At 41.1% G+C, this 57,671-nt stretch carries 44 protein-coding genes (1 of these 44 running past the window's edge); 17 read left to right on the plus strand and 27 right to left on the minus strand.

Going from position 1 to position 57,671, the window contains the following annotated elements; all coding sequences use genetic code 11:
* The 16 genes from AB4Z29_RS25090 to AB4Z29_RS25165 form a co-directional block, all read right to left on the minus strand.
* A partial coding sequence (locus AB4Z29_RS25090) for an InlB B-repeat-containing protein (RefSeq protein ID WP_441945715.1) occupies window positions 1–1,262 on the minus strand: 1,262 nt, incomplete at its 3' end.
* Window positions 1,263–1,540: 278 nt separating this feature from the next.
* Window positions 1,541–1,663 carry a hypothetical protein gene (locus AB4Z29_RS25095; RefSeq protein ID WP_441945716.1) on the minus strand — a complete coding sequence of 41 codons (123 nt, stop codon included), beginning with the start codon at window positions 1,661–1,663 and terminating at the stop codon, window positions 1,541–1,543.
* A gap of 274 nt (window positions 1,664–1,937) precedes the next feature.
* Window positions 1,938–3,554 (minus strand): response regulator transcription factor, encoded by a 1,617-nt coding sequence (locus AB4Z29_RS25100; protein ID WP_441945717.1) that lies wholly within the window; start codon window positions 3,552–3,554, stop codon window positions 1,938–1,940.
* Window positions 3,511–5,319 carry a sensor histidine kinase gene (locus AB4Z29_RS25105; protein ID WP_441945718.1) on the minus strand — a complete coding sequence of 603 codons (1,809 nt, stop codon included), beginning with the start codon at window positions 5,317–5,319 and terminating at the stop codon, window positions 3,511–3,513. Before AB4Z29_RS25105 ends, AB4Z29_RS25100 begins: the two co-directional genes overlap by 44 nt.
* 37 nt (window positions 5,320–5,356) lie before the next feature.
* Window positions 5,357–6,235, minus strand: coding sequence for a carbohydrate ABC transporter permease (locus AB4Z29_RS25110; RefSeq protein ID WP_441945719.1), 879 nt, complete (start codon window positions 6,233–6,235; stop codon window positions 5,357–5,359).
* Between the two features lie 11 nt (window positions 6,236–6,246).
* Window positions 6,247–7,143, minus strand: coding sequence for an ABC transporter permease (locus AB4Z29_RS25115; RefSeq protein WP_441945720.1), 897 nt, complete (start codon window positions 7,141–7,143; stop codon window positions 6,247–6,249).
* A 101-nt stretch (window positions 7,144–7,244) separates the two neighbouring features.
* Complete coding sequence (locus tag AB4Z29_RS25120) at window positions 7,245–9,035, minus strand: extracellular solute-binding protein (RefSeq protein WP_441945721.1); 1,791 nt, start codon at window positions 9,033–9,035, stop codon at window positions 7,245–7,247.
* Window positions 9,036–9,313: 278 nt separating this feature from the next.
* Window positions 9,314–9,970, minus strand: a complete 657-nt coding sequence (locus AB4Z29_RS25125) for an S-layer homology domain-containing protein (protein ID WP_441945722.1) — start codon at window positions 9,968–9,970, stop codon at window positions 9,314–9,316.
* A 45-nt stretch (window positions 9,971–10,015) separates the two neighbouring features.
* Entirely contained in the window at window positions 10,016–11,428 is a 1,413-nt protein-coding gene (locus AB4Z29_RS25130; protein ID WP_441945723.1) for an MGH1-like glycoside hydrolase domain-containing protein, read from the minus strand.
* 3 nt (window positions 11,429–11,431) lie between these two features.
* Window positions 11,432–12,322: a carbohydrate ABC transporter permease gene (locus AB4Z29_RS25135; RefSeq protein ID WP_441945724.1), complete on the minus strand. Its 891-nt coding sequence runs from the start codon at window positions 12,320–12,322 to the stop codon at window positions 11,432–11,434.
* A gap of 15 nt (window positions 12,323–12,337) precedes the next feature.
* A complete protein-coding gene (locus AB4Z29_RS25140) occupies window positions 12,338–13,240 on the minus strand; it encodes an ABC transporter permease (protein WP_441945725.1) in 903 nt (300 codons plus the stop codon).
* Window positions 13,241–13,267: 27 nt separating this feature from the next.
* Window positions 13,268–14,950, minus strand: a complete 1,683-nt coding sequence (locus AB4Z29_RS25145; RefSeq protein ID WP_441945726.1) for a sugar ABC transporter substrate-binding protein — start codon at window positions 14,948–14,950, stop codon at window positions 13,268–13,270.
* Window positions 14,951–15,076: 126 nt separating this feature from the next.
* The gene (locus AB4Z29_RS25150; protein WP_441945727.1) at window positions 15,077–16,123 is read right to left on the minus strand and encodes a response regulator transcription factor; all 1,047 of its coding nucleotides are present in this window, start codon (window positions 16,121–16,123) and stop codon (window positions 15,077–15,079) included.
* Window positions 16,098–17,945: a cache domain-containing sensor histidine kinase gene (locus AB4Z29_RS25155; protein WP_441945728.1), complete on the minus strand. Its 1,848-nt coding sequence runs from the start codon at window positions 17,943–17,945 to the stop codon at window positions 16,098–16,100. The genes AB4Z29_RS25150 and AB4Z29_RS25155 overlap by 26 nt, the downstream gene beginning before the upstream one ends.
* Window positions 17,946–18,416: 471 nt before the next feature.
* Entirely contained in the window at window positions 18,417–18,626 is a 210-nt protein-coding gene (locus tag AB4Z29_RS25160; RefSeq protein ID WP_441945729.1) for a hypothetical protein, read from the minus strand.
* Window positions 18,627–18,752: 126 nt separating this feature from the next.
* The gene (locus tag AB4Z29_RS25165) at window positions 18,753–20,111 is read right to left on the minus strand and encodes a hypothetical protein (RefSeq protein ID WP_441945730.1); all 1,359 of its coding nucleotides are present in this window, start codon (window positions 20,109–20,111) and stop codon (window positions 18,753–18,755) included.
* A gap of 531 nt (window positions 20,112–20,642) precedes the next feature.
* Here AB4Z29_RS25165 and AB4Z29_RS25170 point away from each other — a divergent pair.
* Together AB4Z29_RS25170 and AB4Z29_RS25175 are read left to right on the plus strand one after the other, a co-directional pair.
* Complete coding sequence (locus tag AB4Z29_RS25170; RefSeq protein ID WP_441945731.1) at window positions 20,643–22,799, plus strand: ATP-binding protein; 2,157 nt, start codon at window positions 20,643–20,645, stop codon at window positions 22,797–22,799.
* Window positions 22,796–23,500 (plus strand): response regulator transcription factor, encoded by a 705-nt coding sequence (locus AB4Z29_RS25175; RefSeq protein WP_441945732.1) that lies wholly within the window; start codon window positions 22,796–22,798, stop codon window positions 23,498–23,500. The genes AB4Z29_RS25170 and AB4Z29_RS25175 overlap by 4 nt, the downstream gene beginning before the upstream one ends.
* A 240-nt stretch (window positions 23,501–23,740) precedes the next feature.
* Here the strand turns inward: AB4Z29_RS25175 and AB4Z29_RS25180 are convergent, their stop codons facing one another.
* From AB4Z29_RS25180 to AB4Z29_RS25190, 3 genes are all read right to left on the minus strand, one after another.
* A complete protein-coding gene (locus AB4Z29_RS25180; RefSeq protein ID WP_441945733.1) occupies window positions 23,741–24,154 on the minus strand; it encodes a hypothetical protein in 414 nt (137 codons plus the stop codon).
* Window positions 24,155–24,901: 747 nt separating this feature from the next.
* Window positions 24,902–27,019 carry a DUF262 domain-containing protein gene (locus AB4Z29_RS25185; protein WP_441945734.1) on the minus strand — a complete coding sequence of 706 codons (2,118 nt, stop codon included), beginning with the start codon at window positions 27,017–27,019 and terminating at the stop codon, window positions 24,902–24,904.
* A gap of 1 nt (window position 27,020) precedes the next feature.
* Window positions 27,021–28,718 carry a DUF262 domain-containing protein gene (locus AB4Z29_RS25190; RefSeq protein ID WP_441945735.1) on the minus strand — a complete coding sequence of 566 codons (1,698 nt, stop codon included), beginning with the start codon at window positions 28,716–28,718 and terminating at the stop codon, window positions 27,021–27,023.
* Window positions 28,719–29,479: 761 nt separating this feature from the next.
* Here AB4Z29_RS25190 and AB4Z29_RS25195 point away from each other — a divergent pair.
* Window positions 29,480–30,607, plus strand: coding sequence for a hypothetical protein (locus AB4Z29_RS25195; RefSeq protein WP_441945736.1), 1,128 nt, complete (start codon window positions 29,480–29,482; stop codon window positions 30,605–30,607).
* Window positions 30,608–31,053: 446 nt separating this feature from the next.
* Here the strand turns inward: AB4Z29_RS25195 and AB4Z29_RS25200 are convergent, their stop codons facing one another.
* From AB4Z29_RS25200 to AB4Z29_RS25210, 3 genes are all read right to left on the minus strand, one after another.
* Window positions 31,054–31,239, minus strand: a complete 186-nt coding sequence (locus AB4Z29_RS25200) for a hypothetical protein (protein WP_441945737.1) — start codon at window positions 31,237–31,239, stop codon at window positions 31,054–31,056.
* Between the two features lie 1,069 nt (window positions 31,240–32,308).
* The gene (locus AB4Z29_RS25205; protein ID WP_441945738.1) at window positions 32,309–33,250 is read right to left on the minus strand and encodes a BsuBI/PstI family type II restriction endonuclease; all 942 of its coding nucleotides are present in this window, start codon (window positions 33,248–33,250) and stop codon (window positions 32,309–32,311) included.
* On the minus strand, window positions 33,247–34,734 hold the full coding sequence (locus tag AB4Z29_RS25210; RefSeq protein WP_441945739.1) for an Eco57I restriction-modification methylase domain-containing protein: 1,488 nt from the start codon (window positions 34,732–34,734) through the stop codon (window positions 33,247–33,249). The genes AB4Z29_RS25205 and AB4Z29_RS25210 overlap by 4 nt, the downstream gene beginning before the upstream one ends.
* Window positions 34,735–35,816: 1,082 nt before the next feature.
* Between AB4Z29_RS25210 and AB4Z29_RS25215 the strand changes: the two genes are divergently transcribed.
* Window positions 35,817–36,116, plus strand: coding sequence for a MazG-like family protein (locus AB4Z29_RS25215; RefSeq protein ID WP_441945740.1), 300 nt, complete (start codon window positions 35,817–35,819; stop codon window positions 36,114–36,116).
* 84 nt (window positions 36,117–36,200) lie between these two features.
* Window positions 36,201–37,139, plus strand: coding sequence for a BsuBI/PstI family type II restriction endonuclease (locus tag AB4Z29_RS25220; protein WP_441945741.1), 939 nt, complete (start codon window positions 36,201–36,203; stop codon window positions 37,137–37,139).
* Window positions 37,140–38,458: 1,319 nt separating this feature from the next.
* Here AB4Z29_RS25220 and AB4Z29_RS25225 read toward each other — a convergent pair.
* Window positions 38,459–38,791, minus strand: coding sequence for a helix-turn-helix domain-containing protein (locus AB4Z29_RS25225; RefSeq protein WP_441945742.1), 333 nt, complete (start codon window positions 38,789–38,791; stop codon window positions 38,459–38,461).
* Window positions 38,792–39,053: 262 nt separating this feature from the next.
* Between AB4Z29_RS25225 and AB4Z29_RS25230 the strand changes: the two genes are divergently transcribed.
* The 6 genes from AB4Z29_RS25230 (at window position 39,054) to AB4Z29_RS25255 (ending at window position 44,734) form a co-directional block, all read left to right on the plus strand.
* Window positions 39,054–39,881 (plus strand): hypothetical protein, encoded by an 828-nt coding sequence (locus AB4Z29_RS25230; protein WP_441945743.1) that lies wholly within the window; start codon window positions 39,054–39,056, stop codon window positions 39,879–39,881.
* Window positions 39,882–39,969: 88 nt separating this feature from the next.
* Window positions 39,970–41,466, plus strand: coding sequence for a tyrosine-type recombinase/integrase (locus tag AB4Z29_RS25235; RefSeq protein ID WP_441945744.1), 1,497 nt, complete (start codon window positions 39,970–39,972; stop codon window positions 41,464–41,466).
* Window positions 41,467–41,476: 10 nt separating this feature from the next.
* Window positions 41,477–42,577: a tyrosine-type recombinase/integrase gene (locus AB4Z29_RS25240; protein ID WP_441945745.1), complete on the plus strand. Its 1,101-nt coding sequence runs from the start codon at window positions 41,477–41,479 to the stop codon at window positions 42,575–42,577.
* Between the two features lie 17 nt (window positions 42,578–42,594).
* Window positions 42,595–43,539, plus strand: coding sequence for a tyrosine-type recombinase/integrase (locus AB4Z29_RS25245; RefSeq protein WP_441945746.1), 945 nt, complete (start codon window positions 42,595–42,597; stop codon window positions 43,537–43,539).
* 217 nt (window positions 43,540–43,756) lie between these two features.
* Window positions 43,757–44,170, plus strand: coding sequence for a site-specific integrase (locus AB4Z29_RS25250; RefSeq protein WP_441945813.1), 414 nt, complete (start codon window positions 43,757–43,759; stop codon window positions 44,168–44,170).
* A gap of 6 nt (window positions 44,171–44,176) precedes the next feature.
* On the plus strand, window positions 44,177–44,734 hold the full coding sequence (locus AB4Z29_RS25255) for a site-specific integrase (RefSeq protein WP_441945747.1): 558 nt from the start codon (window positions 44,177–44,179) through the stop codon (window positions 44,732–44,734).
* Window positions 44,735–44,812: 78 nt separating this feature from the next.
* On the opposite strand, the gene AB4Z29_RS25260 is transcribed toward AB4Z29_RS25255, so the two are convergent.
* From AB4Z29_RS25260 to AB4Z29_RS25270, 3 genes are all read right to left on the minus strand, one after another.
* Window positions 44,813–46,378, minus strand: coding sequence for a UvrD-helicase domain-containing protein (locus tag AB4Z29_RS25260; protein ID WP_441945748.1), 1,566 nt, complete (start codon window positions 46,376–46,378; stop codon window positions 44,813–44,815).
* Entirely contained in the window at window positions 46,366–48,096 is a 1,731-nt protein-coding gene (locus AB4Z29_RS25265; RefSeq protein WP_441945749.1) for an AAA family ATPase, read from the minus strand. Before AB4Z29_RS25265 ends, AB4Z29_RS25260 begins: the two co-directional genes overlap by 13 nt.
* Before the next feature lie 482 nt (window positions 48,097–48,578).
* Entirely contained in the window at window positions 48,579–49,088 is a 510-nt protein-coding gene (locus AB4Z29_RS25270; RefSeq protein WP_441945750.1) for a hypothetical protein, read from the minus strand.
* A gap of 476 nt (window positions 49,089–49,564) precedes the next feature.
* Between AB4Z29_RS25270 and AB4Z29_RS25275 the strand changes: the two genes are divergently transcribed.
* From AB4Z29_RS25275 to AB4Z29_RS25300, 6 genes are all read left to right on the plus strand, one after another.
* Complete coding sequence (locus AB4Z29_RS25275; RefSeq protein ID WP_441945751.1) at window positions 49,565–50,722, plus strand: ATP-binding protein; 1,158 nt, start codon at window positions 49,565–49,567, stop codon at window positions 50,720–50,722.
* A gap of 122 nt (window positions 50,723–50,844) precedes the next feature.
* Entirely contained in the window at window positions 50,845–51,945 is a 1,101-nt protein-coding gene (locus AB4Z29_RS25280) for an AlbA family DNA-binding domain-containing protein (RefSeq protein WP_441945752.1), read from the plus strand.
* A 252-nt stretch (window positions 51,946–52,197) separates the two neighbouring features.
* Window positions 52,198–52,566: a hypothetical protein gene (locus AB4Z29_RS25285; RefSeq protein WP_441945753.1), complete on the plus strand. Its 369-nt coding sequence runs from the start codon at window positions 52,198–52,200 to the stop codon at window positions 52,564–52,566.
* A gap of 38 nt (window positions 52,567–52,604) precedes the next feature.
* A complete protein-coding gene (locus tag AB4Z29_RS25290; protein ID WP_441945754.1) occupies window positions 52,605–53,741 on the plus strand; it encodes a hypothetical protein in 1,137 nt (378 codons plus the stop codon).
* 251 nt (window positions 53,742–53,992) lie between these two features.
* Window positions 53,993–54,400 (plus strand): hypothetical protein, encoded by a 408-nt coding sequence (locus AB4Z29_RS25295; RefSeq protein WP_441945755.1) that lies wholly within the window; start codon window positions 53,993–53,995, stop codon window positions 54,398–54,400.
* 588 nt (window positions 54,401–54,988) lie between these two features.
* Window positions 54,989–56,167 (plus strand): site-specific integrase, encoded by a 1,179-nt coding sequence (locus AB4Z29_RS25300; protein ID WP_441945756.1) that lies wholly within the window; start codon window positions 54,989–54,991, stop codon window positions 56,165–56,167.
* Window positions 56,168–56,325: 158 nt separating this feature from the next.
* On the opposite strand, the gene rlmD is transcribed toward AB4Z29_RS25300, so the two are convergent.
* Window positions 56,326–57,671: the 3' portion of a 23S rRNA (uracil(1939)-C(5))-methyltransferase RlmD gene (gene rlmD / locus AB4Z29_RS25305; protein ID WP_441945757.1), read on the minus strand. It continues 157 nt past the right edge of the window; only the last 1,346 of its 1,503 coding nucleotides appear in the window; the start codon falls outside the window, past its right edge — the gene reads right to left on this strand; it ends in the stop codon at window positions 56,326–56,328.

Here is a 57,671-nt window from a genome sequence, read left to right on the forward strand (position 1 = left end):
GTTTTTGCCAAGCTTCCCTTACCTAGTACGTTTACCGCTTCGCCCGTTTCGTACATTCCGCTGTCAGTAGGAACGGCCCCTCCGGTGCTGCTGTTGCCGTTATACGTAACGGTGTACGTTGGGTTGGGCGTCCATTTCGCATACAGCGTCACACTCGCCATATCCAAAGTCAGCGTTGAGCCTGGCGCATAGTTCGTTCCGCTGCCATTCACAGCGGTGTTCCAACCCGCAAACGTGTAGCCCGTTTTCACCAAGCTTCCCTGTCCCAACACCGTTGCTGATGCGCCTATCCCATATGTGCTGCTATCTATAAGTCCAGTTCCTCCTGTACTGCCATTACCATGGTAAGTTACTGTCGAGTTTTCATATACCAGATTCACGTTGTCCCCTACCACTATAAACGTGTTGTTGCCATATTGAATATCAAGAAGAAAGTCAGGGACACCCGATGCACTTCGCTTCCAGCTAACTCCATCGCTGGAGGTCACAATTGTTCCCCCATATCCTACAGCTACATATCGGCCATTGCCATAAGTAATGCTACCTAATGATTGTGTTATGCCCGATGTTTGCACTGTCCAAGTCACTCCATCGGGTGATGTCACAACCGTTCCGGTGGTTCCTACTGCCACATATTGCCCGTTGCCATAAGTTACAGCCTGCAAATAATTGCTTGTATTCGATATTCGCTTTGTCCAGCTTACTCCGTCAAGTGAAGACCATATCTCACCATGCTGCCCCACCGTAACAAACTTATCACCATAAGTAACGCCATACATATAAGATCCACCAGCACCAGAAAGAATTTGACTAGTCCAAGATACTGCATCAGAGGAGGTCGCTACTGTTCCAAATTGCCCAGTGGCTACATACTTGCCACCCCCGTGAGCGATGCTTGATAAAATATTGCTAGTATTTGAGGTGGAAATTTCAGGCGCTTGTCCAGGTACCCAGGTTAGGATCGTCCCGGCCCCTCCCACCATCACATACTTGCCTCCAGCATAGGTAATATCGTTGAGACTTGCTGAAGTACCAGACACAACACTACCTAAGAACTGACCTCCACTATTGTCTAAAGAATAATAAAGTGACCCACTACTTCCCACAGCGACAAACCTGTCGGGTCCACGGGTAACACCGTTCATTATTGTACTCAATTGAGGGTCTGGCTTGCTCCATGCAGCAAAAGTAGAAGCAGGGTGAATCATTTCCAATAAAATAAGTAACGCAATTAACAAAGAAACATAACGCCGTTTAGTCATCAATCTCTACCTCCTAATCTACATTTTTTTATAATATGTACTTGCTTGATTTCTTTGTTCAATCTTTAAAAAGTGACTGTCTTTGATTAAAAAGACATATAGTCATATGTTATCAAACATGAATCAGCACTATAGCACCGCCATCAGCCGCCATGTTCCAGCTGCATGCAGCCGCTTTAGCCGCCCCTAGTATAAACGGCGTAATCATACTTACTATCAATGTTCTGCATCCCAGCAAGATACCTTACTCCTCCTTGTCATTTAAATCTTCTAAGAACTTAAATAACATCCATGACTACTCCGCCTCTAAACGTCCCTTGCTCCCATAAGAACGAAATACGGTTTGTATCATCCTTGCGGTAAAACACGCCTTGCCCGTCTATTGCTTTCTGATCCTTCAATCTTCAAATATGCGATTACAATTGGGGCTTACACTCACATATTTCAAAGGTTCCATGTACTTGCCTACCTTAAAACAAATCTATATTTATTATAATATTTGGAAAACAAAAAATGACCTACCCAATCGGGTAGGTCATTAACTAAATAGGGTAGGCGGACGCATCGGGCAGAATGACACGTCTAACCTGGTAATGGCAATTCAAATGCCAGTCCGAGGGAACATATGAACTTTGGTGGCATCAACCCATTACGTTTGCTAGTCCAGTAGCCATGTCACGACAAGCCCCTGCGATCGCGAAACTCTTGCGGAGTCATGTTCGTAAAGGCCTTAAACAGCTTTATAAAATGAGGAACAGCCTGATAGCCGATCACTTCGGCGATCTCGTATATTTTTTTATCGGTGCTGCGCAGCAAATAAGAGGCTAATTCCATCCGATATCGCATAATATAATCGCTCAGGTTATTTCCCGTTTCAGCCCGATATGCCCTCGACAAGTAAGCGGGATGAAGGCCGATATGCGCCGCGATCGTCTGCAGTGATAAGTTGCCGTCTGTGTTCACCCCAATGAAATGGTGGACCTTGTCAACTAAACCCGTCTGCTTCTCTGATGAATCTTTCGATTGCTCCCTAAGGCTTCGGAGCATGAAGAATGCCCACTTCTCTAACTGCTTAAGCGAAGGAGCAGCCGGCATGAGTCCGAAGGAAGACTCGCCGAACTCACTAAGCAGCTTCCCTTTCTTGTGCGCCATATACTGGTAAGCGTTGGCAATGGCAAAATAAGCTTCGTTCGCATGCTCGGGAGGATAGTTCTTGCTATTTAGTTCAATAAATATTTCGATCAGCTTTTCTTCAGCATGTACCCAGTTTCCCGTATCGAGCAAATGAATTAGAAGGGGCGGTCGATACAGCGAAGTTAACGTACCAATCTGAACCTGAGTGTGATTGTCAGCGATCCGCAGAAAGACGCTTTGCCGCTTCTCTTCTATTACCCTCATTCCATCGATTACGGATCGATACAGACCGGGAACGCCTTCAGGAAAGTGCGTCCAGTTTTCTGCCAGCACGATGGAAATGCTGCCGCTCAAGAGAGATTCCACCTTTTTCTTTAACGTTACCATCCGGGTGTCCATCCCATTCCGAAGGGCCTGCTCGTTCGCGCCTGTTCTATCTTTGGCCGAAACAATCATGACGAGGTATTCATTATGGTCTCGGCAAAACCATAAATGAAAGGCGTCTCGCAACATTTCCTCAGCCATATTCGTAACCGCATATTCGATCAGCTCTTTATCCACTCGCTCGTAATCTTGCAGCTTTCCCTCCAGCCTTACGATGAACAAGCCTACCTGCTGCTGCAAGGAGAATGGCAAGTTTAACAGGAAAAGCTTACGTTCGAGTTCGGCACTAGGGATACAATTACCGTACAATAGACGATTCAACAGCTCGCCTTGCAGCGCAGGCAAATTTTCACGAAAGGCGTATACATCGCGCTGCTGCTGTTGCTGCAGCTTCCGCTCACAAGCGATTTCTTCGGCTAGCTTTGCCAGCGTCTGCCGCAATTGGATCGGGTTTACCGGTTTCATCAAATACTCGGAGGTATTATATGGAACTACACTTTTCGCATATTCGAAATCCGCATACCCTGAAATAACGATAATTTTGACTTTACGCCCCATTTCGCGGATTTCACGAATCAGCTCAATTCCGTTCATTTCTGGCATCCGTATATCCGTAATAACGATGTGGATGTTTTGTTCCTGATATAGCGTTAGAGCTTCCCTACCGGAATAGGCTTTGTGAATACGGCCAATCCCCAGTTCTTCCTTCGGAATTGTAGCGGCAAAACTATCAACCTGAGAGGGGATATCGTCTACGATCAGAACTTCCAACATCGGAATCGCCTCCGTCCTTAATCATCAACGCCACTCGGAGCCCGCCTAGGCATGAATGCTCAACCTGAAGCCCCGAGGATTGTCCGAAGTAATGTCTAACACGCTGATGAACGTTTCGCATGCCGAGGCTTCGGTCCGAGCTTGCCTGCAGGGATAAGGAGTGCCTTAATGATTCCAGCTCTTCTTGCTGCATTCCGACCCCGTTATCTTCTACGGCGAGCTCCCAGCCATCCTCGGTTCTGCTGCCGGATATCATGATTTCGAATTTCCCTGCCTTGCCCTCCATACCATGCACGATCGCATTCTCGACAAGCGGTTGAAGCAGCAGCCGCGGCATCAGAATTGACATCATGCCAGCTTCAATATGTTCATGAAATTGCAGCCGTTCAGACTGCATCCGATGGATTTCCAAGTAATTGCGAATTAACTCCATTTCATCTGCCAATGAAGTTAATTGCTGCTCCGTTCGGGTCGTATAGCGGTAGTATTGGCTCAGATGCTGTGTAAAAGCGACAATCACGTTCGTCCGTTCCAGCTGTGCCATGCTTTGAATATAGGCGAAGTTGTTATACAAAAAATGCGGGTTGATCTGTGCTTGCAAATGCTTGAGTGAGGATTCCTTGGCGTGAAGCTCTTCTGCGTACACTTTATCGATAAGCGTCTGAATATCCTCGGACATTAGGTTAAACTGCTCGATCAAATAATGGAACTCGTTGGAGGGGCCGAGCTTGATACGATAATCATACGCGCCTCGCCTGAGCGATTTCACCGCCCGGATCAAATCGTTAATCGGTTTCTGTACATTGCGGTACAATAGCGCTGATGAGGCAATGCCCAGCAACAGCAATAGCAGCCCTGCGGCATAAAACATCCGTTTGCTGTGATCGATGGGGGCAAGCACCTTCTTCATCGGCTGGAAATCTACGATATACCAGCCTATAGAGTCTGAGATAACGTAATTCACCAGATACGGTTCATCTTTAAAGGTGATTTTGCTAGATCCTTCAGTTGGGTTCTGTACCCTAATGATGTCGAATTGCTCGACCATCGCATTAGCTAATTCAGGATCGAGATCCCGCGGGATAATCGGTTCAAAGCCCGGCTGGTAGAGAAAGGGATGACCGACCGTACCTTGCATAAACCTTTCGAGCATTTTCACAAGGTTATTAGACGTGAACGCGACCTCGACATACAAATTCGGATCTGCCTGTGTGGAAAGGGACTCGAAAGGCGTGATCAAATCTCTTACGAATGCTTTCTCCGGTCCCCGGTCCGACACGATGACCCGATAATCCCAACGTTCCTGTATGGCATCCTTGAAATACTCCGCATCGTAAATTTGCTTCAAATTCGTAGAAACGGCGATATCTGAAAGAGGTGAATATACGGTGAAATCATTCACCCATTCGAAGGAGTTTGATTGCATAGCGATCTTTTGCTGCAGAAGCCTCATCGAAGCGAGCTTGGAATAATCAGGTTCAGAGGAGGTCTTAAGCTGCATTTGCAGCGTATCCGGATCGGCCGCGATGACAAAAGCCGATCTCCACAATCGGTCCGCTTCGACGTCCATTTGGTCCACGAAAAATTGGATTCGATTCAAATTCATCTGAAGCAGCTCTTGTTCGACAACATCGGTGCTGGTCTTATTTGAAGAATTGTACATGACGATGATAGGGATAAGCATCAGGACGATCACGATCATGACTTTCGTGAAAATATTCATTTTTCCGACCGTGCCGCGTCTGATTTTATAAATAGGGCTCACCCGATTCGATCTTATTTTAGATAAGGCTATATTCCCTCTAGGATTTCACCGAGCCAAGAACGATGCCTTTAACGAAATACTTCTGCAAAAACGGATAAACGAGCAAAATAGGCAAAGCCCCGATAAAAATTTGCGCCGATTTGACGGTTCGATTAGAAAAATTGGCTACACTTTCCAATGTTACACCAACCCTCGACAGGTTGTCACTAACTATCATGGAGTGCAAATAAGTCGCTAGCGGATAGCCATCCGGATTGGACATATAGATCATGCCGTCGAACCATGAATTCCAATGAAAGACCATTGTAAATAAAGACAACGTCGCAATAGACGGCATCGACACCGGCAAATACACGCTCCATAGCACTCTCAGATGGCCAGCCCCATCGATATAGGCCGCTTCCTCCAGCTCCTGCGGAATCGTCCGAAAGAAATTGAGCATCAGAATCATATTCCATACACTGACCGCCGAAGGCAGCACCAATGCCCACATGGTATCGATCATTTTCAGCTTGCTTATGAGCACATATGAAGGAATCAGTCCGCCTGAGAACAGCATGGTAAAGACGAACACCCAGATGTAAATTTGACGTCCCGGGAATTTGTGAATGGATTTCGATAAACTATAGGCTGCCATCGTAATGACGACCATCGAGAGCACGGTGCCTAACACGGTTCGCTCTACTCCGGTCCACAAGGACTGGAGGAACATGACGTTGCTGAGCGTCTTCACATACGCATCCGTCGTAAAGCCAATCGGCCAGAAATTGACGATATTCGCTGTTGCCGCGGCCCGCGAGCTGAATGACAGTGCAAAGACGTGAAGGAGTGGCAGAATACATATGAGCGACAGCAGGCTAAGAAAGATCGTATTGGAAATTGTGAATACGGTGTACCCTCTAGAGCGATAGCGCATGGTCGTCCTCCTTAAAAAATACGGTAGTTGGCTAATTTGAAAGCCATTCTATAGCTGATTAAGATCAGCACGAAGCCAATCGCCGATTTGAATAGTCCGACCGCTGTTCCGAAGCTGAACTGCCCGTTGTTCAGTCCCTCCCTATAGACGAACGTATCAATGATATCTCCATGGGAATAGACCAGCGGGTTGTAAATATTCAGAATCTGATCGAATCCAGCATCTAGAATTCTGCCGAGCGATAAGGTCGCCACGACAATGACGATCGGCATCATAAGCGGAATCGAGATCAATTTCACTTGCTGCCAGCGTGTGGCTCCATCGATCTCAGCCGCTTCATACAAAGCCGGGTTGATGCCCACCAGCGTAGCGAGAAAAATAATCGCAGAAAATCCGAATTCTTTCCACGCGTCGCTCAGAATGACCGTAAACCGGAACCATGTGCCGTCGCCTAAAAAGAAGACACTCTGGATGCCGAATGAATTCAAAAGCCGATTAATGATTCCGCCCTCTGTCGATAGGATATCGATGAGAATTCCCCCGAGGATAACCCACGATAAAAAGTGCGGCAAATAAACAAACGTCTGTACGAATCTTTTAAAAAACGTCTTGCGAACTTCATTGAGCAAGAGAGCGAAAACGATCGGGACGATTAAATTCACGATTAGTTTGAATCCGGAAATAATTAATGTATTCCATATGATCTGCTTGCCGTCCGGGTACGTGAACAGGTACCGGAAATGCTCAAAGCCAACCCAAGGCGAGCCTTTAATGCCAAGCCATGGCTCATAATCCTGGAAGGCAATTACGGCTCCGAACAAAGGAACATATTGAAACAAGAAGACCAATATTAAGGCCGGCAATAATAGAACATGAAACGGCCAAGTTTTTCGCCAATACGCTGCCATTATGCATCCTTCCTATCTTCAGAAAAATAGAGGAGAAGCGAGCCAAGGCTGCCATCTCCTCCGTCATCGATGTTTCATTCTTCACATGTTGTCAGCGGTTATTATTGGTTTTTCGCATACCATTCGTTGACTTCGTCCGTGATCTTCTGACCACCGTTATCCAGCCATTGCTTCACGAATTCATCGAAGTACTCGACCGGCTTTTCGCCGTAAATGATTTTCAGATAGCTTTCCGTAGCGAGCTTCTTGAGCAATTCGCCTTTAGACTTCATCGTTGGCGTCATCGGTCCGGTAAAATAGTTTTTGCCTTCAGTGACGGTTTGGTTAATCCGAACGCCAGCTGCGTCAAGCTGTCTCTTCTTCATTTGCTTAGTGTCGAACTCCATAGCTGTTAAAGGTTCTGCGTTCGGATCGGCCAAATACTTCTTGACTGCCGCAATGTTGGAGTGCGGAATGCTTGTAAAATTGCCAAGAATATTTGTCATCATGAACCTGATATCCATTGTACCGCCGTCTTTCAGCGGCCATTGGTCTGCGGGTACGCCAGCCTCTTCGTAGCTGCCCTTAATCACTTTGCCGTCCAATTTCACATAGTCGTACCCTTCATGGTAGCCGTCTTTCCAACGCGGATCGGCTAATGGATCTCCTTCCATTTCCAATTTTTTCGCGAATATTTTGTTGAAGTACGCGAACCAAGCGTCGATATGTTTAAAGTCTTTATTGAAGACCGTAAAGCCTTGGGTCAACGGCTTCTCTGCACGGCCCACCAAGCCGTCCGGTCCGGATGGAAGCGGATAGGGCTGGAAGTCCGCATCCGGATTGTTTTTGGTCGCATCACCTAGCGGCCAGTCGCCCATCCAGAACGGGCCGAACATGATTCCGGCCTTGCCGCTGGCTGTCAATTCGGACGCTTTACCCGGGTCCTTAATTCCAGCTTCCTTATCCATGTAGCCATTGCTCATCCAATCCTTCATCTTTTGCAAATACAGCTTGGCATCTGGATGGATCGCACCATAGCTCAGCTTGCCGTCAGCTCCCTTGTTCCAGAACAAGCGAACATCGTATGTGTTAATCATTTGATCAGTGAGGGCGGCAACGATCGCGTCCGTCTGCCCCATCCAAGTCCATGGGCCTTCTTTCAGCGGCACTGCCAAGCCTATCGTGTCGTTTTTACCATTTTTATCGGGATCGCCCTCTGTAAACTGTTTGAGAACGTTCTCAAAATCATCAAGCGTTTTAGGCGCCTCCAGCCCTAGATTCGCAAGCCAGTCTTTGCGAATCCACATGACCGTACCTTCGTCACCCATGAAGAATGCTGGCAAACCGTAAATTTTGCCGTCCTTCTTCACTTCACCAAGTGCGTAGCTATACTTCTCCAACAACTTTTTATACTCAGGATGCGCGTATTTCTCGATAGCTTCGTCGAGCGGCATCAGTTTTTTTGCAGCGAGTAAGTTTTGCAGCGGGTCATTCCCTGCGGCGAATGCATCCGGCAGCTTACCGCCGCTGGAGAGCAGCAAACGCAGCTTCGTATCATAATCTTCCGGTTTCGTTACGATGAAATCGAATTTCACGTCAATGCCCATGTTTTCTTTCATCCAGCGGGTATTCGCATTGTCTTCCATTGATTCGCCAGGCTTGAAGGCATTGCCCCTGGAGGTCCCATCGTCTACGATGGCCGTCGTAATTGTAACTGGAGGGTCAAACTTCTGATTCCACTTCTCCGCTGTCTCTTCTTCCTTAGCGGGCTCCGTTGCGGTCGGACTGTTGTTTGAGGCTGCTGGGCTTGCCGTGTTCTGATTGTTGCTGTTTGTGCAAGCGGCTAATGTCGGTAACAGTGCAATTGCAATCGAAAGCGTTAATAACCTTGCAACCTTCACATATCGACTCATAAAATTCCCCTTTTCTTTAACATTGGTGGTACGCTTCAAATTATATGGATTTGGAAGAATGACGTATATATTCGATTTTTAACGTGATATCGAAAAACGTACATTCCTTGTCATTCGAGACAAAGCTTTTTTCCGAGACGTCGCATCCCATGGTTCTATGCAATGCCATTCAGATTGATGTTATTAAACAAAGAGGCCGCTAGAATCGTTTATCGATTCTAGCGGCCCATTTGTTTAATTATTACTACTCACTAATAGCACAAAACACTCGCTACTTATTATTGACTATTATTCTCGTTTGCTAGATTCAACATATTCAGAAGCATGACAACAGCTTCAGCTCTTGTTGTTTGTGCACGAGGATTGAATGTGTTCGCACCTGTACCTTTCACTACGCCGCGTTCTTCCAGAGCGGCTACTGCACTTTTTGCCCAGACTGGAATTGCCCCATCATCTGCAAAAGTAGTGACCGCATTAGGATCTAGCGACAACTCGAATGCCTTCCCAATCATCGTTGCCATCTCTGCGCGCGTAATATTTGCATTCGGCTGGAAGGTCCCATCCTGATAACCGCTAATAATGCCATCTTGCACCGCTTGTGCTACCGCAGCCTGCGCCCAAGTTCCAATGTCCGCTTTATCTGTGAAGGTCAGCTCCGCTCCTGCTTCCTGAGCGTTCAATGCTTTCATCAGCATCACGGTGAATTCTGCACGGGTTATCGTTTTACCTGGCTTGAACGTTCCGTCCACATAGCCATTCACAATGCCATCTTTTACTGCTTGCTTGATGCTTGCTTCAGCCCAGTGTCCTGCGATATCACTAAGTTCAGCAGGCGTTGTTCCCTCAGACACGGGAAGTCCTGTCGATTGGTCTACAACAAGAACCGCAAATTTCGTAAACTCGCCGGTTACGTCAACTTCTACCATTGTATTCATATTACTCTGGCATATTTTACACCCGCAGATGCTAGACGATTAACCTCATAAATGTTGCCCAGTTTTCTGTTGACCATCCAGATCATATGCGATCGAGATGATATGAGTCTCTCCAGGAGCGACCACAATATCCGCATACACATACGGACGGCCAAGCTTATCATAAGCGTCTGCACTTTCAATTACTGCACCATTGTGACACAGCTCACCTGGAGCTTCAGCCGCCTTATAGAACTCCGCCCGCCATACAAGCGCTTCGCCGGATAGGCTGGTGAATACGGTTGCCGTTTTGCCAGTATGCTTCACGCTAACCGTTCTTCCCAGCACGGGAACCTGCGAGATTTCCGCCCAAGCCAGCTCCTCCGTCAAACGCGAAACCGTAGTTATCGTTGTGCCTCCATCCCCTGAAATGCCCATAAGCTCGGAAACGACCGCGCCGACCGCAGAATAGGACACCTCAGGGTATTCGCGGCGATCGAGCGCTGGGTCCATCAACGCCTTCAGGCTGCGCAAGCCCTCACCGTCTTCTCCGCACCGATAATACGTCTCCGGCAAATAAGACATGCCCTCCACATTGGAGACGCCTTGCTTATGCATCTCGCGCAGCGCGCCCTCCCGCTTCTCTTTGTCCGCAATCGATTCGTAATAGAGAGGCAGAAATTGACCCTCGCCCGATTCTGCCGCGAGGAAGCTGCCGTCATGTCCCAGGGCAACGAAGAAGCAGCCGCCTTCCTTATTCCACCACTGCTGCTCCAGCAGCTCCCTGAGCCGGCCCGCTTTGGCCGCGTACTCCGCATATCCCTCGCTGCGACCTTGTATTTTCTCCATTTCGGCATAGGCCTGGTAGCCTGCAATCATAACCGCGATTAAATCTGCTCCAATCTTGGGATAATCGCCGGCCTCGTTGTAGCTGGCAAGCCCGCGCCTCCCATAAGAAGGGTAGTACTCCGGAATGCCGTCGCCGTCTTTATCCCATGTCTTCACGTATTCCGTCACCGACAAGCGATAGAAATTTTGCAGAACCGGATCTTCCAGATAGGAGCGGTCACCCGTCCATAAATATTGCCGATAGCATGCCTCAATCACATCAAAGTTGGCAGGGAGATTGTACCAGAAATCCCCGTCATTCTCGTAGTCCACCGGAGCTGGCTCGTTATCGCCCGTGATTTCCCAGTACGTGCAGTAATCTTTGCCCTTGCTTATATTCTCGGCAAAACGCTGCATCATATTGCGGGTATGTGCTTGCAAGCCGAGCACGGAAGCGCCCATGCTTTGATGAGAAATATCCCGCATGCAGAACGCTTCTCTCCCGGGCAAAGCCCCTTCATACCAAAGGCCAACGGGATCGCTTCCGTCATGAGCGTAAGCCAGTGCCTGCCCCTTTGCCCATTCAAAGCCTTGATTCAATGCCTCGTCATCAGAACGAAACGTTATATTGCTTGAGACCATCTTCATCATCGTTTATCCTTTCACCGAGCCGATCGTTAGGCCCCCAATAAAGTATTTTTGCAGAAACGGGTAAACGAGCAGAATCGGCACCGTTACCAATATCGTCGTCGCCGCGCGCAGCGTCAGCGGAGATAAGCTGTTGAACTTCTGGTAGATTAATTGCTGGTCCATAATTTGCTGGGAAGCTTCAACCTCCAGAAGCAAACGCCGCAAGTACACCTGCAAGGTATCGAAATGTCCGCTGGAATTATACAGAACGACATCGAACCATGAATTCCAATGCCCTACTGCGGCATAAATAAACACAGCGGCGAACACAGGGAGCGACATCGGAATGACAAGTCTAATATAAATGGTGATCTCCGTTGCCCCATCCAGTCTCGCGGATTCAAACAGCGCTTCCGGCAGCTCCGAAATATATGAGGCCATAAGCAGCATGAAATACGCGCTGATCAGCGTAGGAATCCAGTAAACGTTAAAGGAGTCCGTTAGCCCAAGCTTTACCATCAGCAGGTAAACCGGAATAAGCCCTCCGTTAAAATACATCGTGACGAGGAACAGGATACGCATAAACTTGCGCCCGGAGAAATGCCGGATGCTAACGATATAAGCAAGCAGTCCCGTCACGAACAGAGCGGTGGAAGTTCCCACTATTACGCGCAGCACCGACCAGCCGAAGCCTTCCAGCAGCTTATGGTTTTGCGACAGTAGGACATAGGCATCCAGCGAAAACTTTCTCGGGAAAATATAGATGCCGCCCCGCGCGGCATCTGCTCCATCGTTAAGGGAAAGGGCCAGTAAATTCAGAAAGGGATAAGCGACCATTGCGCCAAATAACAGCAAGACCGTAATATTCAAGACATCAAAAACGCGTTCAGATACCGGTTTGGATCGTGTGTTCATCCTATAGGCTCCTTTCTAGAATATCGAGGTTTGCATCAATCGTTTCGACAGCCGGTTCGCGAGCACCACCAGCGTAAGCCCGATTAAGCTCTTCATTAAGCCGACTGCCGTACCGTAGGAGTAATTGCCAAGCTGCACGCCGAAACGGTAGACATACGTATCAATAACCTCATGATAATCTCGGGTCGTTGGGCTACCCAGAAGCAATTGCTGTTCGAAGCCTGCATTTAGAATGCCGCCGAGCGCCAGGATGAACAGCAGTACGATCGTCGCCCGTATCCCTGGCAAGGTAATATGCCATACGAGCCCGAAGCGTCCCAGCCCATCGACTCTTCCCGCTTCATATTGCTCGCGGTCGATTCCCGCTATTGCGGATAAATAGATGATGGAGCTAAAGCCGATTTCCTTCCACAGGTTGCCAGAGGTGATAATGGCCCAAAAATATTTTCCTTCTCCAAGAAACAGGATTGGCTCTTGAATGAAGCCAAAGCGCTGCAGCAGGTCGTTTATGATACCGTCGCTGCCAAGCAGCGTAAACAGAATGCTGGCTACAACAACCCAAGAGATGAAATAAGGAATATAGGACAACGATTGTATCGTTTTCTTAAACGCGCGGTTCTTAACCTCATTTAATAACAGGGCAAGAATGATCGGCGCCGGGAAACCGATACAAAGGTTCAATAAGCTAATAACAATCGTATTACGCATAATCATCCAGAAATCAGGCTCTTGGAAGAAGCGGATAAAATTGTCGAAGCCTACCCAATTGCCAAACAGCGTCTGACCGGGAATGTAATTTTGAAAGGCTATGATTAAACCGTACATGGGAAAATAAGCAAAGAGCAGCACCCATAGGATAATCGGCAAGCTAAGCAGCCAAATTTGTTTCTCTCTGGAAAAGCGTCTAAGGTAGTTCATGATTCGGCTTCCCTCCAGCTCTCCGGTTTATTTCAGCAAAGCGAGGTTCTTTTTATATTGTTCCGTGCGGTACTTCTCGATATCTGCAAGTCCGATCTTGCTTGCTTTCTCCCGCAGCTCGTCGAAGTTTTTGATCGCTTCCGCTTCAGACTTGGACATTACCGCCTTCGCAAAGCCGGTTTTGATCAGCTCTTCGATTTGCTGGTTTTTAATCGTAAGTGGATTGTCATTCATAAAGCTCACGCGGCGCTCTGTGCTGTCGTAGATCGTATCGCCTACATTTTCATGCATAAGCTTTTTCCATTTGTCGTCCTGAATGAAGTTTTGGTCATACCAAGCCGTGCTCTTCTGGTCGTCGCTGAGCAGTCCCTGAGGGTAAGCCAGCCAGAACGAGTTGCTGCCGTTGGCGGCCTCCGTTTTCTCGAAATCCAGCTTGCCGTCAAGAAGCGCCTGCTTAGTCGTTTCAGTAAACGACCATTTTCCGCCCTCTTCATAGTTCCAGTAGGAATCCTCGATATTGGGAATTCCCCAACCAAGCAAGCGCGTACCCATTGGCGTCATCATAAAATCAAGGAACTTAATGATTTCTTCCGGCGACTCCGCTTTATCCGTCAATACTGTGTAGTTCCAGCCGTGAGTGTCCTTCGGCGACAGGTAAGCCTTCTCTGCACCTGGCGCTTTGAAAGCAATCTGTACGTAACGCTTGTCCTCTTTATAATCAGCATCCGTTTTGAGCCATACTTCATGTCCGGCATTCCATGACTGCCACCAAGGACCGATATGCCCCGCAATTCTCTCGCTTGAAAATTTAATTCTCCAGTCGTCGAACTTGTTGACGAACGCATCCGGGTCCATCATGCCGTCAAGGAAAAACCGGTTGTAATAAAGGACCGCTTGCTTGCCTTCCTCCGTATTCAGCCAGTGGGTCAAATTGTGGTCGGCATCCTCTTTGTAGCCATCCTTCAGTCCCCAGAAGCCGAGCGCATTGTTGATGTTCACATCGGAATTCCAAGACAGCGCGTACGTTTTCTCACCGTTTGCGTTAGTCGGATGCTTCTCCACCATCTGTTTAAGCACATTATAATAATCCTCAGGCGTTTCGATAGCCGGAGCACCTAGCTCCTGGTACCAATCCCAGCGGATATGGGCCGTAAAATCCGGAATCGGCAGGTAGCCCCAGCCACGCGGAATGCCCCATAGCTTGCCGTCTTCATCGAGGTAGGACTCGTAACGCGCGCCGAGCTCTTTTTTGATATTAGGACCGTATTGATCCACTAGCGGAGCCAAATCCAAAATTTTGCCTTGAGCCTTCCACTGCGAAATTGCGGAATCGTCCATGGCTGCAATGACCTCCGGGTAATCGCCGGATACGAGCATCAAATTCAGCTTTTCCTTCGGATCTACGTCCAAGGAGCTTCTCGTGATATCGACGTTAAACTTGTCCAGCAGATAGGTATGAAAGGCTGCTTGTTTTTTATTTATTTTATCGGGATTGCCCTGATCAGCCTGATAGAAATGAATTTTCGTTGTTTTAGCCGGAAGCTCCCAGCCGAACTCGTTCACCGAACCAGCCGCAGCCGTATTCCCTGGCGTTCCTTCTCCCGCTTGCGGAGCGTTGCCGCCGTTGTTTGTGTTCTTGCCGCTGCATGCTGACAGAATCAACACGGTGCTTAACAGAATGGCCATCAGTGTAGCCGCTTGCCGTTTCATAAGATGAATCCCCCTTGTAAAAGATGTGCTTGCCCCTTCATTGTAGTCAACCGGGAATTCGAATAAAATGGCATTTTCGTCGCGTGCATGTCGTTTTCATTATCGATGTTAGCGGTTTCATAACTTTCATAAATGCTGCATGTTTTTTCGATACTCCGATGGCGACAAGCCAATTTGCCTTTTGAACCGCTTCGTAAAATGAGGATAATCCGGGTAGCCGCAGCGCTGGCCGACCTCGTACGTTTTCAAATCGCTATGCTCCAAAAGCGCCTTGGCATGCTCCATCCGGATATGCGTAAGGTAGGCAATATAGGACATGCCCGTCTCTTCCATGAGCATATGGTAGAAATGCGTGGAGGAAATGCCGAGCGGGGCAAGCACCTTCTCCAAATGGAGCTCGGAATCCGAAAAGTTCGCCTTAATATAATCAATTGCCTGATGGATCACGCCACGCTTGCCCCAATTCCGCTTGTCCCTGATTTCATTTAGAAGGCCTTCCAGCCAAGCTTCAAAAGAGCCCGAGGCTTGTTGATAGCATTGGATCTCGTAAGGGAATGCCCACGCTTCATGCAGGAATTGCGGCAGCAGCCGGTTTCGGATCAGAGAAGCCGCATCGCGCAGCATCGATATACGTTCTTCCTGCATGACCCTATTATCGTCCATCAGGCCAAAGAAGCTGTTCATCTCTTGGCGCATACCCGGCTCATTGGCAATCCACAGCTCATGGCCGATCCGCTCTGCCGCCGAGCTGATCGGTACGATTAATTGATTTTTAATGATGGCCGTCTGCCTGGATTTCATAAAATGCTCGAATCGCTTGGCTACCAGCCCGAGCACCTGCTCCGGCTTCATCGGCTTTAGAATATAATCCACGACGCCATGCCGAAGCGCTTCCTGCGCATATTCAAACTCGCCGTAGCCTGACAAAATAATAATATCCATATCATTGCCGTCCTCGCGCAGCCGTTGTATAAGCTCGATGCCATCCATAACCGGCATGCTGATATCCGTTATAACCAGATGAGGCCGCTCCCGCCGGGCTAATAGAAGTGCTTCCTCTCCATCAGCGGCTTCCCCGACGATTTGGTAGCTTGCATTCGCGCTGGTCAAAATTTTAAACAAACTTTTCTTGCTCATCGCTTCATCGTCAACGAGAAGAATTCGGTAGTTCATGGCCGTCTCCTTTGCTTCCATCATGATGGTCTTCGAGCTTAACGGGCAGCAAAATATCAATACAGGTGCCGTCTACGCCGGATGCGGCGATGAACAGCCCGTAAGGCTCTCCGAACAGCAATCGTATTCTAGTATGCACATTCAGCAATCCGATAGACATTTTATTTGCTGTCGAGGGCTTGTGCTCCATCAGCTCCTTGATTGGCATATCAAACAACTGATTATAGGAATCGAGTACGTTTTCCGTCATGCCCTTGCCTCCGTCTTCCACGGAAACCAGGCAGCCGTCAGCCGTCTCAGTAGCGGATACCCGGACATAATTAGGCGGTATTTTATGCTTTTGAAAGCCGTGCTTGAAGCTGTTCTCGACGATCGGCTGCAGCATGGAACGGACGGACAACACACGTTTGCCCAGCTCAGAATTCATTTCAACCGAATAAGCCAAAGATTCGTAACGCTCGGCTTGTATGGATAGATAAGCCTCGATATGCTGCTTCTCATCCCATAAAGTAACCTTATCATTCGGATTTTGCACATTGTAACGGAACATGTCTCCAAGAGATACAATCATGCGGCTGATTTTGTCATTCCCCTCGACAATCGCGCTGGAATTGATAAATTCGAGTGTATTGTACAGGAAGTGAGGATTGATTTGTGCCTGCATCGCATGCAGCAGCGCCTCCTTCTGTTTCACCTCCAACTCTTTCTCCTTAAGCTCCGATACGTGAACGATCTCGACCAGCCGTTTGATTTCGCCGACCATCTTATTAAAGCCGCGATAAAGACTCCCGATCTCCGCGTTCTTGTTCTCCGGGGCACGTACGCCAAGCTCGCCCAGCTCTGCCCGCTTCATCAATCGCAGTAGCGTTAGCAGAGAGTTGCTGAGAGAGTACATGACTGCGCTTGCAACGACCATAACGAGAAAAAACAAGAACAGTGAAACGAACGTAGAAATTCGGCTTACCTTCAGCAGCGAGGAATTGAGCTCATCAAGGAGAACCTCGGAGAACAGCGTAAGCCCGGTGCTGTTGGAGCGAAAAAACACAACAAGCTTATTTCCTTCATCCGATGACATCGTAAATGTCCCGCGACGCTGGTCCCCCATTTCCTTAAGGTAATGCTCCGGTATACTCGTTTCTGCTCCATAGCCGCTCGGATGATAGGCTGTTTTCTGCTCGGGATCAGCAATCCATATATAGCCTGTTTTGCCGATTCGGACATTCTGGGTGATGTTAATCACTTCGTCCAGCTTCAAATCGACGATCAGCATGCCTCTATCCTCATCGCCATAATTCAAGCTGCTGAATTTGATGGCCATCGTAAGAAAGGTCGGGCCCTCCTCTTCGTGCTCCAATCCCATAATGACAAATTTACCTGTATCCTTCATCCGCTCATCATAAATAGCAAATCTTCGTTCTGCCGACATAAAGCTGGAGGAGGAGACAGCAATGCCTTTGCCGGTGACCAGCGAAACACCGTGTATGTCCTCTCTATTGGTCATAAGGGGATTCAGCAGCTTGCGTTCTACTTGCTCAGACAGCCGAAAGCGCTCAAAGGAATCCGACATCTTCCCATTTAAGAAATCCGAAGTCAGGTCATTCACCAGAACCGGATACATTAGCCGCTGGATTTCCTTGAAATACGTGTCCAAGTGATCATTCACCTGATTAACTAACTGATAGCTGGAGCCGATCGCATTCTCCTTAATTGCTTTGTATGATTTCTCATACCAAAACTGCCCAAGCAGCGGAAGAGGCACATAAAGCAGCAGCATTAAAAAAATAATTTTCTTCTGAAGCGAAGCATTCATGAAAAATCCCATATCGTCTGCCCCTTTATGCCATCCATAGTTATGAAGTTATGCTACCCATTATAGTGGATAATTTTGAGGACGAGACCGATTTACGTTTTCATCAAACGATTGATCATGATTTTGACATAAAACTGATGATTATGACATGAATTTTGGAGCCATAGAAGTTATGCCAAATGTACATATGAAAATGATCTATTAAAATCCAGGCACACATAGCACTCCTGCTAGGCGTACATAAATAAGACTGTCAGCTAATGATGACAGTCTTACTAAGACTACAGAAAAAGTTAATCATATAAAACGATTAACCGCCTAATGCTAATCGATTAGTCAATGATGCTCACTCGCCCCTGTTTAGCGGGGTTGAATTTTCACTTCTCTTCCAACTTGTTCTTTATATAATTGGGTAATACAAAAGAAGCACGAAATATTTCAGGATTTACATATTTCATTTCTTCCCATGGCAAACCATTTAAGTTAGCTTCGAGAGGATCCCACTTTTTTGAGGCAACCGTAATACTCCATTTTCTTTTGATTCTGATCAACTAAATGAAGATTCATGCTGCTGATAAACGTATGGATTGGATCATTGACATCTTCAAACGATTTGTCAAATAAAGAGAGAATGGATTTAACTACTCCCCCGGCGCAGCCAAGAATAGTAAGGTTTATTTTTTGATTGTCCAAGTTCCTCAACTCCTTTAAACCAAGATATTCATAGTTGATAGAATATGATCCAATCTATTACCTATCTGTAGAAGCTATCATCTAGCAGAGATTCTGGGGATTGCTAATTAATAAAAGAGGTTGGCATTACGAAGGCGGAGGTAACAATGACTTTAATTTATCTCTGAGTTTTCGTACTGCAAACTTCCTTGTATCCTCGTAGCTATCATATACGCATTCTTCTAAAATCTCATGAGGGAGAACTTTTCTTTTGGACATTCTGTAGATAAGAGCATGTCGGCAATATGAACACAGTGTTTGACTATACATGTAAATAAATACGGATGGATTAATTTTAACTGATCGGTTGTCCAACAAATTCTCAATGTCCATAAAGACACCATGCCACCGGCCATCCTCGTATGTTACGGTCAAGCCTTGAATACCTTCGAGTAACAAAGCTTCATCTTCAGGCCGATAGCAATAACATATAAGACTTAGAGCATTTGCAAGTTCCTTCTTTTGTTGCAGAAGATGTATTGCGAAATCATGTATTCTATCTGAGACAATATGCTTCATCATCTCAAAAGCAACATCACGTATCGATTGATTTTCACTTTCTGCAAGCTCAAAAACATACGCCTCACCTAGAGGAAAACGAACCTTCCTAAAGATCCACAGTAATTCTAGCTTAATCTCTAGATTTGATTCTTCAATAGCGTATTCCGCTAGCTTTAACAACTCCTCTTCTGAAGCCACTTTCGCAAAACGGAGTGCAAGCCCTCGGCTTCGGCTTCGTTTTTCTCTTGATGCTTGAATCAGTTCTTCTAATGTTGGTGTACCAATACTTGGCTTACTAGGATTCATGTCATCCGATACGGAGTTTAGAAAGGCTTTTACAGCATCAGATTTAATCGCATTGTTCTGCAAATAGGAAACGACACGTTTATTCCCAAACTTATTCTTCGCATAGGAGTAGAACCAATCCATATCAACAGGCACACCTTTCCTTAACGCGCTCTCACCAAGCTGCTTAACAATGCTCTTGAATGCAGGAAATCCACCTAGTGATGTCAGCCTTACACAAAGCCATTCTAGGTTATTCTTAACTAATTGATTAGGGCGATATGAAAGTAATCCAAGCATTGCGTTATATTTTTGGTATAATGCTTCCCTTGCTCTAGTGCTGCCATCTTCTGAAAATAAACATAAAAGCTCACACAATTGATCAAATAACCATGTATCTATATTCTTTTGCATAAACTTTTGAATGATTGCCTCTTCAAAAAAGCTTTTATCTTCATATAGACAAATAGCATGATATAAAAAGATGCCACGTCCACCTTCGCACTGCATGTCATAGCTTTTGGTACGAAGACAAGACCATAAGACAATATCTTTATACTTTTCACGATTTCCACATTCTTTTAACTCCATATAAGCATGACCCAGACCCCGTTTGAAAGCCTCTTTGAATTGCGTTAGTGAACGAATTCTTTTTATCATTGAATGAACTCCTTTTCAATTCAAGTAGCAATAAGCAACATTCCCATATTAAGATCGTGTAACCCGATTCAAGTAAGCAAATAACCACGCTAAACAAACAAGAGATATCCCAATTATCGAAGATAACTGAGAAACCCCTTGTTTCATGAATAAAGCTTGTGACATCGCAGAGCTTTTAACTATTTATCAAAATGGCCAGCCTGGGAAACCTCCACCGCCACTATCATCAGAGTAGTCGCCAAGAATTATGTCGTAGGTTACCTTCTGTGCAGGCATTGGGAGTGAACGAATATAAAGATTTTCCCTAGCTGCATTTTATCATAGTAGTTAAGGCCATTAATGAAACATAAAGAAAACTTTAACTTCACACTTAAGATAAAACCTGCCACAGAAACAGACTGCAAAGTTAATTGGATGTAGCTTGTAAATGAGGATTTTATCACCGCTATTAACACATTTTCTTTTTATGATGCTATCATTAAGATAATTAACTAATTTAAGCGCATCTTGTAGATTGGGGTCAACTTCATCATGAGGGATATTCTTCGATTCGGTTCTCGTACTATCTTGCTTTACATAGCTGTTGTCGTTGTTCTTGGTTTGATAGCATGCTATGCCGTTGTATTGGCACCGGACTCCCCTGAGATTCAAAGTAAAGAAGGTATTCTAGATTTAACGGAGGATCATGTTAGTAAGAATCCACTAAAGTTACAGGGGGAATGGGCGTTCTACTGGCAAGAGCTGCTTTCGCCTGAGGATATACGGAGCCATATCGAAAAAGGGGGACAGGTTGATCGATATATCAACATTCCCGGATCCTGGCTAGGCTACCCGCTTAATGGTCAAGAGCTGAAAGGAGAAGGTTTTGCAACATTTCGGCTGGTCATTGAGCTTAGCAAGCAGGATAGGAATGAGCGACTTGCTCTGCGGCTGCCTTCTATATTTCATGCGTATAAATTGTGGGTGAATGGAGAACTGCTGGCAGAAGTCGGTGTGGTTGGCCTAGACAAGAGTGGCGTGAAACCGCATCTGGCAACGAAACTGGTGTTCTTCCAGCCCGAAAACGACACGATAGAGCTTGTTATGCAAGTAGCGAACTTTCATCATAAGCGAGGCGGTATCACCCAGTATATAGAGCTAGGTGGCAGCAACGTGTTAACGGTCAAGACAAATCTGAAAGTTGCCACAGATATGTTCATAACTTCATGTCTGCTGGTTATTGGATTGTATAATCTGCTGTTGTTCGTGCTGCGACGCAAGGACAAGGCGCCGTTGTATTTTGGACTGTTCACCGTGTTGTTCGGCATCCGCTCCTTGTTGAACGGCGAAGTCATGATTACACAATTGCTTCCTCATTTTCCGTGGGAATTGCAGTTCAAGATCGAGTATTTTATTCTTTGCATCAGTGGATATATCATCACCATGTATTTTGAATGCATTTTCCCGAATTATGTGTCGCGATGGTTTCGTCTTGGCACCCGTATCGCAACCGGCGCACTCTGTCTAATTGTTGTGATAACCCCTGCACTAATCTATTCAAAAATGTTACTGGTGATTGGTGTAATCGTTGTTCTGCATATGGTTTATCTGATGGTGGGGCTTGCCCAAGCGGCTGTGCGGCGTATAGAAGGAGCGCTGATCTTCCTGCTCGTGTCATTGGTTACTCTCGTTACGGTTATCAACGATTTTTTATATTACAACGAATTGTCGCTAATCGGAAATACATCTCCGTTTGGTCTGTTAGTATTTACGATCGCACAGATGATTCTGCTTTCTTCAAGATTTACGAGGGCAGCAACGAACGAAGAGAGGATTGCACATGAGCTGCAGGAAGCTAATAACAAACTGACTGAAATGAATAGCAATTTGGAGCGGATCGTGATGGAGCGCACACATGCGTTATCCGCAGCTCACGAGGATCTCCGTACGTCGTATGAGCGGTTACTCCAATCCGAGCAAGGGAGGAAGAAGCTGCTGGCCTACATTACGCATGATTTGCGCATGCCGCTGTCCAGCATGCTTGGTTATGTCGAAGCTGTGAAGGACATGGTTAAGCCGGAGCGCAATGAACAGTACCTGAAGTATATCCGAGATAATACGATAAGGATTAACCGCATGATCGAGGAGTTGTCCTTCTTGTCGCATCTGGAGACGGGACAAGTAGCGTATCGAATGGAGCCTGTTTATGCCCTTGACTTCTTGCGTGGTTTTTTTGAACAATATGAGCTGGTTGTGCGTGACGCAGGGCTGGGTTTCATACTCGATATTGAAGATATGGAAGATCAACGACCTGACTTGCCTGTTGTCGAGATAGATGCTCAAAGATTCGAGCAGGCTTTGTTTAACCTAGTGTCGAACGCGATGAAGTTCACCTCTATTGGTGGGATGGTGCGTCTTGCACTAGCCGTGGACGAGGCGCAAGATACCCGCTCTGCGATAATTAGCGTACAAGACTCTGGCATGGGTATTCCCCCAGAGCAGCTCGAGCAAATCTTCGATCGAAATTACAGGTATGATCGATCAGGCATGGAAAAGGAAGTAGAGGGCAGCGGACTCGGGCTGGCGATTTGCAGGGAAATCGTACAAGCGCATGGAGGGGCGGTTCGAGCGGAGAGCGATGGCAAGACGGGGTCGATATTCTATATATCACTGCCTTTGTATTCGAAAAGCAGGAAGGTGACAGTATGAAGGAAACGTACAAAATTATGATCGTCGATGATGATCCCCATATTTGCGAAATTGTTCAGGTGTATTGTGAGAGGGAAGGTTTCATATCCTCCTACAGTCATAACGGGACAGAAGCTATGGAGCTGCTTGCGTCTTTCGAGCCGGATTTGATTGTACTGGATGTACTGCTGGCTAATGAAAACGGCATTGACTGGTGCAGGAACGCACGTATTCACACGAATGCGCCGATCGTGTTTCTGAGCAGTCGTGAGGAAGACGAAGTGAAAATCAGCGCATTATCCTATGGCGGCGACGATTATGTGACCAAGCCGTTTAGTCCGGGGGTACTCATGGCCAAGATCAAGGCTCACCTTCGCAGAGTGTCGAAGGGCAGAAGGGAACAACTGCTGGAGTTACCAGGTTTGACGCTGGATTTCTATGCACAGTCCGTCAACATGGGTAGTGAGCCCATCTATTTATCGAAAAAAGAGTTCAATCTACTGTCCTATATGGCACAAAACGTTAATCGTGTCGTCAGTGCCGATGCGTTGTTTCAGCTCATCTGGGGAATGGAGAGTCTGGAAGATACAAGAACGGTCGCTGTACACATCAGTAATTTACGAAAAAAAATCGAAGCAGATCCTGTCAATCCTGAGAGAATCATTACGGTTCGAGGTGCCGGCTATAAGCTGGTTGCCAGCAAGCCCGAACAAAGTGATTAGGTTGGCAATAAACACGACTGCCGCTAATACACTAATATTAATCATTTTTAAGACAAAGCGACAAAAGCGAAGTGGGGACAACGGAAAAAGTCTTGCACGGCGAGGGATTCAAACAACCGAAACTTAATCGTATTTCGCAACACCTTATTTTTATAATCGCTCTCGTCCTAGTGGTGCCCTGAAGCCAATAGTTCACAGCCTTCGGGGCACCCCTCTTATCATCCATTACAATACTGGCGGTTACGCCCCACCTGACCTCAGTGAGGCATACTTGCTTGATTGTAAGAACTCGCGATGAGCTTCCTGAATCGAGTTCGTACGCATCTGCAGCTCCTCGGAACCACCCTGCTTTAGTTGCCCGGCAATTTGCATCAGCTTGAACGTGTTGTAATAGTTCGCATCCGCTTTGCTACGACTATTCTGCAATGCGTACTCATACGCTTGGCGTTCCATCGAGAGGCTCAGTGCTTGATCGTGTAGACTTGGATCATGTCGCTGCAAGTAGTCCATTTCGTCGGTGCGCAGCTTCTTGCCCAGCATGAGTATATTTCGAATAGATGCCAATTGCGACTGACCCTGCGTCGCGCGTGCGTCCTTGTATTGCTGCATCGCTTTGAAATAATCACTGACCGGCTGCACGGATTTTATATTCACGCCATTCCCTCCTAATTACAAATGTCGTCATATGCAACGATGCCTTGGTCCAAGTATCCGGCTGCATCTACCATCTCAAATGACAGCTAACTCTTCTTCGTCAAAAACCTACTAATATTACTTCTAATTTATCATAGTAGATTGCGCCACATATGAAATGTAAAGAAAGCTTTATGTTCACGCTTTCAACAATAAAACGGCAACGAGCATATTTCTTGTCCCTAGATTCGTAACAATTCTCTCAGGATTGGCGGAGTCAGTTTCGCGGGCCAGCAAAACCATCAGATAAACCATATGCAGAACTATCATCACGTTGATGGGGAGCCCTTAGCCTCTACTTCTTTCGTTCGACCCGGTTGGCCTCTACAAACACAGAAGCCCGAATGCTAAGTGCATTCGGGCTTTAATATACAGGTAAATGCGGCCTTCAAACACTACTCCCGCTTCAACCATACAACAGACTCGATATGTGTCGTCCAAGGGAACATATTGCTTAGGAGGTGATATGTTACAATCTGCTGAAATCTTGATCCGACGGGCTTTCTGCCAAACTACTTCCGATCTTGAGGGTTTCATTCCGATGGTGTCTGTTGATGTTTTACATCAGTTTTACATCAGTTTTACATCAATACAAATAATCACTTGATCTCTTTAGATTCTTGCGTTTACAAAAGCAAATGTTTTTTCTCTCTTATCATAGGATGTTGATTATTCTTCAATAGTGACTTACGCTATCGTAATTAAGTACTACACATTTACGCTTGCTAATTCACTCATTTTCTCTAGCGCCTCATTAAAATCCTTCGGTTTTGCAATTACCTGTTCATCGTGATCGAATATATAGAACTGCTTATTGTAAAAATAAAGACTATTTGCTTTATTAGCAAGCTTGGCATACTTCGGATTGATTGCCCCAACTGAATTATAATATACACACGGAATACCATTTTGTAAAAGAGCTGTATAAATCGCATAGCTATAATATTCTTGGCAATATCCACTAGTCATCGTTGTATCAAGTAGTAAGATGTGCTTTTCATCATAATAACGAATAAAACGCCGTTTTCCGCAACATTCATTTAAAATACGGGGATACTTGATAAAATATTTTCGCCAGTCAGTTACATCACTTTCATCAATAATTCGTTGTAAATCTGCCTTGATAGTTGAAGGTGTTACATCGTCTAAAAGTTGTTTCAAATAACCTACGTTAGGGTGACGTAAGAAACGTTTCCAGCTAATATCACGATCAAAGCCTTCGATTAAGAAACTTCGATTTTGTCCAGATTGAAGTAAGTAATCACCAATTGTGAGAAGTGCTCGACTAAGTAAATTTATTGGCACTTTCAAATCGGACTTCCCAAAAATGCTTTCTGCTTTTTTATAATAGGTTAAGAAGGAAGTTTGTTTTTCTATTTGTTCTTGCCCCGACCAATTCGCAACCCCTTTGGCATCAATAAATTGTAACAGAAAGTCAATGTCACCTTTAAAGTAGTCATGATCTTCTGCACTATATAGTTTTTCTTTCCATGCTCCATCTATTAGTGCTAATTGTGCTTTTAATTGTTCTTGTAAAAGCTGAAAACCAAAAAATCCTGTCAACTTTACGGTTAAATCAGCCAGGTAGACATCTAAATTCTGAGCATGATTAATAAGTAAATCAATCGATTGGATTGACTGCATATAATCCTCGACCCTGTTATAAATCGTATTTACGGTCACATTACGAATAAATCTCATCCAACGTTCAAATGCTATAAAATCTTCACCAAATGTACGGATATATACTACTATAGCATAAAGTTGCACACGTTCCTCATAGTTCAGTTCATTGTTCATTGCTTGGACTATAAGCTTATTTACATTAATGACTGACTGTTCGTTAAATAATGTTCCAATGCATAGTTTATCAAGAGTTAATTCTATTTCCTTTATCCAGGATTCACTATCAAGTTTCACGTGAGATAAATCATCAAACCGAATATTTTCCCTTCTATTAATTGATGTAAATAAACGATCTCGATTCTTATTATCACGAGCTAATTGGTTATAAAGAATCGCATAGAAGAATTGCAAAAATGACTCATCATAATTGTCTTTCTGATGTTTCCAAAAATAATCCGACCAAACTGTATCCAGCTTATCGAAAAAATTCTTACCATCTATGTTTAAAACGTCATTTATATATAGTTGTAAACGCGCTTTGAAATTTTCAAACGATGTAAGAGGTTTACCACGAGCATTCATCTTAATATAAAGTGTATCTTCCAATTGAAATGTATCTAGATTGATAAATTGGAATGTAATAGGTGGGTTAGTCTTTAAGGTTTCAAATAAATCTGCTGGCAAATCATATTCTTTTGAAAAAGAATGAATAGTATCTATCATAGTTAACATTGATGAAACTGTAGGATCATGTTTCCAACCATAATAAAAACTCGCTTCATTAAATATTTGCTTAGACAAGGACGCTTCTGTTAAATTCAGATCTGTGAGCGACACAAGCATTTTACAAAACAACTTGCTGCTTAGTCTTGTTTCATAAGTAAACTTTTGAAATATTACTTGATTGGAAGCTAATTTAGCTTCTTTTAAAGCAATATACCAATGCAACAAAAATAATGTCGTTAAGCGTTGCTGTCCATCTAGTGGCGCAAATTGATTTGGCTCATTCACTGTGCCATAAATAAAATCTAATTCGATCTGTTTACCGGTCTGAAGAGCATTAAAAAGTACACTTAAAAACTCATGACGCACATGGTGTGCCTCTTTTCTCCCTTGAGCATAATCACGTTGTATAATAGGAATCGTAATATTATAATCATCCATTAATTTCCAAAAAAAATATACATTCGATTCATGCATATTATCCTACCTGGCTTTCTCTTTGTATTGTCATAACTGGTGCCAACACTTCAAGTATATTTTGCATATAGGCATCACGATCTTCTTGGTTCCAATGATGAATCTGTTTTGTCTGCTTACTATAATATTTTAAAAACACGTTCTTCGTACATATTGGAATATAAACACCTTTTTGATCTCGTGAAATAATTTCCTCACGTTTTTTCGGGAAAATCGCATTTTTATACGATCGATTGGTCTTTGCATCTAATAAAGTACAATTTGAAATATGATTTGAGTATCCTTCCCCGAAATGTTCAACGACCTGTTGTTGGATTTTTTCAAACTCTTCCAATTCCAAAGCTTCTTCTAAAATTAGTTCCACATATTGCTCTAACTGTGTTCGAAGTAAGATATCTTCTACAAAAGTTAATGCATCTCTAACAAACGACAACTGCTCATCTTGTTTTATTAATACCTGGCTTTGCAAAGCATGAATATGCTCGATATCCCACTGCTCATTTTTAAACCGATCAAAATCAAATCTTTGCTTGGAATACTGATCTTTTTGCAAAGTCAAGATATTATAAAGTAGTAAAATATGCTTCACTTTCATACGATCTGTTTCATAGTTAAGATTAATAATGTCCCAATTATGCAATTGTTTCTTAATCATGTTATATAGAAAATTTATAAATACATCTTTTTTCATCGATTTTGCATTTTTAAAAATGACTTGAATAGAATTTCCTGTTGTAAGTAAATACCCAATCAAGTGATACAACTCGCGGTTATCAAACCATTCATTTATCTGATAATATAGGGTCTGAATCTCAGACCAGATAGCCTCGACTACTTCATATCGGGATTCTCCGAGCTCTATACGGCGCTCAATCTCATCATTAAACAAATGGAATGTCCGATATGAACTATGCATATCAATCGACTTAGAAAAATTATTAGTCACAAGTTCAAATAGCCACTCAATATGATTTTCATATTTAGTTTGTGTTGATTGCAAAAAATACCATAAATCCGGATGCCGCAAACGGGTCTCCATTGCATCCCATTGTGTTGCCAACTCTATTTGCTTCATTCTTAAATACTCATGCTGTGCTAAATTAGACCCTAAATTATTTTTACTTAGGAATAAGGCTTTAATTAATTCTGCATTCGTTAAGGGAATCTTTCCGATATTAATACGTGTAAATATATTAATTTCATTATTATCCGCATCTATCTCATACCAAAGCACCTTAACTTGATCCGTCAGTTTTTGCCAAATATAAATGGGGGCATTCTTTTCAGAATGCTTACTAAACCAATTATCAATTGTCTCGTATGCGTTAAACATATGAAAAAAGTCTATGTTATCATTTTTCAAGGATTCCCCATCTTTAATATTAGTAATATATTTTTCACTACCAATCCGTGTTGCATAAGACAACGTATAACCTAACCCATCATAAAAGGGAATAATAGACTGGATATACTTCACAATGAGTAATACTGTCGTCAATCGTTGCTGTCCATCAATTACTTCTATTCCTTTATCACACTGTTTTATGATTATGGGTTGTAACCAATAGAAATCGTCTTTCTTAGGATCCATACGATGGAACTCCCAAATATCATCTAAGAGTTGTGTAACTTGCATAGATGTCCATCGATAACCACGTTGATATGAAGGAATCCAGAAGGGAATACTTGCATTCATCATTTCTCCAATACTCTTTGGAACTAGACATGTCAAAACATAATCTTCCTCTCCAATGTTAATTTTTACGGATACTTTAAATCTGCCTACTACTTCTTATAATTAATTCTTTATTAGATAGGAATTTCCTCTAAATATGTTGAAGTTTGTCTTTTTGGATGTATAATTATGTTTTGAATAAGGATTTGTAATAAGTACTGATAATCATTTAGATGCAGCTTTGTTCAATAATACACCTATGAACCTAAAGCTTATTTTTCCAAATGCTAACGATAGCTCAAGTCCTATCTCGTATTGGACAGTCTACAACTTTATTTACTCCGCGCAGAAGCACCCCAATGACACGTTATGACATATCGGCATCCCGCTGTGAAAAGAAAATAAAATATTAGACTGAAAAATACGTGTTAGATTGAGAAAATCAAGTAATAGACTAGGAAAATAAAGTTGTAGACCGGCAGCTCGCCCTTCAGGACGCATCGGGCGTGGCTATCGGCGTTAGCCGGCAGTTCCAAACACCAGGTTGCTTCCAGCCATCATGTTACAAGGGTTCCTCGTTGCCCCTTGTAAACGATCCGACAGGCGTCCTGGTTGGCGCGGACGGCTGCTACTAGCTGACTTGCCGCATCGATCAGTACGAATTGGCGGCGGTTAAGGCATACGCTAATGCTTATGTAAAATGCAACTGTAATCGTAATAAATTCACCCTGTTAATAGTGCAAGATATACGATGTTTTCATATTAAAAGAAGGGGTGTCTGATCGATGACAATTGATATGGGAATGTATCGAGTTCTTCTCGCTACAAAAACGAGCATAATGCTCAAACCTGATCGAGAAGAATATATCTTCAGAGCTGAAACATTCAAATTTACGCTACGCCGAATTAAAAGTGAGATAGATCAGCAGCTTTCCGGCATTAAATATGGTTGGATTTTGGAGTTTGAAGGAGAATCACCTGACTTGAGCTTAGCCGTTAGTTTCGCAACCGAAATGTCGGAATTTTTCCTATCTGTTCTTAGCTTGGAGACAAGCGTTGAGTCTCATAAATCAATTCCTATACTGGGTTATGATATTTCAGAGGGAATCACTGAGCGTGCTTTTATTCAGTATTTTTATAATATCCCGATTTCTCGACTGCAAATAGCCGATCTCGAAACGTACCATAACCATCTGGAGGCAGTCTGGGGGTATGAAGGAAAGAAAAAGGATCGTCTTTATCGCTCCATCCGATGGTTCCGCAAAGGGCTCAATGAAGACGATCCACTCGATCAGTTCCTCGCCCTTTGGCAAGGTCTCGAAACGCTTAATCCGTTACTAGCTGAACATTACGAATGCGAGAATGGCGGAAAAGAAGTTATCGAAAAAAAATGTTTTAAAACCGGTCAAACATACTACGATGAGCGGACAACTAAACAAGGCTTGGAAAGATTCGTAACAGAAATAAATATAAATAAAGATACTTGGAAAAAAATATCAAAATTACGAAATAAAATTGCTCATGGCTTTGAATCCTTTCAAAATTTGTACAATGATTGCATCCTACTTATACCAGCCTTAGGGAAATTGCTGCACGACGGTATTTCAATCATTCTCGGATTTGAATATGACGAACGAGTGAGCAAGCACTTATCTAGTATCTCACCTATAAAAATCGGTGATACACAGATTATCGAGTGCAAGCTGCATGAAAGTGACATTAAAAAAATACCAAAAGGATATCCTCATCCTTATTTCACAGCCGAATTCGAAATCGAACAGTTTAAAGAAGGGGAACGTGATGGCTTTAGAGTAAGATCTACAAGCAAGCCCTTTTTTAATTGTGGTTATACTGCAGGGAGTTTTTCTGTTTCTGGGCGCGGTGTTGATGTGGAACTAGAAGAAATTGAATAACAGGTCGGCCCGAACGGAGGCGACCACCTGCCACTCTATCTTAAACACATAAACCTGAATGTTCTTCTGAGTCAGGACCGCGCAGGCGCTTTGTTCGACGTAAACGGACTCAACCAGCGGCGGCGGCTGATGCGCCGTGTCGGAGACAGAACGTGCAGTTGCAGCTTACGCTCTTGGTGCTTCCGGACGTAGTCAACTGTGGGAGGCAGCGCACCGTTTAAGGACCGTACCGGGGAGTGTAACACTTTATTTTCTAGCTTTCATCCTTTACCAAATCATGATCATGAGGCAGTCTAACACTTATTTTTCATTTCTCGTTTCTAATCCCAATAAAATCAATACACTTATTCTACAACTATATTTTCTTTGCACACACGCAGCCCTGATGCTATATAAAAAGAGGTCAAGCATCYTCCGAATTTCCTCGGTGACACTCAACCTCAATTTTATTTCTCTGTTTGCTTATTACTTTCTTTCTCCCTAAACCGTATTATGAAATTCTGCATTTCTTCATGAGATTGTACGCGTTCTTCTGGTGGAGTTGGAATCGCCATTACACCATCATCACCATTATTAATACGTCTTCGAATAGCTGCTCCCTGACGAACCATTAACGGTTTTATTTTTTTCATACTGTATTAACTCCTTTGCGATAATGTAAGACATTAAGTCGTTTTGCTTTAGTCAAACACACAGAATGATCTCCATAGAGTACGAGGTTATTCTGAATTTTTATTACCCTACATAGACGCGTCTTTCATTTAATTAATGTGCAGCACAGGGCTTGTTTTGTCCCATGCTAAATTCCACTGTTTTGATCTACCAATGACCAAAAGTTTCGCGTTTACGAATGTCTTTATGATGTTGACTGATTGGTCTGACTACCAGAAAGCAGCCACGTGTTTTCATCGGATTTCAACACTTCACTTTGTGCCGTTAGCATAACCTATCTCCATGTGCAAGAAGAACTGAGTAAAACCCTCTTTAGATGGTTTTGAAACTGACAAATAGCTCAAATTCGTTTCTACGCTTCTCTGCTTGACATTGTACTTACCAGCCAGGTACAGTCGAGCGTCTACGCTGCTCATAAGCCATTTGAATCGGCTCAGCAGTGTAAACAACCAGCCTCATCCTATCTTACGCGCGATCGTAGAGTGATAACGACCTAACTCTTTCGATGGCTCGGGTCGACCATCTCATTTCGACAATATAATTTATTACTTGGTTCTGTTATGCTAGGATGTCTGTAACCCATGGTGAGTCTCACTGTATAATGGTCATTTACACGAATCTATTCATGTACTTTTTGTTGTTTTTAAGTGCCGTACTTCATATTACAATCCGTCACTTAAAACAATTTGCGTCTAATCGCATCCATTCCCTTCTCATGGATATATAGTAAAAAAGCGCCTCGTTAGGCGCTTAACTTTGATTTTAAATCCATTTTTCAATTTCGACAATAAGCTATCCTACAATATCTCACTTACTAACAATCAATATTACCGATCCTATATGTTTTGAATAGTTAGAGTCAATGCATATTTACTACAATTTTCGGTTATCCTTGTCACTGGAAGTCTAGCATTTTCCAATAATCAACAGCCGTTAATTAAAAATATAGTGAGAGCAACATGTGTAGTTTTATATCGAGGTTTAAAGAAAAGAACCGAGCTTTCGTCACGGCGAATTCATACTCTAGTATCAGTATGGTCCTAAAAACCTTATTCCATTAAAGTGAATAAGATGGGACGGGGCATCCGCAACCCATACTTCGGTTTCCCATGCAATGACACTCAGATATCTTGCCATAACAGATCTGTTTGGAAAGGCTGTAACATATACAATCCCTGCTGAAGAACTTTCAAATAACTTTGCTAGCTCATCATGTCGTTTTCCATCAACAGGTCCGTGACTTGTTACTGATTCGACCAGTAACAACCAGTCCTTCTCAGGATAATAAATGACGACATCTGGCATCTTTCCATGGGAGTCAAGCGTAACTCCAAGTTTACTTAACAAATCTTCATCGAAATATTTCCCACCAGTATCCCCAGCATATATCAGAATACCCCCTGGTACATAACGCGCGGCAAAATCTTCAATGATTGCTTTTATTAACTCACTATGCTCACCTTGACTCAACATAATTTGCTTTCCAGGAGCTGCCTGTACAGGTAGTCTGTTTTGTTCGCGTTCTTTGGCATACCGTTCCACAAGCGTTTGTCTAGTCGCAAGATATGCTCCTAAAGAAGCACCCCATTCATGAGTACCAAACTTCCTTACTAACTTTAATGCCTCAGGTTCAATTTGATAAACGGCTTTTGGACTATTGACTGCTCTGGTTGGCTTGTCAGGGTTATATAAAGAAATACCCGCATCGATAAATTGATGCATCGTTTGGCGTCTAAATGTTTCTCGAGTATTGGGAGCATACTCTTTGCCGTAATTCGTCCGACTGAAGTCCATCATCGGAGTAATGCCGATTAATGGATTCTCTGCATCTTTCCATGTATCACCAGGTGCAATATTCAATATTGCTAATAAGCAAAGAGCAGATCGTTCATTAAGCTGTGCTCTAGGTAAGCCAAGGGCTTTAAGTATATCTAATGCCTCTTCAATATTAGGATGGGTGCCCTCTGTCATAAAATATCCTCCAACTTTTGATTGAGTTCCTCTTGCTCTATTTTACCAGAGTAGGACATAACCCATCTACCAAGTTTTTCAAGTTTTTCACGACTAGGAAACTTCATGGTTCTAAGATCAGTTGCATTCACCTGTGTATGACCATTAAATACCCTGAAGTATTTGTCGACAGCGGTAGAGTTCAGATATGCATACAGACCGAAAGCCAAATCTGCCTGAATACCTTTCTTTTGAAAATGGAGAACATTCAATCCGTTTTCGAAGCCAACTACGGGATAATCAACACTTTGAGGGCTTAAAACCCCAGCTACGATTCGGCGCTTTTCCTCTTTCGACGAGAACCGTTTTACAACGGTATAATATCCATTAGGATATAACCACTTTTCAATAGCATCGTCTCTTACTATTGCATTTGACTTTTTCATAATCTTTGGGTATTCCGTGTGGGTTCCAACAAAGTGGTTAGGATAAAATAAAGGTACTGTACCTTCTTCAGGCATATCCCTCAAGTAACTTTTTACTCGGAAATCAACAACCGGCCCCGTAGAAACTTCCACACCGATTTCTTTAAGCGAAAAACAAACAGACGGATACTTTTCAATAAAACTTTCTTCATTTGAGGTTGGGATATGAATAAATACCTCCGAATCCATAGGTTGGACAATTTTCTTAAAAGGATAACTATTCTCTACATAATCATTAAAACTGTCATCCTTTGAAGTTGAAATTGTAACGTCACCTTGAACTCTTCCCCGCTCAAGCATCATAATAACATTTTCTTGTAATACTTCATCGTCCTTAAATGCCTTATCCCGCGAGTCAAACAAGTGCATGTGTATTATCGCCGTCTTTTCTAAGAGAAGTTGACGAAAGGGACGGAAATATGGTCCGTTACAGAAGCTTCTCGGAATTATCGCAACAATCTGACCATTTTCTTCCATTAAATTAATTGCTAGACCAACAAATGCAGAATACAGATTGACGGTTTCAATACCAACACTCCGTAAAAGCTTGCGGTGACGTGATGAACTCATAATTTTCTTATATGGTGGATTCAAAATTGCATGAGTAAAGCGAGTTTTTGTAGCGCCCAGCAAGCTATTTTCATCATGTAGAGTATTGGTCGCCCATTCTATAAAGTCCTCATCAATTACATGGCTGCTAAGTTTTATTTTCCCATCAAATAAAGATAATGAAGACATGAGTCGCGTTCTTAAAATCTCATCTATTTCAACAACATTGACATTGGCAGTATCACTCAATTTTTCAGTTACAAGACGATCTAAAAATGCACTAGTTAAAACACCAATTCCTGCTCCGGCGTCTAAGATCTTTGGACTAGTCATTGTTTGTTTATCAAAAAGTGATGCCATAAATTTGGCAACACTAGATGGAGTCAAAAATTGACCCAGCTCGGATTTACGCTTGAGTAATGGATTAATAGCCATCCGCTCTTTATCTAAAGTCTCAAGTATTTGCATCATGTTTGCACCTCTTGCTTACGCAAATTTAAATTTCATTTTAATATCGAGCCTTACTAAAATTAAATCATTTTACAAATTAACCAACATACTATATACAATAAAAAATCCCCGATGGTGTTCCCCATCGAGGATTTTGCCGATGCTTTCGGACAAATATAATAATACTACAATGCCTAAATCTAAGCAATGATCCTGCTCTAAGGAACATTCGTAAAGTTATACCGCTTGTTTGGACATGCCCATAATACATTATGTTTAAGTTCATATAGATGACATTTTGGGTTGCTTCCGTAAATATTAACATAATTAACAGCACAGTAGAGCCATATTAAATATCACCTCGAATTCCAAAGTATTTGCACTACGATTTTTGACTGTTTCTATCTCGGACGGTATCCGTTGTAAGAATTAAGTCATTCTTTACTAAGAATACTTTAACATGCAAATAGGGCTTGATTGCTTTTACCTCAAAATTGCGTAGATATTCGAGAGCAAGTGCATAGCCTGTTTGCTCAAACTTGTATTTTCTTCCCCTACTTAGTTCCTAAGTAATACTGTCAGTTGAGTCACTCTTAACAAAATCATCTAGACTACATAGACCAACTCAAGCTGTTCAAATATTGAAATGTTATAATCTAAACTATCTATTTGCTTAGTATTTGACCGATTTCCGCATTGTATATCCTTTAGAAGCTCTGCAAAAACTAAATAAACAGCTTGTTTGATTTTATCGAGATGAAATCCCAAAAAGAAATCTTGTTTATTTTCAATATTATCAACATTTGGCCCCCAAGGTCTTTGATTACTAGGCATTGCTAGAATAAGACCTTTATTATGTTCATTTTTAGAATAAGATTCCCTATGATCTAACTCAATTCCATCTTAGTTACAAACTCTGTTGAACTCATATTCACCTGAAATGCACCTTTCATCATGTCATAACTCCACTAACTAACTCTTCTCACAAGCATCTTATTGCTGTTCACCCTGTAATCAGCATTCTTTGTAAACTATTTACTTTGTCTTTATAATAATCAATATGAGTTAACGTACTCACAAAAAATTATAAAGGAAGATTAAAAATGCAAATATCAGAATTGCAAAAGCAAATTAATGATTTCAGTATTGCCAAGGGATTTGATAAGTCAACAATTGAACAAAGAGCACTTTTTCTTGTTACCGAAGTTGGCGAGATGGTTAGGGAACTACTACATATTTCTTACCATCCAGATCGTGATAACATTGATGAAATTAAAAAACATCTTGGACTTGAAATGTACGATATCGTTTGGAATATATGTGATCTTGCTAATAAATTGGATATTAACCTTGAAAGATCCTTCTTGGAGAAGACTGAAATTAACAAAACTAGAACATGGTAAGATACACTAGGAAACAATAAAAATTCTATTTTCTGCACTCCATTGTCATTTGAATTGCGGCATTATAAAAGAAGAGGTATCAAGATGGGGAAATTAATTGAAGCAAAAGAGATATTAAAGGCATTGGGAATGCCTAAGCCACAACAAAATTCTAGAAGTGCATACGTACTGCTTTCTTTAGCAGGACTGAAAGAAGAAGATAACTGGTCAGATGCTTCCATTAACTCTTTGCGAACTGTAGACATGATGAAATTCATGGCTGAACACTATGGGAAGATTTATGCGGCAAATTCACGAGAAGACATAAGAAAAGAGTCAGTTCATCAATTTTGTGATGGTGCGATTGCTTTTAAAAACGAAGACGATGACGAAAGAGCTACCAATAGTCCTAAATATTCCTATCGCTTGACAGATGAAGTTCTGGAAGTAATTCAATCTTACAGTAAGGTTGAATGGGAACAAGCGTTAAAAAAATGGCGGCAGAATAACAAAACATTAATCCAACAATATAGCCAGCGTCGAGAAATGAAGATGATGCCCGTAAAAATCAATGGTGAAGAACTTCAATTTAGTCCAGGGAAACATAATCAACTACAAAAGGCTATTATTGAAGATTTCGCTCCACGGTTCGCCAAGGGAGCCGATGTATTGTATGTGGGTGACTCTGTGAAGAAGGATTTAATCAAGAACAGAGAGAAACTTCGAGGACTGGGTGTCCGAATCACTGATCATGATAAATTACCGGATGTTGTATTGTATGTTGCCGAAAAAAATTGGCTTTATTTCGTAGAGGCCGTCACAAGCGTTGGTCCTGTATCAGTAAAAAGGATGAACGAGATTAAGAAAATGTTGGAAAACTGTAACTGTGGCATTATCTATGTAACTACTTTCTTGGATATGAGTTCTGAAAATGGCTTCAAAAAGTTCATTGATCAAATTGCATGGGAAACTGAAATTTGGGTTGCAGACAATCCTGACCACATGATACATCTAAATGGCGATAGATTTATGGGGCCTCGCTAAAGAATTTAGGGCTATATTCGCTCCATTACGAAGAAAGTGTAAGTGCAAAAGAATGTCTAATATCATATTGACGAATATGTAATCCCTAATTGCTTACTATATAATTCAAGACTGCCTCCCCATAGTCCTCTGTTTCATCAGTTTGCTTCAAAGCAGTACCATGCACTCAGTCCAGGCACGCAGTTCCCCCTGCATGGTTTATCATTGGCTTTGAAGTAATTGGAATAAAACCTCATATCAAGAAGATTAACAATTAAACATAAAGAGCACCATCTCCGCTGAGGGATAGGTGCTCAGTTTTATTTACAAAGATGCAAAGAAACTAACGTCTAATAACATATATCTTGCTGTTCCTGAAGTTCTTCTGAATTAACCTTTTCAAAGACGAGCAGTGTTAAGCTATTCCTTAACGATAGTTTAACAAAACGCTTCGTTCAAAGCATTATCCACGTGCCCTAACATCTGTTGCAAAGAATAGTATTACCGCCCGCCTCGCAGAAACTCGATGGAGAATGCATGACGCAGCGTAATAACCGCATTCTTATATCTTTCATTTATAGGAAATTGATTGCCACTCTGGATCATAAAATTCCCACTCCCATCTAAGGTTGTACGGTGGATAAGCTTAAATATATCATAACATAAAAGATCAGGTTTTAGCGTTCATCGCAAAAAGTCGGATCCGGTCAATAGATCTCAAAGCTTGTCCAAATGTAGTAATTAAGACATAGAATATTCTTTGTGGATTTGCTCAATAATACCATCACCCACCTTACTCTATCAGCCATACCATAGGTACTGCCTGTGAATGAGTCAATAGATTGTTAGTGGAACATACTCTTTACTCGGACCCTAAAAACCGAATTCCGTCTTTCCCGAGCCATAGTATAATACACCAAGATAATCCGTCAATTCTATTACTGTATGAATCACTTTTCATTGTTTATTATCTCTTTGATTAAAATTTTGATACTGATATTCGTCAGTAAATATCTTGGGTATATCTCCCTCGTAACTCCTTGAATGCAGGTATAATTTACCTGTAGTTTTTATGTTAATTTTATTGTACCGTTGTATTAATCCAAACAAATCAACCACCACAAAATAGTCCCTTTATAAGGGATATTTTGTGGTTTTTTGTGTGTATATCTCTGCGATGAAAGGAAAATGTAACAAGTATTTTGGGATAATTGATTGTTAATCACTTTCGTCTTTCCCATATGAGCAATAATTACCAGTTATCATGGATTGATTTCCTTAAGTTCATTTTTAATCTAGAGCAGATTAAAGATAACATCTCTCTTTGACTGTACGTTAAGTTACATAGGTTTTTTGGGGGTAGTGTGAATCCATGAATTGATCGATTCTCTGTAAAATAATATTCTTCTTCGGATCCTTAGAAATGGAATTTGATTTTCACGTACCATTGTATATATACAGTCAGTTGAGACGCCAAGATATTCAGATAACTCCTGTACAGAAAGTACCGCTTTCACCTGAATATTATCTTTTTGAAAAGCTACATTATCATCTCTGAATTCAGCAGTAACGTTAGATTGAATGTTTTCCTTATTGATATCTGTTAGCAGTGTTTCTTCCATTTGCAATAATGTTTTCAGCAATTGAATTCGTAATAATTCATATTCTCCCATAACATTCACCTCATGGTAATCTGATCTTCAAGAAAACAAGTCCCAACTTGTATTGATATAATTTCAGGTTTTGTCTAAGAAGTGTAAGGAACAGTAATCTCTCTTTTATATCTTAATCTTTCGTTTTCTATTCGAGTATCGGTACATCAGCCTTTAACTTTAGTTTCACCACTCCAAGTCATTGACTTGCAACACTTAACTCGAAGTAAAGATTTCAAAGTGACCTTCATTTACGCGATATTATACTTAATGGTGATGAGAAATGGAATTCAATCAAAATAACTATAAAACGAATCGTACAGCAGTTCACGATGTCTATAAAAAATATTTAAAGTTGATGCAAAGCCCTCACTCCAACAGACACATCTTGGCCGAGGCCAGAGAAGATATATTAAGCCTTCCATATTATGAACTTCTTATCATGCAAAGCTCGTTAGTCAGATGGGAAACATTAATGAATGACCCCAATCTTTACTTTCGTAGAGCTTTATGTGCCGCTACCTATAATATTAAGCAAAATGATATCGCCATTGAATTAGGAATATCTGAAGCAGCGGTCAGCAGATTTTTTAACGAAGATAAGATGCCTAAATATCCAAAGCCATTTCTTATAAGTGTGCTTCTTGATCAACCTTGGCAGCTTATCAACATGAAAACGCCGGACTTTGATTCATTTAAATCATCACCGGAGTATTTCTATCCAGGTCTTTTAAAGCAAGTCGATATAAAAGAAATTAATAAAGAACGGGAAAAAACAAGAAGTATAAGCGGATTTAAGATTTTGAATCCACAAGTATTGTTTCACCAAGAAACCGATGCTATAGCAGGGCGATGGGTAACTACCTACCCTGAACTAGATTATTTAGAATTTCATCTCGCTTACGATCCTTTGGTGGATCATGTCCTTCGAGACGCAGTTGCATCTCGCTTCCCTCAAGCGAAGTACATACTAAAGACTTTCCGGCCATTCAAGCCAAATTACAATCGCGTATTTCGATTGATTTTCCCTAAAAATGAATCATTGTTTTCGTATCCAGGAATGATTCATGAGTTAAAGTATAGAGATAAAACTGAGCTCCATGTATTGTAACCAGTCACTTTACTCACAGTTAAGATTTCTTTCCCCTTGTTATTCATGTCCATGCTAATACCATTCAATTATGAATGGAGGAATTAACATGGACTTCCACGATTACACTTCAAAAAAACATCTACAAGTTAGCAGCCATACAGAAACCCAAGAATCTTTTCGGCAGAATTTTTCTTCTGCCGAAAAGATTCTCCAGTTCCAGAGTATTTTTCCTGTTCTTAGTGACGATCATGATATTAAAAAAGTCACACGTGAGAAGGTGGAAAAAATGCTCTATGCACATCAATCAATACATGAAGGCCAAAACACCCCGACCGCCCCCTACCTAGGCCCGATGGGTATTAATCAATGGATTTGGACCAACCGAGTTGAACGTGATGTTCCAAGTAGCCTTTTACGTGAATATTTGAAAAGAAGCACCAAAATTGACCCTTTTAGCTTTTTGAAAAAATATGAACATGTATCCAGTCTCCTGACTCACATTGCAAAATTCCACAGTATTCCGTCTGATCAAATTAAAAATAAGCATTTAGTTGATCCATTAACTCTGCAACATTGTATGAACAACTGGGACAAAAATTCATTAACATTGGCTCTTCTTCGATTTCTTTCCCAAAAATCTAAAGAAGCTGGTTTTTTGGATATTGATATTGCTATAAAGAAATCACCAAATATTCTGGTTAAATTACACCCTCGTGTTCAAGATTACAAAATACATCTCGAGACGAAAGGCTTCGTTGCCAAGCACATTCGTAATTCAATTTCTCATGTTCAACAACTATTAGAATGGCTCTGTTCTAACATTAGCGTATTTTCGTCAATTTCTTCAGAAGTCGTTTCGATATTCCAAATTCAAAATGAACATCTGCTAGCCTATCGCTCATATAAACTGAAACTTGTTAAACAAGGCATATGCAGTCCCATAACATTTACTCACATGATCTACTCCATTCGATCCTTTTACCACTATCTAAAAGATCGTTTTGGATTTGAACCTCCACTTCGACGTTTCCGATCTATTAAAGCACCGCGCTATCACCATCGTGAACTGCCAACTGAGCAAGAAGTGGAAACTTTTTTCAATGTAGTAGAACAATACGCGGCTAATCCCTTACATGAACAAATTGGATATCGATTTATGTATGATCTCGGCCTACGACTTTCGGAAGTATCGAAAATAAAATGGTCAGACATTAACATGGGAACACGAAGGATTGTTGTTCATAGCAAAGGAAAAAAAAGCCATATACTTTACTTGAATGGACAGCTTTTTGAGCTCCTTCAAGAGTATCAATCCAAGCAAATTACACAAAAATATCTACTAGGAGAAAACCATCGTTCGATTGGGGACCGCTTGTATCATTGCTATAAACTTTACACCATGATTGCCGGCTGGTCATTCCCTGGTGGTGTTCATTTGTTTCGACACATGTTTATTACCCGACACGCAATGAACAACGTTTTACCCCAAAAGTTAAAGGAAATTGCTCGTGTTCAAATGGTCAATACTGTCGGATTGTATGTTCATGTAAGACAACATGATCAATACTTAATCGATCAAATCAATCTATTGAAATACAAGTGAGGTTATAAGGATGCCTTTATTTGATGATGCAGTTAAAAAGGAAGTAGAGCTGGAACAATCTCTTTTACAGCTTGCAGACCAGTATGGAGCAGATGCATTTAATCGTATGTTGCTCTCCCTTCTGCCTCCCAAAGAAAATGAAATAACAAAGCGTCTTGAAGAGATTCCATTAGATGATGCCATTAACCATTATGTTTCAAGTGATGCTTATCTAAGCTTGGCAACTTCATCACAACAAACATACAGATATGAAATGAATTTGTTTGCCCAGCACTGTAAGCCTCTAAATAATGGTTTTCCATCTCTTAATGACATCAATTCAAGTGTTCTACTGATTAACTACTGTGCACAAGCCAGAAGTCTTAATACGCAAAATAAGAAAAAATCTTTTTTAAGCAGTTTTCTTACAGAGGTTTTTTCTTATTTTCTTAATCGTGATATCGGAAAACTGAAGCGCGCTCTCACTATAGAAAATGATCGTAATAGCGAGCCTAAAGCTTTCACCAAGGAGCAAATTGATGAAATTCTCATCAATGTCAGACTTGGTCGTGAAGCACATCGAAATTTCACAATTCTGTGGACATTTCTCGGTTCAGGTATTCGACTAGATGAAATGATCAAATTACAAGTTAGTGATATTGTTACTTCAAGACAAGAAATAATGGTACGTAGAAAAGGAAAAAAAGGATTAAAGCAACCGAATAAAATAACTATATCTGCATTAGAAGTATTAAATGCTTACATCAATTTCCGGTATCAGGGCATAAAGGAAACTAAGGATTATTCGGATAGATATGTTTTTTCTGATGATAAAGGGATATCTCCGCTTCATGCAAGTACCGTTCAGAAGATGTTTTCATCTTTAATAAGAGAGATAAAATCTATCCCTGATTCAGATAAAAGACCTTACCAGAACTCTATTCATTCCCTCCGTCATTCTTTCGCGCTTTACTTGTTAGAATCCGGAGTGAAAATTTATACAATTAAAGACTTGATGGGACATACATGGGTTAGTTCTACAGAAAAATACTTAAAAATATTTGATAGTGAGTTAGTTAAAGCAATTAACAAACATCCATTCGCGCAGTTAAAAGTTAGCGATCTATTTTAAGATAAGAGGTGTTTCAAGTGAGCATTCTACTTCAATCGAAATATTATCAAATTTGGAGTGATAATTTTAGGTTGAGGAAAAGCACAAAATCGACATACATTGCGGCATTGAACAAATTTGAGAAGTTCCTAATTTACGAAGGATTTGAAGGATCTCTAGACTTCGATAAATTTCATGCAAGTCGTGATTATCCCGAACGATTTGTCCCAATACAGCGACATACAATTGATCGTTTTATTCAATATCTAAGAATTACCGTAAAAACAACAGATAGAGTAATAGCTACTACAATCACTTCGCTTAAACATTTCTTTCAATTTTTAGAAGACGTAGACTTGATTCAACATAGTCCAATGCATGGTTATCCTAGACCGAAATTTGAAAGCCCACTTCAAAACACTTCATTGTCTATGGAAGAGTGTATTTCGCTTCTTAAGGCTGCGTTATTGCGAGATCCGTTTTTCCGACAAGATTTCGTGTTTTTATGGTTTATGTTAATTACAGGACTCCGTCTCTCAGAGGTTCGTTTTCTTCGACGAAAGCGGCTTAATATTGAAACTAAACTTGTAAACATATTCGAAGGCCACAAAACTGAAAAACGATCAGTTGCAATCCCAGAAGACCTCGCCTCAGAACTAGAGAGATACATTAGACATCCACAATATGTTGAATATGCTGATCAAGGCAATGAATTTTTATTTCATCAGTCTGGTAAAATCATGTCTGTTCAAAAAGTAAGATTCTTGTTATCAGAATTGACGATTGAGGCCGGCCTAACTAGGAAAATTCGTCCACATGATTTACGAAGAACAGCAGCATACTTAATGCAAGTAGGTGGGATGCATATCGTAGATATTCAAAACCAACTTCGACATAAAAATGTTGGAACTACACTGAGGTATGTTCCCCCACTCATTGAACTTTCAAAGTTGCTGGATACTAATGAGCAAATTAAAAATTAAAGAAAATCAATGTATAAAAATCCTAAAGTAGATTAGTGGTAACTATGGCTAGTATTGAACGAAGAGTAGACTTGTCGTAGAAGCTGGATATAACGAATTTGGAAAACGAGTAAAGAGATCTAAAACCATTACTGTATCGGGGATTCGAGAAGCCGAAAAGCACCTCATTAAATTTCAGTCAGATGTTGAGAAAGGACAACACCTAACACTTGAGAAGATAACATTCCATTCCTTTTTAGGAAAATGGCGTGAAATGTATGGAGAAAAGCATTTAGAATTAAAAACGTTAGAAAATTATGATCATCTACTCAAGAACCATATAATGCCGACTTTTCAAAATATGAAAATAGCAGATATTAAGCCTATGCATATTCTTAGCTTTCTTGATTCACTTACTCGTGACGGGGCACGTAAAGATGGGAAAAAAGGCGGTTTATCTACCACAACTACTCGCTTCATTCATCGGATCTTGAAGGACGTATTTGAAAGAGCAGTAGAGTGGCAATTGATCTCTAACAATCCTGTAGCTACAGTCAAACGTCCAAAAATTGTTGATCGTGAATCAGAAGTATACAGTGAATACGAGGCATCAAAACTCTTTAAGGCCCTGGAGAATGAAGCACCTCATTGAAGGATTATGATAACTCTTGTTTTGACCACCGGACTTCGTAGAGGCGAACTACTCGCCTTAGAATGGAGACATATCGATCTTGACTCGTCCATCATCAATGTAGTGCAGTCGCTTAGTTACAGCAAAGGAAAAACAATAATCAAAGAACCAAAAACTAAAAATCCTAATCGTAAAGTCACCATCCCGGATAGTTTAATTAAAGATCTAAAGCATTATTATGAAACTTCGATGCAACAAATCCAGCAGTTAGGTGATTCTCGTCAAAGAGGAGATAAGTTCTTTGTATTCTTTTCAGAGACAGGTAAACCTTTCTATCACACTGCACCAGGAAAATGGCTTTCACGTTTTCTTAAGCGTCATGATCAGAAGACCATTCGATTTCATGATTTACGCCACACTTCAGCTACTCTGCTTATCAATCAAGGCATACACGCTAAAATCATCTCAAGTCGCCTTGGTCATGCCGACATTCGGACTACAATGAACATTTACTGCCATGCTCTTCAGAGTGCTGATCAGGCAGCTGCAAATACTTTTAATACACTTTTAAATTATAGGAGATAAGTTTGATTCCCTTCCTAACATAAAAAGATACGACTGATTTTTTAGTCGTATCTTTATTTTATATTATAGAGACCAAAATTAATTTAAAACTGTTTGTACATATTCTGTTTTAATTATGTTTTCTTTCTTAATATTTATTCCTAACTGTGTATTAGTCTGATCAATTACACGACCAATCTCTTGTATATATCCTTTTCCCCTTGCATCATCAAAAACTAAAATCAATAGCCTACATTTAGGGCGGGACACAGCCACATAATGTAAATACCTATCGTTATCATTATTTAGATTATAATCATTCCCCATTATTATAACTTGATCATATTCAAGTCCTTTAGAAGAATGAATTGTCCCAGAAGTAAACTGATATTTCTTTTGATTATATGTTGGTTTGAACTTAGAGTTATTGGCTGTAGAGAATAAGATGTGAATTTCATTGATTAGCACTTCATTTTCAGTTGGATAACCCAAATAACTATACAGTTTACAACACTCAGTACGAAATGCGTCTAAGTTATTTAAGTTGGATCTAATTGATTCAAGCAAAGTACGAATTTTCCTGAACTCATATGCTTCTGGAAAGGGAATTTCAGCATATACATCATACTCGTTATATCTATCTTCTAATAGATAATAAGCAACTAATCTAGCAATCCAAATATGCTCACTTTCTAATTCATTTACATCTAATGGTGAGGCGGGTATGTAAATAAAATTTTGACCACTATCCACCAATAATTCACTCCATTGTTCAGCAGCATCTCTTCTAAAATGAAGAAAGGAACAATTCATCTTTGAATCAATCCAACTTGAAAGATATTGTACTGCTTCTAATTCACTACTAAAGATACATGAAACTACCTCATCCCTAAAATCAACTGTTTGGTAATTCTCTCTAACTTCGTTCATAAAGATATTAGAGTAATTTTGTATTACCGTATTTGACCTAAAGTTGTGCCATAAATTAAACGTATTAAAATTTTGATCTGAAATTAGTTTTTTAAACCCATCACTATATGCTCCTCGCCATCCATATATAGATTGTTTAATGTCACCTACTATGAATAACGGAATCTGTAGCGATTCGCATATATACAGAAATAAATTGTGCATATCTACATCACAATCTTGATATTCATCAATGTATATTCTGAAATATTTAGATTTAAAGTACCGTTTTGCAGAATCCGATTTTTTAAGAATATCTAGGGCTAGCTGAAATGCAAAATTTTTATACCTGTTTCTATACTTACATAGAAACCCACTCTCTTTTATTCTTTCAAGACCCGTTTGAAAGTTATTAATCGAATTGACTACTGTGAAATCTTGTTTAATCTCTTTTCTGTACTCGATACCATATACATCTTTTATAAATGGCTGAATTATTTCCGTAAGTACAAAGTTATCATTTGTCCCAATGTAGCCATCTCCAATATTAGGTCCCAAACGCTCTCTGATTTCTTTTGCTGCTTTTCTTGTAAAAGTAACAGCAGCATAAGTTTGATAATTTGTAGTTTGAGAAATATCCAATACTATTCTCTTTACTGTTGTGTAGGTTTTACCTGTCCCAGCACTCGCGCTTATTACTACATTACCAGTACTATTAAGAATTTGACTTCTAATATCGTTATCTATTGGGAGCATGATTCAACAAACTCCCTTAAACAAAAGAATAATTGACTATTATATATCGTTTTGCAATTTGCAGCTGATAATTTAGTACACAAATCTATCATGTTTATTAATTTCGCACTTTGGAGATACTCTATTGGCTCCAATGAACTGTTATTAGTCTTAACCAAATTTCTCATAGGAGTGGGTATAACCTCAAATAAATCATTTTCTAAATCTATTTTTGATAAATAGATATTCTGAGACCTTAAGTTATCAATATCTGAGGAATACACATTTTCATAAATGTTTACTTGTATTGATTTCTTATATGACAAATTAGACTTATATTCTGCAACATCTATATTTATTATATTGGGTTTTTTGGCGCCTCCAGTAACTTCGAGACATCTATTTAGGCCCAATAGATTGCATTCTTTTTTATTTTTATTTAGCTTTAGATCGTTATCAGTTTTAATGATTAGTTTCACTCCTAGTGGAGATAGCACCTTAACATATTCACTAAAATTTATTCCATCAACCTCTAATATATATCCCCCGTAACTTTCAAACTTCTCAAGTTTTTCTTTTAATATTCGTTCGAATAAGATTTTTTCAGAAGGTCCTTCAACTAATAAAACTACATCTGCATAAATGGCTTCAGATAAGTTTTGATTAAGTTTGTGCTTCAACATTTTATACTCTTTTGGAACAGTGTAAGTATACGATTTACCTATGACTTTATCGTCTTTAAACAACTTTATTAAATTCACATCATCCATCTGGCTAACGATTAATGATGAATGTGTTGTCATAAATAAATACTTAAATAGTTGATCATTAAATAACTGATACGATAATGCTATTTGCATCGACCTGTGTAAGTGATTTTCTAATTCCTCTATTAAAAAAATATTAATCTTTTTTTCTTCCAATCTACGGTTTTCCAAAGTTAATAATGTATATGCTAATATCTTCTTTCTGCCATCACCACTAGTCGGATAAGTTTCTGCGTCCTCACTTAAAATATATGGTGTTAATTTAGAATGTAAATTACTTAGTTCAATCTCAGATCGTATGGATATATCAAGATTTTTTTCATTTCTATACTTTTTATATTCAGCTACAAGCTCTTTTTCAAACTTTTTTATGTTTTTTAAATTTCCAATACTGTCGTTTAACTTAATAATCTGTTTTTTTATCTGGTTACGTTCTTTATCACTGAAACTAGAATCTGCTCTGAGTATTTCTTTTGTATATCTCTTAAACTCGTTATCTAGCTTTATAGCAGAATCGATATATACTACGTTAAAGAGTTTATCAATTGCAAAGTACGACTGATTACTTGGTATCTCCTCTAGATCATTTATTTCCGAGCCCCAATACATCCTTGGCTCTCCTCGTAAAGTTTCTAAGTTATATGTAGATTTCAATTGAAAATAAACTACTTTAGCACTAGAAGAAATCGCTCCTTTCATGCAAGAATAAATTTTTTTGTTGTCTGAATCAGTCTCATCTTCAATGTTGACTTCCAATGTAATTGATATTTCGGTTTCTGTTCTTTTGTTATAATAATCAGAATCTACAAAGCCGTTTCTCCTAAAATCTCTATCAAGTAAAAATCTTAATGCGCATAAAAAATTCGTCTTACCAATGTCATTTAAACCAAACACTACGTTTTTATTTGTTAAATCTAATTTGATATCTTCAAAATTTCTAAACTTACAGATATCGATTGAAGTAATTTTCATTTTCCTCTCCTCCACTTTCTATCATCTATCTTTTTCACTTATTCCACTAAAAGTATCATTCGGACAAATAATAACCGCTTGTTATCCTGATTCTAACCTTCTCTTCAATCAAACATTGTTTTTAGTACGGCGACTTATTCTTGAGTTGATTGTGCTGAATATAGAAAATAATTCTTATATAGAACAGCATTTACTCTTTAGTCCTGCTGCTTTAAGCGAAAAAAATTGCCTTTAGACACCTCATTGACTGAAAGAATTATCTTGGGATAGAAACCGAATGTTTATTGCAATGATAATTTTTTTATCCTGCCAGTATTAATTAATATAGTCTATGCATTGAGCTTCTCACTACTTTGTAATCAACGAATTCCATGTCACCTTAGGAACGATCATGCTTTTCTGTTATACAAAGTATTTCCTAACGCCACATAGGGATTGTAGATTTATGTATTAAGTAGTAGCTTTCTACTATTAATCAATTATTACAGTCGAATACCATACATTTGTTCAATTTGTACAGATTCTTTTCTTCTTCTACTATGTCGAAGTTTAGAAGGATCAATTTTCACTCTAATTGGATATTCATAAGAATAATTTGTGTTCTTGTCCACGAAGCTCATGGTTAGCACAACTGTGAAAATCCGTGATATAAAGGAAGGTGTACCTATTTGAATAACTGCGTCTCCGTATTTACGGATGACCTCTCCAACAGTCATCATTCCCGAAGTAAACTCAATGATATAGCCTTCTTTAATTGCATGCTTGATGGTTCGTCTCATTTTACTATTAAATTCCCGCTTAGACTTAGGCGCACCAATATGCATTTCTATAACATTATCAAATCGAAGGTAACCATAGATTTTCAACTTATTTGCTTTAAATAAAATCCAATAGATCACTCTTGTAAAATAGACAATATTAATAATGACCATTATGTATACTATTTCAATAAATGGGGCATTAAAAGAAAAAAATCTCCATAAAGCGAGCATTATTACTATCCACACAGCTGTACTCAGAGCGACTTGCTCTAGTGAACGACTAAATGGGCTCTTAATTAAATAAGCAAGAATACGGAATTGTGCAAGAATATAGTTAATACAGCTTCCTCTTTTCTAAAAGAAATAACTCACTGACATAGTATAATTGTACCATGTAAGTAGTTACAATTGTTCATAAAAGCGGAAAGTGTGTAAAAAAATCGGAAAATCAACCTATTGTTTATGTAATCAAAGGTAAACCTCAAACAGCCCCCACCTTGATATCAAGATGAGGGCTATTTTACGCATACATTGACACTCACTTTGATTTAACATAGTTGCGCGAATAAAGCAAGATTCATTATTCACTAATTTTTAGGCAAGAAGAGCTGGTATGCGAGTAATATGCAGGACTCTAAGAAAAGATTGTAGAATATTGTAACTCACAGAGTAATCGTACCATGTTAGTAAAGGACTGGTGATAGTACTTGCGGGATATCGAATTAAAAAACGAAATAAAGGAATTAATCCTGTCACAACGGGAAGATGACTACTGGGACTTCAAGCAGCAGCATCATACCAATAAAGCCGACCTACTTCACGATATCATCTGTATGGCAAACAACCGAGTTGATCGGGATGCCTACATCATCTTTGGTATCACAGACAAGACCTGCGAGATAGTTGGGGTTAAGAATGACGAGAATCGAAAAAATCAGCAAATGATTATCGACTTCTTGAAACCCCAGAAATTCGTTTCCGGCATTCGACCACGGGTTGAGATGCGGACATTAATACTGGCTGATCATGAGGTTGATATTCTGATCGTCAAGAACAGCACTGACACACCATATTTCTTGACTGACCGATATTCTGATGGTAACAAAACAGTCCGCTCCAATCATATTTACACTCGCGTAGGTGATACCAATACCGACATAGATAAGAGCGCGGACATCAACAACATCGAATACCTCTGGAAGAAACGCTTTTTACTAACCCGTTCCCCTTTCGAGCAGATCATTAAACGACTGGAGAACAAGGACGAATGGAAACGAGATGATGATACCTACTACAACATCTTCAATCCAGAATTTACTATTATTATCGATAAAGATAATGAATTTGGTCCACGTGGAGCTGAGTTCTATGCCTATGTGATGGAGGACTCATCACCATCATATCGCATGCTAACTATTAAATATTACGGTACACAGTTGTTTAATTGCCAGGTCGTATTGCTTGACGGAGGTAGGTATCTCACACCTACTCCTGAATGGGATTACTTCTTCTTTGGCGAGGTCAAGATGAATCCCGACTATGCAATGAAGTATTTTACAAAGGACAGCCCAAAGTACAAACTACATGAGTTTATCTATAACGAAGAAAATTATGAAGAAGAACATGTTCGAAGTCGCTTCTTTGAGGTCGTTCTTTTGTTTGAAACTGAGTTGGAAAAAGATGCATTCATGGGGTATATCTATCGCAACAAGGAAGTCTTTTTATACAATTTAAACTCACTAAAGGATAATTTTTGGACGATAGAAGTAGAGACAGAGCGCCAGCGGGAGTATTTTTTGTCACGTCTAAAGACAGGCACGGTATTGAATCAGATGCTTATTGAGTACCGGCAAATGCAGATATGAAGCCGGTACCATCGTTTTCACAATCATCGATCACAACACATAGTAGCAATACCCAATTACTTACAGAGATTGAATATCTCTTATATAATTGACTTAATTCTATCAGGTAGGGGTGTTTCGCTTTGTCGTTATTCCATAAACCTATTGAGCAGATCACTCTTGATGATCTTAAGTCGCTGATGGGCGACATTCCTGTTATGGAAGGTCAGTTGATCGATTATAAACGCGAACTGATTCGACCAGAGCAATTATGTGGATCGGTAACCTCTTTCGCTAATACCCAAGGTGGAGATCTATTAATTGGTATCGAAGAAAAAGAAGGTGTCCCCTGTACCATACTCGGGGTTGAATGCACTGACGTAGACAAGGAAAAATTGAGACTCCTAGATATCTTCCGCAACGGCATAGAGCCGAGACTTACCAATATCGAAATAGAGTTTGTTCAGGTAGTCGAATCCAGGTACGTTATTGTCGTTCGTACAAAAAGAAGTTGGCTAAGACCTCATCGGGTGAAGCAGAATTCTAAATTCTATGCTAGACAGTCAAACGGTAAATATGAGCTAGATGTCCAGCAACTTCGCCAAATGTTTTTGGGTAGTAGCGATTTTGCCGCGAAGTATGCAGTGTTCCATAACGAACGAGTTCTAAGTCATGTAGAGAATTTTGATCGATCACCATTCTTGTTACTCCACTTTGTTCCTGTGTCTGCTTTTGATAATCCCAATGTTGTCGAATTGTCGGGCGTACTCAATAACCTAAGAACAGAACCCATCGGCACAGGTGGTGAGAACCGCCGTATAAATGTGCTAGGGGTATACTCAGAATCTCATGAGAAAAACAGCAAATTCCAACTTTTTAGAAATGGTATGGTTGAGCATGCTTCCTCGAGAATGCTTAGAGGCAACGAAACATATGGTTCAGACCTGTATGAAAAATTAAAACGGGTCTTTGTGTTCTCCTTTCAAAACTATCGTCATCTTGGGCTTAAAGAGCCTATATATATTTTTCTTTCCTTCTATGGCGTGAACGGATTAGTAGTCAAGGATATTGATGGCTTTTACGCATCACATGATGTAGTCCCTTTTGAATTCGATAAGATGATTTTCCCTGAGATCTTTATCGAGGATACGGATTCGGTAATTATTCCAGAGTTGGTCAGACCGTTAATGGATACTTTATGGAACGCCTATGGATTTTCGAGGTGTGGTCTACATTTAAAGTAAGGGTGGAGGGGTATCATGAGCAAACAGTATGACTGCGAGTCTGAGTTGAAAGCTCGATTCAACCGATTCATCACTGACAAAATAACAGGCAGTACCGAAGACTACTATTCCAGGCTGACGGTTAAAGACTTTTAGGACATCAAGACCGCCTTAAAAGACATTAATAACATCCTCACCTACAAGACCACGATTCTCTTTCTTGACTGGATAAGCGACCTTTTCCCTTCCGTAAAGGAGAATTATCAACTTTATTTGAATGAGGTTCTCGGAACCAAGCCAAACGATAACGGCTACGACCTTATGGTAAATGGTGACATCAGTATTGTAGCCGAGATCAAATGTAACAAACCGATCAACAATGGTTACAAGTATGTTTCTCAACAGAAAGAGGGTATCAAAAAGGATATTCGGGGTCTGCTTGAGGGCAAATCCAAAGTGAGGTCGATTGACCTCACTCAAGCTTTCAAATTTTTAGCAATCCATGATTTTGGAGACCATACTTTACCCGCCGCGCAACACTTAATCAAGAATTTACCGCATGATTTGAAGGATAAGGTAACAATATACGAGGAAGATCAACCATTGACGATGGACAAAGTAATTTTCATATTCATAAAGTGACGACAACTATTATTAATTACGAAAGGGGTATTTCCAATATGGAATTACGAGCTACGTTAACAAATGAATTACCTTTTATGTTAGAACTTCCTGATGGCGAATATGAAATCGGTACTTCGTCAGGATTAGTGAAGATTTCCCTCAATTCTGAATGGTATTATCTAAATACTGCAAAATTTGCCGAGTACTCTGGCAAATCTCTTTTTGTAGGGGACAAAGAAACTCTGCAGGAAATTATACAAAGGGATGGGATTTCTAATTACGCATTCAGTAATTGCAAATCCTTTGTTGCATGCTCGTTTAAGGAGGAATATTCAATATCCAGTGATGATTTAGAAAGGGTAACTGAGGATCAGTGCTTAGAAAAAATAAAATCAGACATGGTTAGGAATAAATCCGAATACATGGATACTAATGATTTGCATATAAAAGCGATTGCTAAACTTGTAAGTTTGACGCATGAACAACTGAGAGAAACAAAAGAAAAGATACTGGTAGCAGATCGTTTCTCACACCTACATAATGTCTACGCATTCTACGAAGCTCTTAACTCACTGGTAAAGCATTATTCTAATTTACGTGGACATTTTTGGGTTCACCAACTCGATGCTAATATTCTGGAAGGAACATTAATTCAGGATTATGTTAACGATAGATTTTATGATAGTATCACTTTCGCAGCGTTAGTACCTAGTCTTGTGCCGAGCAAGAAAAAGTATCCTGATATTAGACAAGATGAATTAGTTGACTTGAAAGAAAGATTGAAGAGTAACGCAGAAATAACTGTTGAAGACGAACTGATTATAGTAGCAAGAAGTTTATGGTATAGATTAGAATATCGATCCGCAGTAATTGAAAGTTCAGCTGCACTAGAAATTGTGGTTGAGAAAAAATTGATTGAGAAAATGACTACCTTAGGGATGTCTCCTGCCGATATTGATACTGAATTGGCTAAAACCGAAACAAACTTCAGACAAAGATGCGATGTGTTTCTTAGCAGGTATACCGGCGCATCATTTGTGAATGATAATTCGACCCTGTGGGCTGTAATAAACCAACATAGAAAAGACTATCGCCATAAGATAGCTCATTCAAATGTTAAACCTGATCGAAATAAGACAGAAGAGATAATAAATGATTTTCAAACAGCAATCCAGTATATAAGATCTTTATAACACAAGCTCCTATTATATCTTAGAGGTGTATTCGCTCTGATTACTGGCAGATTCTCAAATGATTAAGCAAAGTCTTCAATTTTATCTTTTTTAGGGTCGATCTGCTATATAGGGTCGCTCCTTCTCTTTCGCTTTGAACCACTGTTTAAACATGGATGATTAATGACGGTGTTTAGCCAACAATTTGCTAAGTAAAGGCTACGCCCCATTGTGCTAGGATAAAGGTAAGTCCTAGAAAAGGGGGTATGAAGTTGCAAATTCCAAATATCCAGACAGTAATAAATAGGGTTGCGAAAAAGTATAACTGCTCTTTATTTAGTATAACACGGAAGAAAATCATGTTTCATGGGGTAAGTAATGGGAAGAAGTTGGTCTTATGCAGTCCCGAGTCGAAGCTCCATGTAAAAGGACATGGTTGGTTTGATCTAACCACAAAGCAAGTGGAATTATTAATTGAGGCTGACATAGCGATTTTAGCAGTGAGGTTGGAAGAGAACAAAATTTACTTTGTTGATTTCAATGAGCTACGTAATTTATTATTCAACGCGAAAACCCTAAACTATTCCAGTGATGAAAAGTGGCGTTTATACATATGGAATAATTATATTACTATTAGAGGTAATGCCGCTAAGTTCTCAGTTGATTATGTAACATTGTAACTATAGAAGGGTAACAAATGCCTGTAAGCTTGATTTCGAATGACTTGATGGATCGTTTTAAAGAGTGGTTGGATGAAACTGAAGATGAGTTGAATATTTTCTCCCCTTTTCTCGGGACGCAGACAGCGACATTTTTAGCTGATTGGTTAGTCAATAAATGCGCCAATCAAACACGGTGTCTGACATCATTTTGAATTAATAATATTAGGCTATTTCATTCAATTAATTACTCCACTATTTATTTCAAGTGCATACTCAAGTTGATCATATATCCTCACCAAACAATCAAAGAAATATTCGTCCCCAACTTCGTCCCCATCACCAATAAATGGTGAAAGCTAATTGAAGTTGATCCAAAAATAAAAACAAAAAAACCCTTGCTACGCAAGGGTTTTCATCATTTTAAGTTTGGTGGAGCCTAGGAGGATCGAACCCCTGACCTCATCGCTGCCAGCGATAATGCTTACTGCATAAATATATAAAAAAATATAAGCGCTCCTATAGTAATTGATACTATAGCTTGGTCTCTTTCTTTCTACATATGGACATACTTATACTATCACTTATAAGTATTGGAGAGATTACGATATGGCCAATATTCAAAAACGCGGTGAACATTCTTGGTTTTTAACTGTAAATGCTGGTCTTGACGCTAAGGGTAAATATATACGTCGAACTAAGACTGTCCAATGTCGAACAAAAAAAGAAGCTAATATTGAATATGCTAAGTTTAAAATGGAGGTGGAGGCCGGTGAGTATATTGCACCACAAAAACTGACTTTCGGTGCATTCGTCACAGAATGGCGCAATAAGTACGCTGTAAAACATCTGGCATATAAAACGCTATATACCTTTGAATCGAATTTAAAGACTCGCATTCTTCCATATTTTCAACATCTAAAACTGGAAGATATCAAGCCACTTCATATTCTGGCTTTTCTTGATAACCTTGAAAAGGAGGGTAGTCGAGAAGATAGAAAATCCGGAGGACTAGCTTCTGGCACAATACAAATTCAACACCGCATTTTAAAAAACATCCTCAACCGTGCAGTTGAATGGAGAATTATCAAACGAAATCCGGTTAGCGATGTACAAAAACCAAAGGTCGATTCAAAGGAGATCATCCCTTATGATAATGCAGAAGTTGAACAAATGCTTCGAGCATTGCAGCGTGAGCCTTATCACTGGAGGGTAATGATTACGTTGGCTCTGACTTCCGCCTTACGACGAAGCGAGTTGCTTGGACTTGAATGGAAGCATCTTGATTTCAACAGTGGTATTTTAGATGTTTCACAAACAATGATTCACGCTCTCAAAGGTGAAATAATTGTCAAACAGCCTAAAACAAAAAAATCCATCCGAAAAGTTGCTTTACCGAGCTCCATGCTTAAAGAGCTAAAAGAATATTACGCCTATAGAATACAAGAACGAGCTGATATCGGGGATGCATGGCTCGGCCACGATTGGTTTTTTATGTTTTCACATCCCAATGGACAACCTTTCCACCATGAACGCCCCTATCTTTGGTTCCGACAGTTCGTTAAGAAAAATAATTTCCGTTACATCCGTTTTCATGACCTCCGACATACTTCAGCTACGATTCTAATTAACCAAGGCGTTCATGCTAAGATCATTTCTGAGCGACTTGGACACGGGAGCATCACCACAACAATGAACATTTATGGACACGCTCTCCGAACTGCTGATCAGGCAGCAGCTGATAAATTCGAATCGTTTTTTACAGCTGATGCTACACAAGGACAATAAAGAAGACGCACAGGTGTTTCCTGGCGTCTTCTGTTCATTTAAGCAGAGATCCGTTCTAATTTTACATCAATTTTACATCAGGCCTGCTTTTGATCTCTGTACCACTAATATTTCCAAGCTGTACCACTTCGAAAAAATCAATAATCATAAGGGTTTCGCTACACTGTTTTATCCCTAATTAACAAAGCCACCGACTCCACATGCACCGTCCAAGGGAACATATCCACCGGCACAACCTCAACCGTCCGATACCCGCCATCTTCCAGCACTCGCAAATCCCTTGCCAGCGTAGACGGATTGCAGCTCACATATACAACACGCTCCGGCTTCATCGCCAGGATCGTCTCGAGCAGCGCCGGGTCGCAGCCTTTGCGCGGAGGATCGACGACGATGACGTCCGCCGTTATCCCTTCCTTGCGCCAGCGCGGAATGACGACCTCTGCTGGGCCTGCCTCAAACGAGGCATTAGTTATCTCATTCAGCTCTGCATTCCGAGCCGCATCCTCGATCGCTTCCGGCACGATCTCTACGCCATAGATGCGTCCAGCCTTACGTGCGAGGAACAAAGAGATTGTACCGATGCCGCAATAAGCATCGATGACGGTTTCCGTACCAGTCAAACCGGCATATTCCACCGCTTTGCGGTAAAGCTCAACGGTCTGCATCGGGTTCACTTGGTAGAAAGACCGTGCCGAGATCGCGAAGCGAATGCCATCAAGCTCGTCATAAATAACCTCGCTGCCCCAGAGTACTCGCGTCTCGTCCCCGAATATAACGTTTGTGTTTCGCTCATTTACGTTCTGAACGATGCTCTTTACGTTTGGCAGCTCCGCGCGAATGCGCTTGACCCATTCCTCCGCCGCGGGCAGCTTCCTGACGTTAGTGACCAGAACAACCATCATCTCACCCGTAATGACGCCTGTCCGCGCCATCACATGGCGAAGCACGCCTCGGCCCGACGCCTCATCATAAGGCGTTGCTCCTAGCTCACGGCCGATTCGCTTCACTACGCGAATAACCTCATCATTGTCCCCATGCTCAATCAGGCAATCATCCATATCGATAATTCTGTGGCTGCCCCTGGCATAGAACCCTGCGATCAACTGCCCATCCTGAGCACTGGTGCCGATCGGAACGGATGCCTTGTTCCGGTAACGCCATGGCTCATCCATTCCAATGGTTGGATGAACCACAATCCCGCCTGACGCTAGTTCCTCATTCGCAGCAGCCACGCCTTCGCCAGCTACGCCTAGCTTTCCGATCCGCATGAGGTTGTCCACCACATGCTGCCGCTTCCACTCAAGCTGCGCAGGGTAATCGAAATGCTGAAGCTGGCAGCCGCCGCATTCCTTATAAATATCGCATGGCGGCTCTATACGCGAAGGGCTTGCTTGCACCAGCTCCTCCAATCGCGCATAACCATATTGCTTCTTGACCTTCATCACTTTGGCGCGCACGCGCTCACCGGGAAGCGCTCCCTGTATAAAAAGGGTAAAGCCCTCTG

It is taken from the genome of Paenibacillus sp. 2TAB23, from assembly GCF_052115165.1.
Classification (GTDB): Bacteria; Bacillota; Bacilli; order Paenibacillales; family Paenibacillaceae; genus Pristimantibacillus.

Coding starts and splice junctions, on each gene's coding strand:
- AB4Z29_RS25100 (WP_441945717.1), bottom strand. CDS start 3,554: ATGTTGGAAGTTCTGATCGTAGACGATATCCCCTCTCAGGTTGATAGT.
- AB4Z29_RS25110 (WP_441945719.1), bottom strand. CDS start 6,235: ATGCGCTATCGCTCTAGAGGGTACACCGTATTCACAATTTCCAATACG.
- AB4Z29_RS25115 (WP_441945720.1), bottom strand. CDS start 7,143: ATGGCAGCGTATTGGCGAAAAACTTGGCCGTTTCATGTTCTATTATTG.
- AB4Z29_RS25120 (WP_441945721.1), bottom strand. CDS start 9,035: ATGAGTCGATATGTGAAGGTTGCAAGGTTATTAACGCTTTCGATTGCA.
- AB4Z29_RS25125 (WP_441945722.1), bottom strand. CDS start 9,970: ATGAATACAATGGTAGAAGTTGACGTAACCGGCGAGTTTACGAAATTT.
- AB4Z29_RS25130 (WP_441945723.1), bottom strand. CDS start 11,428: ATGATGAAGATGGTCTCAAGCAATATAACGTTTCGTTCTGATGACGAG.
- AB4Z29_RS25135 (WP_441945724.1), bottom strand. CDS start 12,322: ATGAACACACGATCCAAACCGGTATCTGAACGCGTTTTTGATGTCTTG.
- AB4Z29_RS25140 (WP_441945725.1), bottom strand. CDS start 13,240: ATGAACTACCTTAGACGCTTTTCCAGAGAGAAACAAATTTGGCTGCTT.
- AB4Z29_RS25145 (WP_441945726.1), bottom strand. CDS start 14,950: ATGAAACGGCAAGCGGCTACACTGATGGCCATTCTGTTAAGCACCGTG.
- AB4Z29_RS25150 (WP_441945727.1), bottom strand. CDS start 16,123: ATGAACTACCGAATTCTTCTCGTTGACGATGAAGCGATGAGCAAGAAA.
- AB4Z29_RS25155 (WP_441945728.1), bottom strand. CDS start 17,945: ATGGGATTTTTCATGAATGCTTCGCTTCAGAAGAAAATTATTTTTTTA.
- AB4Z29_RS25165 (WP_441945730.1), bottom strand. CDS start 20,111: ATGATAAAAAGAATTCGTTCACTAACGCAATTCAAAGAGGCTTTCAAA.
- AB4Z29_RS25170 (WP_441945731.1), top strand. CDS start 20,643: ATGAGGGATATTCTTCGATTCGGTTCTCGTACTATCTTGCTTTACATA.
- AB4Z29_RS25175 (WP_441945732.1), top strand. CDS start 22,796: ATGAAGGAAACGTACAAAATTATGATCGTCGATGATGATCCCCATATT.
- AB4Z29_RS25185 (WP_441945734.1), bottom strand. CDS start 27,019: ATGCATGAATCGAATGTATATTTTTTTTGGAAATTAATGGATGATTAT.
- AB4Z29_RS25190 (WP_441945735.1), bottom strand. CDS start 28,718: ATGATGAATGCAAGTATTCCCTTCTGGATTCCTTCATATCAACGTGGT.
- AB4Z29_RS25195 (WP_441945736.1), top strand. CDS start 29,480: ATGACAATTGATATGGGAATGTATCGAGTTCTTCTCGCTACAAAAACG.
- AB4Z29_RS25200 (WP_441945737.1), bottom strand. CDS start 31,239: ATGAAAAAAATAAAACCGTTAATGGTTCGTCAGGGAGCAGCTATTCGA.
- AB4Z29_RS25205 (WP_441945738.1), bottom strand. CDS start 33,250: ATGACAGAGGGCACCCATCCTAATATTGAAGAGGCATTAGATATACTT.
- AB4Z29_RS25210 (WP_441945739.1), bottom strand. CDS start 34,734: ATGATGCAAATACTTGAGACTTTAGATAAAGAGCGGATGGCTATTAAT.
- AB4Z29_RS25215 (WP_441945740.1), top strand. CDS start 35,817: ATGCAAATATCAGAATTGCAAAAGCAAATTAATGATTTCAGTATTGCC.
- AB4Z29_RS25220 (WP_441945741.1), top strand. CDS start 36,201: ATGGGGAAATTAATTGAAGCAAAAGAGATATTAAAGGCATTGGGAATG.
- AB4Z29_RS25225 (WP_441945742.1), bottom strand. CDS start 38,791: ATGGGAGAATATGAATTATTACGAATTCAATTGCTGAAAACATTATTG.
- AB4Z29_RS25230 (WP_441945743.1), top strand. CDS start 39,054: ATGGAATTCAATCAAAATAACTATAAAACGAATCGTACAGCAGTTCAC.
- AB4Z29_RS25235 (WP_441945744.1), top strand. CDS start 39,970: ATGGACTTCCACGATTACACTTCAAAAAAACATCTACAAGTTAGCAGC.
- AB4Z29_RS25240 (WP_441945745.1), top strand. CDS start 41,477: ATGCCTTTATTTGATGATGCAGTTAAAAAGGAAGTAGAGCTGGAACAA.
- AB4Z29_RS25255 (WP_441945747.1), top strand. CDS start 44,177: ATGATAACTCTTGTTTTGACCACCGGACTTCGTAGAGGCGAACTACTC.
- AB4Z29_RS25260 (WP_441945748.1), bottom strand. CDS start 46,378: ATGCTCCCAATAGATAACGATATTAGAAGTCAAATTCTTAATAGTACT.
- AB4Z29_RS25265 (WP_441945749.1), bottom strand. CDS start 48,096: ATGAAAATTACTTCAATCGATATCTGTAAGTTTAGAAATTTTGAAGAT.
- AB4Z29_RS25270 (WP_441945750.1), bottom strand. CDS start 49,088: ATGCTCGCTTTATGGAGATTTTTTTCTTTTAATGCCCCATTTATTGAA.
- AB4Z29_RS25290 (WP_441945754.1), top strand. CDS start 52,605: ATGGAATTACGAGCTACGTTAACAAATGAATTACCTTTTATGTTAGAA.
- AB4Z29_RS25300 (WP_441945756.1), top strand. CDS start 54,989: ATGGCCAATATTCAAAAACGCGGTGAACATTCTTGGTTTTTAACTGTA.